Origin of the sequence: Flavobacterium crocinum, from assembly GCF_003122385.1 — a bacterium.
Lineage (GTDB): Bacteria > Bacteroidota > Bacteroidia > Flavobacteriales > Flavobacteriaceae > Flavobacterium > Flavobacterium crocinum.
The window spans coordinates 3344944-3402614 of record NZ_CP029255.1; the positions used below are offsets into that span (position 1 = coordinate 3344944).

The 57671-nt window shown below is 34.3% G+C and carries 51 protein-coding genes (2 of these 51 only partly in view); 38 read left to right on the plus strand and 13 right to left on the minus strand.

The features are described from left to right. The 3 genes from HYN56_RS15040 to HYN56_RS15050 all read left to right on the plus strand — a co-directional run. Positions 1 to 477 carry the 3' end of a HAMP domain-containing sensor histidine kinase gene (locus tag HYN56_RS15040; RefSeq protein WP_109192923.1) on the plus strand. Its footprint begins 906 nt before the window's first position, so the window shows 477 of its 1383 coding nt (coding positions 907-1383); its start codon lies beyond the left edge, outside the window; its stop codon occupies positions 475 to 477. A gap of 83 nt (positions 478 to 560) precedes the next feature. Beyond that, positions 561 to 1283 carry a hypothetical protein gene (locus HYN56_RS15045; protein WP_109192924.1) on the plus strand — a complete coding sequence of 241 codons (723 nt, stop codon included), beginning with the start codon at positions 561 to 563 and terminating at the stop codon, positions 1281 to 1283. Between the two features lie 114 nt (positions 1284 to 1397). Beyond that, positions 1398 to 2345 (plus strand): bestrophin family protein, encoded by a 948-nt coding sequence (locus HYN56_RS15050; RefSeq protein ID WP_109192925.1) that lies wholly within the window; start codon positions 1398 to 1400, stop codon positions 2343 to 2345. 187 nt (positions 2346 to 2532) lie between these two features. Here HYN56_RS15050 and HYN56_RS15055 read toward each other — a convergent pair whose 3' ends face one another. Further along, a complete protein-coding gene (locus HYN56_RS15055; RefSeq protein ID WP_109192926.1) occupies positions 2533 to 3954 on the minus strand; it encodes an aminotransferase-like domain-containing protein in 1422 nt (473 codons plus the stop codon). 112 nt (positions 3955 to 4066) lie between these two features. On the opposite strand from HYN56_RS15055, the gene HYN56_RS15060 reads away from it, so the two are divergent. From HYN56_RS15060 to HYN56_RS15090, 7 genes are all read left to right on the plus strand, one after another. Beyond that, positions 4067 to 4981: an EamA family transporter gene (locus HYN56_RS15060; RefSeq protein ID WP_109194817.1), complete on the plus strand. Its 915-nt coding sequence runs from the start codon at positions 4067 to 4069 to the stop codon at positions 4979 to 4981. 315 nt (positions 4982 to 5296) lie between these two features. Then, positions 5297 to 7555, plus strand: coding sequence for an acyl-CoA dehydrogenase family protein (locus HYN56_RS15065; protein WP_109194818.1), 2259 nt, complete (start codon positions 5297 to 5299; stop codon positions 7553 to 7555). A 217-nt stretch (positions 7556 to 7772) separates the two neighbouring features. After that, on the plus strand, positions 7773 to 9419 hold the full coding sequence (locus HYN56_RS15070) for a DUF6377 domain-containing protein (protein WP_109192927.1): 1647 nt from the start codon (positions 7773 to 7775) through the stop codon (positions 9417 to 9419). Between the two features lie 209 nt (positions 9420 to 9628). Further along, on the plus strand, positions 9629 to 11845 hold the full coding sequence (locus tag HYN56_RS15075) for a glycoside hydrolase family 3 C-terminal domain-containing protein (RefSeq protein ID WP_109192928.1): 2217 nt from the start codon (positions 9629 to 9631) through the stop codon (positions 11843 to 11845). 137 nt (positions 11846 to 11982) lie between these two features. Beyond that, a complete protein-coding gene (locus HYN56_RS15080) occupies positions 11983 to 12630 on the plus strand; it encodes a DUF1349 domain-containing protein (RefSeq protein WP_109192929.1) in 648 nt (215 codons plus the stop codon). Between the two features lie 54 nt (positions 12631 to 12684). Further along, positions 12685 to 13815 (plus strand): acyltransferase family protein, encoded by a 1131-nt coding sequence (locus HYN56_RS15085; RefSeq protein ID WP_109192930.1) that lies wholly within the window; start codon positions 12685 to 12687, stop codon positions 13813 to 13815. 463 nt (positions 13816 to 14278) lie between these two features. Next, positions 14279 to 14782 carry a hypothetical protein gene (locus tag HYN56_RS15090; RefSeq protein ID WP_109192931.1) on the plus strand — a complete coding sequence of 168 codons (504 nt, stop codon included), beginning with the start codon at positions 14279 to 14281 and terminating at the stop codon, positions 14780 to 14782. 97 nt (positions 14783 to 14879) lie between these two features. Here HYN56_RS15090 and tyrS read toward each other — a convergent pair whose 3' ends face one another. Beyond that, positions 14880 to 16082, minus strand: coding sequence for a tyrosine--tRNA ligase (gene tyrS, locus HYN56_RS15095; protein WP_109192932.1), 1203 nt, complete (start codon positions 16080 to 16082; stop codon positions 14880 to 14882). Between the two features lie 326 nt (positions 16083 to 16408). Here tyrS and HYN56_RS15100 point away from each other — a divergent pair, with 326 nt between their 5' ends. Beyond that, positions 16409 to 16900: a hypothetical protein gene (locus HYN56_RS15100; RefSeq protein ID WP_109192933.1), complete on the plus strand. Its 492-nt coding sequence runs from the start codon at positions 16409 to 16411 to the stop codon at positions 16898 to 16900. 126 nt (positions 16901 to 17026) lie between these two features. Here HYN56_RS15100 and HYN56_RS15105 read toward each other — a convergent pair whose 3' ends face one another. Together HYN56_RS15105 and HYN56_RS15110 are read right to left on the minus strand one after the other, a co-directional pair. Next, positions 17027 to 18133 (minus strand): NADH:flavin oxidoreductase, encoded by a 1107-nt coding sequence (locus HYN56_RS15105; protein WP_109192934.1) that lies wholly within the window; start codon positions 18131 to 18133, stop codon positions 17027 to 17029. 7 nt (positions 18134 to 18140) lie between these two features. Beyond that, positions 18141 to 18443 carry an ArsR/SmtB family transcription factor gene (locus tag HYN56_RS15110; protein ID WP_091496855.1) on the minus strand — a complete coding sequence of 101 codons (303 nt, stop codon included), beginning with the start codon at positions 18441 to 18443 and terminating at the stop codon, positions 18141 to 18143. A 305-nt stretch (positions 18444 to 18748) separates the two neighbouring features. On the opposite strand from HYN56_RS15110, the gene HYN56_RS15115 reads away from it, so the two are divergent. Continuing rightward, the gene (locus HYN56_RS15115; protein ID WP_109192935.1) at positions 18749 to 19237 is read left to right on the plus strand and encodes a TlpA family protein disulfide reductase; all 489 of its coding nucleotides are present in this window, start codon (positions 18749 to 18751) and stop codon (positions 19235 to 19237) included. Positions 19238 to 19297: 60 nt separating this feature from the next. Beyond that, on the plus strand, positions 19298 to 19702 hold the full coding sequence (locus HYN56_RS15120) for a lysozyme inhibitor LprI family protein (RefSeq protein WP_109192936.1): 405 nt from the start codon (positions 19298 to 19300) through the stop codon (positions 19700 to 19702). 66 nt (positions 19703 to 19768) lie between these two features. Here HYN56_RS15120 and HYN56_RS15125 read toward each other — a convergent pair whose 3' ends face one another. Then, on the minus strand, positions 19769 to 20149 hold the full coding sequence (locus tag HYN56_RS15125; RefSeq protein WP_109192937.1) for a hypothetical protein: 381 nt from the start codon (positions 20147 to 20149) through the stop codon (positions 19769 to 19771). A 212-nt stretch (positions 20150 to 20361) separates the two neighbouring features. On the opposite strand from HYN56_RS15125, the gene galA reads away from it, so the two are divergent. From galA to HYN56_RS15150, 5 genes are all read left to right on the plus strand, one after another. Then, complete coding sequence (gene galA, locus HYN56_RS15130) at positions 20362 to 23178, plus strand: beta-galactosidase GalA (RefSeq protein ID WP_109192938.1); 2817 nt, start codon at positions 20362 to 20364, stop codon at positions 23176 to 23178. Positions 23179 to 23433: 255 nt separating this feature from the next. After that, entirely contained in the window at positions 23434 to 24303 is an 870-nt protein-coding gene (locus tag HYN56_RS15135) for a helix-turn-helix domain-containing protein (protein ID WP_109192939.1), read from the plus strand. Between the two features lie 400 nt (positions 24304 to 24703). Next, positions 24704 to 25111, plus strand: coding sequence for a cupin domain-containing protein (locus tag HYN56_RS15140; RefSeq protein WP_109192940.1), 408 nt, complete (start codon positions 24704 to 24706; stop codon positions 25109 to 25111). Between the two features lie 178 nt (positions 25112 to 25289). Continuing rightward, the gene (locus HYN56_RS15145; RefSeq protein ID WP_109192941.1) at positions 25290 to 26342 is read left to right on the plus strand and encodes an NAD(P)-dependent alcohol dehydrogenase; all 1053 of its coding nucleotides are present in this window, start codon (positions 25290 to 25292) and stop codon (positions 26340 to 26342) included. A gap of 189 nt (positions 26343 to 26531) precedes the next feature. Then, complete coding sequence (locus HYN56_RS15150; protein ID WP_109192942.1) at positions 26532 to 27515, plus strand: aldo/keto reductase; 984 nt, start codon at positions 26532 to 26534, stop codon at positions 27513 to 27515. A gap of 182 nt (positions 27516 to 27697) precedes the next feature. On the opposite strand, the gene HYN56_RS15155 is transcribed toward HYN56_RS15150, so the two are convergent. After that, positions 27698 to 28285, minus strand: coding sequence for a DUF4142 domain-containing protein (locus HYN56_RS15155; protein ID WP_109192943.1), 588 nt, complete (start codon positions 28283 to 28285; stop codon positions 27698 to 27700). Positions 28286 to 28857: 572 nt separating this feature from the next. On the opposite strand from HYN56_RS15155, the gene HYN56_RS15165 reads away from it, so the two are divergent. The 5 genes from HYN56_RS15165 (at position 28858) to HYN56_RS15185 (ending at position 31864) form a co-directional block, all read left to right on the plus strand. Then, complete coding sequence (locus HYN56_RS15165; RefSeq protein WP_109192945.1) at positions 28858 to 29307, plus strand: hypothetical protein; 450 nt, start codon at positions 28858 to 28860, stop codon at positions 29305 to 29307. Positions 29308 to 29508: 201 nt separating this feature from the next. Beyond that, positions 29509 to 29748 (plus strand): DUF7218 family protein, encoded by a 240-nt coding sequence (locus HYN56_RS15170; RefSeq protein ID WP_109192946.1) that lies wholly within the window; start codon positions 29509 to 29511, stop codon positions 29746 to 29748. 41 nt (positions 29749 to 29789) lie between these two features. Next, a complete protein-coding gene (locus HYN56_RS15175; RefSeq protein WP_109192947.1) occupies positions 29790 to 30884 on the plus strand; it encodes a DNA topoisomerase IB in 1095 nt (364 codons plus the stop codon). Positions 30885 to 30964: 80 nt separating this feature from the next. Then, positions 30965 to 31126 carry a DUF1328 domain-containing protein gene (locus tag HYN56_RS15180; RefSeq protein WP_109192948.1) on the plus strand — a complete coding sequence of 54 codons (162 nt, stop codon included), beginning with the start codon at positions 30965 to 30967 and terminating at the stop codon, positions 31124 to 31126. Positions 31127 to 31219: 93 nt separating this feature from the next. Next, positions 31220 to 31864 (plus strand): DUF5661 family protein, encoded by a 645-nt coding sequence (locus tag HYN56_RS15185; RefSeq protein WP_109192949.1) that lies wholly within the window; start codon positions 31220 to 31222, stop codon positions 31862 to 31864. Between the two features lie 57 nt (positions 31865 to 31921). Here the strand turns inward: HYN56_RS15185 and HYN56_RS15190 are convergent, their stop codons facing one another. After that, on the minus strand, positions 31922 to 32482 hold the full coding sequence (locus HYN56_RS15190; protein ID WP_109192950.1) for a hypothetical protein: 561 nt from the start codon (positions 32480 to 32482) through the stop codon (positions 31922 to 31924). Positions 32483 to 32670: 188 nt separating this feature from the next. On the opposite strand from HYN56_RS15190, the gene HYN56_RS15195 reads away from it, so the two are divergent. The 3 genes from HYN56_RS15195 to HYN56_RS15205 all read left to right on the plus strand — a co-directional run bounded on the left by HYN56_RS15195 (position 32671) and on the right by HYN56_RS15205 (position 34765). Then, positions 32671 to 33252: a YciE/YciF ferroxidase family protein gene (locus tag HYN56_RS15195; protein WP_109192951.1), complete on the plus strand. Its 582-nt coding sequence runs from the start codon at positions 32671 to 32673 to the stop codon at positions 33250 to 33252. A 68-nt stretch (positions 33253 to 33320) separates the two neighbouring features. After that, a complete protein-coding gene (locus HYN56_RS15200; RefSeq protein WP_109192952.1) occupies positions 33321 to 34052 on the plus strand; it encodes a DNA-formamidopyrimidine glycosylase family protein in 732 nt (243 codons plus the stop codon). After that, entirely contained in the window at positions 34049 to 34765 is a 717-nt protein-coding gene (locus HYN56_RS15205; protein ID WP_109192953.1) for a DUF72 domain-containing protein, read from the plus strand. Before HYN56_RS15200 ends, HYN56_RS15205 begins: the two co-directional genes overlap by 4 nt. Before the next feature lie 278 nt (positions 34766 to 35043). Here the strand turns inward: HYN56_RS15205 and HYN56_RS15210 are convergent, their stop codons facing one another. Beyond that, positions 35044 to 35544: a pyridoxamine 5'-phosphate oxidase family protein gene (locus HYN56_RS15210; protein WP_109192954.1), complete on the minus strand. Its 501-nt coding sequence runs from the start codon at positions 35542 to 35544 to the stop codon at positions 35044 to 35046. A 202-nt stretch (positions 35545 to 35746) separates the two neighbouring features. Here HYN56_RS15210 and HYN56_RS15215 point away from each other — a divergent pair, with 202 nt between their 5' ends. Further along, on the plus strand, positions 35747 to 36178 hold the full coding sequence (locus tag HYN56_RS15215) for a response regulator (protein ID WP_109192955.1): 432 nt from the start codon (positions 35747 to 35749) through the stop codon (positions 36176 to 36178). Between the two features lie 4 nt (positions 36179 to 36182). On the opposite strand, the gene HYN56_RS15220 is transcribed toward HYN56_RS15215, so the two are convergent. Then, entirely contained in the window at positions 36183 to 39383 is a 3201-nt protein-coding gene (locus tag HYN56_RS15220) for a PAS domain S-box protein (RefSeq protein WP_167398318.1), read from the minus strand. Between the two features lie 198 nt (positions 39384 to 39581). Here HYN56_RS15220 and HYN56_RS15225 point away from each other — a divergent pair, with 198 nt between their 5' ends. Both HYN56_RS15225 and HYN56_RS15230 read left to right on the plus strand, forming a co-directional pair. Next, entirely contained in the window at positions 39582 to 39923 is a 342-nt protein-coding gene (locus HYN56_RS15225; protein ID WP_109192956.1) for a hypothetical protein, read from the plus strand. A gap of 354 nt (positions 39924 to 40277) precedes the next feature. Next, positions 40278 to 41102 (plus strand): hypothetical protein, encoded by an 825-nt coding sequence (locus HYN56_RS15230; protein WP_109192957.1) that lies wholly within the window; start codon positions 40278 to 40280, stop codon positions 41100 to 41102. Positions 41103 to 41427: 325 nt separating this feature from the next. On the opposite strand, the gene HYN56_RS15235 is transcribed toward HYN56_RS15230, so the two are convergent. Both HYN56_RS15235 and HYN56_RS15240 read right to left on the minus strand, forming a co-directional pair. Then, positions 41428 to 41688, minus strand: a complete 261-nt coding sequence (locus tag HYN56_RS15235; RefSeq protein ID WP_109192958.1) for a SemiSWEET family sugar transporter — start codon at positions 41686 to 41688, stop codon at positions 41428 to 41430. A 350-nt stretch (positions 41689 to 42038) separates the two neighbouring features. Beyond that, positions 42039 to 42887, minus strand: a complete 849-nt coding sequence (locus HYN56_RS15240) for an SDR family oxidoreductase (RefSeq protein WP_109192959.1) — start codon at positions 42885 to 42887, stop codon at positions 42039 to 42041. 379 nt (positions 42888 to 43266) lie between these two features. Between HYN56_RS15240 and HYN56_RS15245 the strand changes: the two genes are divergently transcribed. Genes HYN56_RS15245 through HYN56_RS15265 form a run of 5 tightly spaced genes read left to right on the plus strand, consistent with a single transcriptional unit; the run spans position 43267 to position 49841 of the window. Continuing rightward, complete coding sequence (locus tag HYN56_RS15245) at positions 43267 to 44487, plus strand: hybrid sensor histidine kinase/response regulator (protein WP_109192960.1); 1221 nt, start codon at positions 43267 to 43269, stop codon at positions 44485 to 44487. 11 nt (positions 44488 to 44498) lie between these two features. Further along, the gene (locus HYN56_RS15250) at positions 44499 to 48065 is read left to right on the plus strand and encodes a response regulator (protein WP_109192961.1); all 3567 of its coding nucleotides are present in this window, start codon (positions 44499 to 44501) and stop codon (positions 48063 to 48065) included. Positions 48066 to 48083: 18 nt separating this feature from the next. Next, on the plus strand, positions 48084 to 48449 hold the full coding sequence (locus HYN56_RS15255) for a response regulator (protein ID WP_109192962.1): 366 nt from the start codon (positions 48084 to 48086) through the stop codon (positions 48447 to 48449). A 7-nt stretch (positions 48450 to 48456) separates the two neighbouring features. Beyond that, positions 48457 to 49266 (plus strand): CheR family methyltransferase, encoded by an 810-nt coding sequence (locus tag HYN56_RS15260; RefSeq protein ID WP_109194820.1) that lies wholly within the window; start codon positions 48457 to 48459, stop codon positions 49264 to 49266. Continuing rightward, positions 49248 to 49841 (plus strand): chemotaxis protein CheB, encoded by a 594-nt coding sequence (locus HYN56_RS15265; protein ID WP_109192963.1) that lies wholly within the window; start codon positions 49248 to 49250, stop codon positions 49839 to 49841. Before HYN56_RS15260 ends, HYN56_RS15265 begins: the two co-directional genes overlap by 19 nt. A gap of 187 nt (positions 49842 to 50028) precedes the next feature. Here the strand turns inward: HYN56_RS15265 and HYN56_RS15270 are convergent, their stop codons facing one another. Both HYN56_RS15270 and HYN56_RS15275 read right to left on the minus strand, forming a co-directional pair. Next, the gene (locus tag HYN56_RS15270) at positions 50029 to 50787 is read right to left on the minus strand and encodes a porin family protein (protein ID WP_109192964.1); all 759 of its coding nucleotides are present in this window, start codon (positions 50785 to 50787) and stop codon (positions 50029 to 50031) included. 11 nt (positions 50788 to 50798) lie between these two features. After that, the gene (locus tag HYN56_RS15275) at positions 50799 to 51920 is read right to left on the minus strand and encodes a hypothetical protein (RefSeq protein WP_109192965.1); all 1122 of its coding nucleotides are present in this window, start codon (positions 51918 to 51920) and stop codon (positions 50799 to 50801) included. Between the two features lie 246 nt (positions 51921 to 52166). Here HYN56_RS15275 and HYN56_RS15280 point away from each other — a divergent pair, with 246 nt between their 5' ends. The 4 genes from HYN56_RS15280 to HYN56_RS15295 all read left to right on the plus strand — a co-directional run. Further along, positions 52167 to 52490, plus strand: coding sequence for a DUF6660 family protein (locus HYN56_RS15280; protein ID WP_240622561.1), 324 nt, complete (start codon positions 52167 to 52169; stop codon positions 52488 to 52490). Between the two features lie 108 nt (positions 52491 to 52598). Beyond that, positions 52599 to 55730 carry an efflux RND transporter permease subunit gene (locus HYN56_RS15285; protein ID WP_109192966.1) on the plus strand — a complete coding sequence of 1044 codons (3132 nt, stop codon included), beginning with the start codon at positions 52599 to 52601 and terminating at the stop codon, positions 55728 to 55730. 308 nt (positions 55731 to 56038) lie between these two features. Continuing rightward, positions 56039 to 57286 carry a TolC family protein gene (locus HYN56_RS15290; RefSeq protein WP_109192967.1) on the plus strand — a complete coding sequence of 416 codons (1248 nt, stop codon included), beginning with the start codon at positions 56039 to 56041 and terminating at the stop codon, positions 57284 to 57286. 2 nt (positions 57287 to 57288) lie between these two features. Further along, positions 57289 to 57671: the 5' end (the start) of an efflux RND transporter periplasmic adaptor subunit gene (locus tag HYN56_RS15295; RefSeq protein WP_109192968.1), read on the plus strand. 889 nt of this gene lie beyond the right edge of the window; only the first 383 of its 1272 coding nucleotides appear in the window; its start codon is at positions 57289 to 57291; its stop codon lies beyond the right edge, outside the window.

Sequence of the window (57671 nt, forward strand, 5' to 3'; positions counted from 1 at the left end):
GATGTTGCGAGAATAGACGAACTATTGTTGGATGTAAAATCGGATTTAGATAAGATTTATCCAGATAATCGGGTTAGCATTATAATTAATATTGCTCCAAAAGAGTCTAATCTGCTTTTGCTTCCATGTAACAAACCTTTATTAGAATTAGCGATTAATAATATCATTACAAACGGCGTAAAATATTCAGATAACAATGAAGTGTTTGTAAATCTTTCAGCAAATGATGAAATGATCAAAATTACGATCAACGATATTGGTATCGGAATCCCACCGGAAGATATTCCTCATTTATACGAACCTTTCTTTAGAGGGAAAATTGCAACTAAATATATTGGTTATGGTTTAGGACTTCCTTTAGCTTCCAAAATTATCAGAATGCATGAAGGAGAATTACAGGTTCAATCGGAGCAAAATAAGGGTACAATCGTAACGATTATCTTCAAAAAAAGAAACATTAAAAAATCTAATGTTTAATCTTAGGAAATTCTAATTTTAGATTAAGAAGCGTCTAATTCATTGATTGTTAATTTGTAAGTATAAACTAAACGATTATACTTATGAAAAACTTTCTTATACCTACGACTTTAAAAGATGATACAATTTCGGCTGTTAAATCTGCGGTGAATCAGTCGAAAGATACTGAATCAGAAATTATATTAGTATTAGTTTCAGAAGCGCCGGATACCTTTTCATCTTCCAGTTTTTTACGCGAAATGAGGTCAGGACTTACTAAAAGTCAGGAAGAGGTTTTGGAAACCTGCAGATACATTATCGACCATACTCCAAATGCAAAACTGAAAGTTCACAACCAATACGGACTTTCGGCACCTATTTTAAAACGCCTTATAGAAGCTTTTTCTGTAAAGTTAGTTATCCTTACGCATTCCTATAAACAGGAAGCCAAAAAAATCCATCAATATTTTGTGCAGCTGGCGGGAAATCAAAAATGTCCAATTCTGCATTTAAGTACAGAAATTAATAAAGAAGTTTTCAGTAAAGCTCTTTATGTAGAAAATTCAACAGCCAATATTCACGTAAAAGATGTACAGCAGTATTTAAGCGAGAATTTCTCTTTTGAAATTGTAAGCCAGACAGCCAATTTCGAAGATAACTACGAGAATGTTGCTCCATTTTTATCAGAAGCCATTTCAAAGCATAACATAGACATGCTTGTAGAAACTAGAAAAGGCGAAAAAATCAAATTTAAAAAAGTAAAAAAAGAAAATGTCAATGAGAAATTGGGACTTCCAGTGCTCTCATTGTATGAAGAAATAGTTTAGTTCTTAGTACCTAGTCCCTAGTTATTTGTCTTTATAATTAATTGACATTTACTAAGGACTAGGTACTAAGAACTAATTACTAAACAGCTGCAATATTAATTTAAAACCGAAAATATGTTATTAAAGAAAAGAATACCAATGAAGTACGTTCTCGGGAAAATTAAAGTAGAAATTGCTTTAGTGTTGGCTTATACCGTACTATTTGAAATATTTCATCACTATTTTATAAACCTTCCCGTAGATATTCCAATCGCAATTCCGACAATGATTGGAACCATTATTTCCCTATTATTAGCTTTTAAGTCGAATCAGGCTTATGACAGATGGTGGGAAGCCCGAATTGTTTGGGGAGCGGTTGTAAACGATTCCAGAACCTTAATCCGTCAGGTTTTGACGTTTTATAAAGATCCCGATTTTTCTGTTGAAGCTAGTGAATTCAAAGAGAATTTTGCGAAAAGGCAGATTGCGTGGTGTTATAGCTTAGGAGAATCTCTAAGAAAGAGAGATGCCATAAAACCGCTTGAAGGCTTGATGAGCGAAGAAGAAATTAGGTACATTAAAAATCATCAAAATGTTCCAAATGCTATTTTGATGTTGCATGCAAGAGATTTGCGAAATGCAAAAAACGAAAAGAAAATCAATATGTATCAGCAGGTTGAGATTGATAATACGTTGTCCAGACTTTGTGATGAAATGGGAAAATGTGAAAGAATTAAAAATACCATCTTTCCAACAACTTACAGTATGTATATCAGATTGACTTTATGTCTTTTCATTTTGTTATTGCCTTTTGGTCTGACAAGTGTGTTAAGCTGGTTCGCGATTCCGTTAATTACAGCAATTGGTGCTGCTTTCTTTTTGATCGAAAGAATGGCAATTCATTTGCAGGATCCATTCGAAAACAGAGCAACCGATACACCGGTTACGGCTATTGCAAATACGATAGAAAAAAATATCAAGCAAATGCTGAATGAATATCAAAGCGAATTTGATATTCTGAATGAATTTCACTTAGTAGATGAACCTAAGAAAGTCGAAAAAGACGCTTACTTTGTCTTATAACTATTTAATTTTGGTCTTCTTTTAATTGTTGGCTGGACAGTGTGTAGTTGCGCTGTCCAGTTTTTTTGTTTGATTGCTAAATTCACAAGTATTTTAAATATAGCCAGTGGTTTCAACCACTGACGCAATCAATATCAAAATCTTCTATATGTCCTCGCGGTTAAAACGGGATGTTTATTTATGCGTTTTACAATTGTTTTGCCAACCTTCCCAAAGTCTGAATAGCAGTTCTCAATTCATTCGACCAAGGCAATCCAAAACTCAATCGCATACAGTTTGAAAATTGATCCTGAAGCGAAAAAATTCTTCCTGGCGCAATGCTGATATTGTGTTTTAAAGCCAAATGATAAAACGCGGCAGTATCAATTTTTTTATCCATTTCAACCCAAAGAAAAAAGCCGCCTTGTGGCTGACTTACCTTCGTTCCAGCTGGAAAAGATTCTAAAACAGTATTGATATAATTGGTACAGTTTCGATTTAAAATCTGGCGAATTTTACGAAGGTGGTTTTCATAACGGCCGTTTTTCAAAAAATCTCCCACCACTTCATGAGTGATAGTTGTATTGGAAATAGTATGATATAATTTAGTTCGCAGAATTTCTTTTTTGAATTTCCCTGGAGAAACCCATCCCACACGATAACCAGGCGCTAAAGATTTAGAAACCGAACTGCAACAAAGCACTATCCCACTTTCGTCGTAGGTTTTGCAATTGGTTGGTCGGCTGGTACCAAAGTACAAATCGCCGTGAATATCATCTTCAATTAAGGGAACATTATAAAAATCCATTAAACGGACAATTTCTATTTTATGTTCGTTTGGCATCATACTACCTGATGGATTGCTAAAATTACTCATTAAAACACAAGCTTTTACTTTATTAGTAGCTAATGTCTTTTTTACGGCTTCTAACTCAATTCCTGTCGTCATATTAGTTGGAAGTTCCATAACATATAAACCTAGAGATCTTGCTAATTGTAAAATCCCAAAATAAACAGGACTTTCAGTAATAATAGTATCTCCGGGTTTCGTCAAAGTCAATAAACAGTCTGAAATGGCAGAAATACAACCAGGCGTTGTAATAATATCATCTTCGGTCAAAGAACCGCCCCAAGTAAACGACCAACGGGCAATTTCTTTGCGCAGATTACTATTTCCTTGAATTTCTTCGTAACTCGTTCCACTGTTGGGTAACTGACGCATTGCCTGAACCATTCCTTTATTCAGCTTTGCAATTGGTAGTAATTCATTTGAAGGAAAACCAAGCGAAAGCATCGTCAGGTCTTTTTTACGCATATCACCGTAAACCAAATCGACCAAATCTTCACGCTCTATATTTTCAAGCGTTAAAACAGGTGTGCTTGCCGATGGTTCTGAAATGGTTCGCGCCGAAATATTACTGACATAATAACCGGATTGCGGACGAGATTCTATCAGAGCACGACTTTCAACTTCATAATACGCTTTGCTGACTGTGCTCATGCTGTAACCCGTTTCTGCACATACTTCTCTAATGGAAGGTAGTTTGTCGCCAACGTTTAAAAGACCAGATTTAATCTGTTTTTCGATTCGGTCAGCAAATTGGAGATATAAGTAATTGGAGTTTTTCATCAGAAAAAAATAAAACTGTTATGGTGCAATTTACAAAAACTGTATCTGTATTGCTGTTTTATTTTTTAGAAATTTGCTTCATCAAAAGAAAACAATTCAAAACAGTGTTTTTGTGAAAACAACAAAGTATTATATAGCGGCAATAATTGCCTTTACTACATGGGGACTTTTCAGTTTGGTTTTAAGACCAATTCATGAATATCCGTCATTGGATATATTGTTTTTCCGTGTTTTCAGCTGTAGTATTTTGATGATTTTGATTGCTGTTTTATTTAAAAGAAAAAAAATAAAAGAGACTATAGAAATTTTTAAAGCTTTACCGAAAGCCGAAAAAAGAAAATCAGTTTTACTGAATATTGGCGGGAGCGCTTTTTTAATGGGAAATTGGTTTACTTATATTTATGTAATGAACCACGTAAGCGTTAAAGCAACTTCTCTGGCTTATTTAGTCTGTCCAATTTTGACCACATTATTAGCTTATTTCATATTAAGAGAAAAATTATCCAAAACGCAGTGGATTTCTGTCGGATTAAGTATTTCAGGCTGTATGTTATTGTCTTATGCGGCTATTATGGATATGGTTTTCAGTATCATTATCGGATTAACTTATGCGGCTTATTTAGTGAGTCAGCGTGCCAATAAAGGATTTGATAAATTTATTGTACTAACGTTTCATATTACCTTGGCAGGATTAGTATTATTACCTTTTTATCCGGTTTTTGGGGGACCGGTACCAACGGAATTTAAGTTTTATCTCTGCATTGAGACCATTGCAATTATGTTTACGATAATTCCGTTGTTTTTAAATTTATACGCACTTTCGGGAATCAACTCTTCGACAGTGGGAATGCTTTTAAACATTAATCCAATGATTGCATTTGGGTTAGCGGCCTTTTTCTTCAAAGAGAATATCACATCTCTGCAGATTACGGCTTACGGAATCATTTTTATAGCAGTGTTGGTTTTTAATTCACATCATATTTTTGCCATCAAGCAAAAAATGACCGCAATATCCAAAGGTTCATAATCTGAGTTTTCATATTTTTTATTGGTTTAAAATCGAAAATTACAAGAATCTTAACAGGATGTTTAAACAGGAATGATTATTTTTCATTCCTGTTTTTTTATGCAGTTAAATGAATAAAGCCACAGATTACACAGATTAAAAGGATTATTTCTTTGTGCAAAAAAAATAGCCACGAATTACACGAATTTTCACGAATTATTTTTTTAAATCTAAAATGAAAATTTGCGAAAATTCGTGTAATTCGTGGCGAAAAAAAATCCTTTTAATCTGTGTGATCTGTGGCAAAAAAAAATATTAAAACCGAATACCATTCATATGAAAGCTACCAAACTTCAAGCCTTTACGCCATTATTTTATTTAGTGTGGTCAGATGATTTACTGACGCAGAAAGAATTTGCAACACTAAAAGAGTTTATAAATTCGCTAACTGTTTTGTCAGAAGAAGAAAAGGGATATTTACTATCTAAAGTGGATATTTCTAATCCGCCTTCGCGAAATGAACTCACCCAATGGAAATCGGATATTGAAAAAAGCATTCAGGATACTTCTTCAATCAAATCAATTTTTGATATTGCAAAAGCACTATCAGCAAATGAATTGGATTTATCACCAATCGAATCTGATTTTAAAAAACTGGAAAATGATTTAGGGATTTTAGGAGAAGAAGCCCTTCAAAACTTCAAAACCAAAGCTGGTTCTTTTACAGCCGATTCGCATACCAACGCTACTTTTGATATTCAGAAAATCACCAAAATTTTAAACGGAAAAGAGGCTGCAATAATTGAAAGAGTAAAATCAGTCATTTCAAGACCTGAATTTGCTTATGAAACTTCTACAGATATCAATGTTTTTAGACAAACTGTTTATAAGTGGTGTAAAATTTTAGCCGATGAAAATCTCGGAAATATGGCTTATCCAAAACAATATGGAGGAGGAGAAAACATAGCCGATTATTTTGCGATTATGGAAACGCTGAGCTATCACGATTTAAGTTTGGTCATTAAATTTGGTGTTCAGTTTGGGTTGTGGGGAATGAGTGTACAATCTTTAGGAACCGAAAAACATTATGCTAAATATTTAAAAGATATTGGTTCGCTGAAACTCCCTGGCTGTTTTGCTATGACCGAAACACATCATGGATCGAATGTAAAAGGTTTAGAAACCACAGCAACATATAATCCTAACAATCAGACTTTTACGATTCATACTCCGAATAAAAATGCTCAGAAAGAATATATTGGAAACGCAGCAGTTCACGGTCAAAAAGCAACTGTATTTGCAAAACTAATTATAGACGGACATGATTATGGGGTGAATGCTTTTGTTGTGCCTTTACGCGATCCAGATGGAAATGTGGTAAACGGTGTCACAATTGGGGACTGCGGTCATAAAATGGGATTAAACGGAGTAGATAACGGAACCATCAGTTTTGATAATGTGGTAATTCCGAAAGAGGATATGCTGGATCGTTTTGCTTCTGTAAACGAAAAAGGAGAATTTGAAAGCCCGATTCCGAGTGATAATCGTAGATTTTTTACCATGTTAGGAACTTTGGTTGGAGGAAGAATCGGAATTCCGCGTTCGGCTTTGGCGGCAGCGAAATCAGGTTTGACAATTGCCATTCGCTACAGCGATCAACGAAGGCAATTTGGACCGGAAGGCGGATCAGAAGTTCCGATTTTAAATTACAGAATGCATCAGCGCAGATTATTGCCTCATTTAGCTAAAACGTACGCAGTTCATTTTGCATTGCAATATTTAACGAATAGATTTTTAAATAGAACCGAAGCCGAAATGCAGGAAATCGAAGCTTTGGCTGCCGGAATGAAATCGTATTCAACCTGGAGCACAAGAGATATTTTACAGGAATGTCGTGAAGCATGTGGCGGAAAAGGCTATTTGTCTGAAAACAGAATCGATGCTTTAAAAAATGATACTGAAATTTATACCACTTTTGAAGGAGATAATACCGTTTTAATGCAATTGGTTGCTAAAAACCGATTATCTGAATTTAGAAAATCATTTGGTGAAATGGGCTCTTTGGGAATAATCAATTATGTTTATGAAAATGCTAAAACAGCAATTACAGAAAAAAATCCAATTGCGACTAGAAGAACAGACGATGAGCATTTGTTAGACAGCGAATTTCATCTTCAGGCTTTCGTTCACAGAGAAAAAACAATTTTGGCGTCGGCTGCGAGACGTATCAAAAAACTGGTTGATGGCGGTTTAGAAGCTTATGATGCTTTTAATGTCGTACAGCATCAAATGATTGATGTGGCTCAGGCTTATTTGGAAAGAGTGGTTTTGGAACAGTTTCAAATAGCAATTAAATCGATTGAAGACGAAGAATCAAAATCGATTTTGACGAAGCAGTGTCAATTGTATGCGCTTTCGCAGATAGAAAAAAATAAAGCATGGTATTTGGAAGATGGTTATATGGAAGCTGTTAAAACCAAAGCGGTTCGTAAAATCGTAAATCAGCTTTGTTGGAATATTCGTCCGGATGCAGTGGCATTGGTAAATGCATTTGATATTCCGGAAAGCTGTTTAGCGGCGCCGATTGCAGTTTAAATGATATAGTTCTGAAAGAGAGCTTTGTCAAACTTCAAACTTTGACAAAGCTTTTGTCTTTTAATAAATTAATTATAACAAATATGCTTTGTTGTTGTTTTTATTTATAACAAAACAAAAAAGCCCCTCCATTTAAGTACATTTTTACCCTAATCAAAAAAATCAGTTTTTATATTTTCGCTTTGTTATATTTGTAGTTCCTTTATATTGAATCGACTTGAAAAATTTTTACTTATTTCTAATCTTTTTTATTGTAAACTTTCCTGTTTTTGCATTGGGAAGTACTGATGATATTCTAAAACAACTAAACGAAGCAATAAAAAACAAACAGGACTATGTAAAAATAAAGGAAGAAAGAATTCTTAATTTCAAGAAGATAAAATCAGATAATCTTACTAAAGAACAAGAATATAATTTTAATAAAACACTTTATTTAGAGTATCAAAAATTAAATTCAGATTCGGCTATTCAATATGTAAAGAAGAATATTAAGATTGCAGAAAAACTTCAAAACAAAGAACTTTTAGATTTAGCACAGCTACAATTAGTAACGCTTTATTCTTCATCAGGAAAATATCGTGAGTCCGAAGCAATTTTAAAAAGTATTAATAAAAAGACACTTTCAGCTTCATTACTACCCAATTATTATATTTCGTATCGTGAATTTTTTGAGCACTACGCAGCCAATAGTGATAATCGGGAATACAGAATACAGATTGGAAAATATCGTGATTCCTTATTAGGTATTTTAAATCCGAATACGCTGGATTATCAAATCAACAGAATCCAGCAGGATATTTTCATCCACAGAAAATACAAAGAACCGGAAAAGCAGTTACTTTCTTTATTAAGCAAAACAAAAGAAGAAAGTCCAAACTACGCCATGATTACCTATTTATTGGGTAAAATTGCAGAAGCCACACATCAGTTAGAAAACAGAAAAAAATATTATGCGCTTTCTGCTACTTCAGATATTAAAAATGCCAATAAAGACAATGCTTCCTTACAAGAATTAGCACTGGTTTTTTATGAAATCGGTGATGTTGATATGGCTTATAAATTGACACAATCGGCAATTGAAGACGCATTGTATTGCAATGTTCAGTTTAGAACGTTGTTGATGTCAGAAGTATATTCGATTATCAACACGGTTTATTTAGAGCGTGAAAAACAACGAAAAAGCGAGTTGCAGATTTATTTGCTTTGTATCAGCCTTTTGTCTTTGTTTTTATTAGTAGCCATTATTTATGTCTACAAGCAAATGAAAAAGGTTTCGCGAATTCGAACAGAATTATATGAAACCAGTCAGAAACTGGCTGAATTGAACAAAGATATTACCGAAACCAACAATCAGTTACAGCAAAGTAATCTGCAATTGTCTGAGTCTAATTTAGTTAAAGAAGAATATATAGCACATTTTTTCAATTTGTGTTCTACTTACATCAACAAACTGGAGAATTACCGAATAATTTTAAATAAAAAAGCGACAGCAAAACAGTTTGATGAAATTTATAAAATCTTAAAATCAACAACTTTGGTTGATAATGAGTTAGAAGAACTCTACAAGAACTTTGACATTATCTTTTTAAACTTATATCCAACATTCGTAAAAGATTTCAATGCCTTATTAATTCCGGAAGAACAGATTGTCCTAAAACAAAACGAATTACTCAATACTGAACTTCGAATCTTTGCCTTAATCAGACTTGGAATTACGGACAGTGTTAAAATTGCCGCATTTTTACGTTACTCTTTAAGCACAATTTACAACTATAGAACCCGGGCTAGAAATAAGGCCGTAGTTTCCCGAAATGATTTCGAAGAAATGGTGATGAAAATCGGTTCTTTAGCCTTGAAAGTATAAATATTTATTTTAAATCTACTACTTTTTTTAATAGTTAATTTTTGTTAAGTATTTGTAAGTCAGTATTTTATTTTTTTAGCTTACTACTTTTTTCTATCTAAAAATGTATCGTGTACGATAACGTTTTAGTTTTACAATATGATAATAAAAGTTTTTTCCAGAAACCACTATACTATCTAAATAACCTAATGCTTTAATAAATTTATATTATGTTTAAAAACGTTAAAACAGTTCTTGTTTTACTTTTATTAAGTTCTGTGGGTTTAAATGCCCAAAACAAAGTTCCAGTTTATCTGGATGATAAAAAGCCAATTGAAGAAAGAGTAGAAGATGCGCTTTCGCGAATGACCACCGCAGAAAAGATCGCTATGATTCATGCTCAGTCAAAATTTAGTTCTCCTGGAGTACCTCGTTTGGGAATTCCTGAAAACTGGATGACAGACGGACCACACGGAATTCGTACCGAAGTAAAATGGGACGAATGGGATCAGGCCGGATGGACAAATGATTCTTGTACTGCTTTTCCAGCTTTAACAGCGCTTTCTGCAACGTGGAATAAAGAACTAGCTTCTTTATACGGAAAATCAATTGGACAAGAAGCACGTTACCGTAACAAAAACGTATTATTAGGTCCTGGAGTGAATATCTACAGAAGTCCATTAAACGGACGTAACTTCGAGTATATGGGAGAAGATCCGTTTTTGACTTCAAAAATGGTTGTTCCTTATATTAAAGGAGTTCAGTCCAACGGAGTTGCAGCTTGTGTAAAACACTTTGCCTTAAACAATCAGGAAGAAAATCGTAACACAGTAAATGTGGTAGTTGATGATCGTGCTTTGTACGAAATCTACCTTCCTGCTTTTAAAGCGGCTGTTCAGGATGGAGATGTGTGGGCAATTATGGGAGCTTACAATAAATACAAAGGACAGCAATGTTGCCATAATGAGTATTTGTTAAACGATATTCTTCGTGGAGAATGGGGCTTCAAAGGTGTTGTAGTTTCAGATTGGGGAGGTGTTCATGATACAAAACAAGCTATTTTTAATGGTTTGGATATGGAATTTGGTTCCTGGACAAACGGTCTTTCCTGGGGAACAAGTAATGCTTATGATAACTATTATTTAGCAAAACCATATTCAGAAATGATCAGAAAAGGAGAAGTTGGAACAAAAGAATTAGATGAAAAAGTACGTCGCGTTCTGCGTTTATCTTTCTTAACTACCATGAATAAAAATCGCCCTTTCGGATCTTTTGGTACAGAAGAACATGCTTTGGCCGGCCGTAAAATTGCTGAAGAAGGAATTGTATTGCTTCAAAACAAAAACAATGTACTGCCAATCAATCTTTCTAAAACAAAAAAGATTGCAGTAATTGGAGAAAACGCCATCAAAATGATGACTGTTGGTGGAGGAAGTTCTTCATTAAAAGCAAGATATGAAATTACGCCACTTGAAGGATTAAAAAGCAGAATCGGAAATCAGGCCGAAATTGTTTACGCAAGAGGTTATGTTGGAGATCCAACAAGTAATTATAACGGAGTTGTGGCTAAAGTAAGTTTAGAAGACAAACGTTCTCCGGCTGAATTAAGTGCTGAAGCTCTTAAAGTAGCTAAAGATGCAGATATCGTTCTTTTTATTGGTGGTTTGAATAAAAGTGACAATCAGGATGCGGAAGGACACGATCGTAAAGAACTGAATCTTCCATACGGTCAGGATAAATTAATTTCTGATTTGGCAAAAGTGAATAAAAACATCGTTTTTGTAAATATTTCAGGAAATGCTGTTGCAATGCCGTGGGTTAACGAAGTTCCGGGAATTGTACAAGGATGGTTCTTAGGTACAGAAGCAGGAAATGCATTAGCTAATGTTTTAGTTGGAGATGTAAATCCGTCAGGAAAATTATCTTTCACTTTCCCTGTAAAATTATCAGATAACGGAGCTCATGCTTTAGGAGAATTTCCAGGTAAAGAAGAAGTGAAATACAACGAAGGAATTTTTGTAGGTTACCGTTGGGCAGACAAACAAAAAATCAAACCATTATTCTCTTTCGGACACGGTTTAAGCTACACTACTTTTGCTTATGGAAAAGTGACTGCTGATAAAAAACAAATTAATGCCGGTGATCAAATTACATTTTCTGTAAATGTAAAAAATACAGGAAGCAGAGAAGGAGCAGAAGTAGTACAATTGTATATTACTGATGCAAAATCTTCTTTACCACGTCCGGTAAAAGAGTTAAAAGGATTTGAAAAAGTATCACTTAAAGCTGGAGAAGAAAAAACAGTAACTTTTACAATCGATAAAACGGCTTTGAGTTTCTTTGACGATAAAAAACATGACTGGGTTGCAGAACCTGGTGATTTCGAAGCAGCTATTGGTGCTTCATCAACAGATATAAAATCTAAAGTGGGATTCTCACTTAAATAAGTTTTTATTTCTAAAAATTGGTTGGTTTGTAAAGCTGCAAGTGTAAAAATTTGCAGCTTTGCTTTTGTCTTAAAAAAGTTAAAGGTTAGGAGTAAAATGTAGAAGTTTTACTTTTGATAAATTAAGAATCAAATAAAATGAAACGAATATTATTTTTTACAATTGGTTTGTTTTTGTGCCAAAATATTCCCGCACAAACTCTCAATAAAATGCAATGGTTTAATGAGCCTGAAAAATGGGAAATTAAAAACAATGCTTTAATCATGAATGTTACTGCAAATAGTGACTATTGGCGTATTTCGCATTACGGATTTACGGTTGATGATGCTCCTTTTTATTACGCCACTTACGGAGGTGAATTTGAAGCTAAAGTAAAATTGACAGGAAATTACATTGCCCGCTTTGACCAAATGGGGTTAATGATTCGTATCGACGAAAAAAACTACATTAAAACAGGCGTTGAGTTTGTTGATGGAAAATTCAATGTAAGTACCGTTGTAACACATGATAAAAGCGACTGGAGCGTAACCACTTTAGAAAAAGCACCGCCATTTATCTGGATTAAAGCTGTACGACGATTAGATGCCGTTGAGGTATTTTATTCTTTTGATGATAAAAACTATATCATGACCAGAAACGCACCTTTGCAAGACAATACGCCTGTTATGGTTGGTTTAATGGCAGCTTCTCCTGACGGAAAAGGATTTGAAGCTAAATTCGAAAATTTCTCTGTAAAACATCTTCCAGATCAGAGAAGATCCGAATGGCTAAAAAATCATCAATAGAATTAATTCCAAAAACTTACACTATACTAAAAACTTAACCAAAACTAAATATAAATGAGTTCAATTTCATCTGATATTACACCAAAAAAGCACTACGAAATTTTAGATGGTCTGCGCGGAGTTGCAGCTATTTTAGTTGTTGCTTTTCATATTTTTGAAGCTTTTGCCGGAGGAAACCGTTTCAAACAAATTATCAATCACGGATATTTAGCCGTTGATTTCTTTTTTCTTTTGTCGGGATTTGTTGTTGCTTACGCATATGACGATCGCTGGGCAAAAATGACGCAATGGGAATTTTACAAACGTCGATTGATCCGTTTACAGCCAATGGTTGTTTTAGGAATGATCATAGGCGCTATTTTTTATTATTTTCAGGCATCTGACATATTGTTTCCAATGATTGCTGATATGGCTGTCTGGAAAGTTATTTTGACCATGATTGTTGGTTTTACATTATTACCAATTCCGCCTTCACTAGAAATTAGAGGTTGGGGAGAAATGCATCCTTTAAATGGTCCTGCCTGGTCACTTTTCTTCGAATATATTGCAAACATCCTGTACGCCTTGATCTTTCGTAAATTTTCGAATAAAGTTATGTCAGTTTTCGTACTGATATTTGCCGGACTGTTAATCAATTATACTGTTTTTGGACCAAAAGGAGATGTAATTGGTGGTTGGTCGCTGAATTTAGAGCAGCTGAATGTTGGTTTTACACGTTTATTATACCCGTTTTTTGCCGGTGTTTTATTATGCCGTTTAGGAAAATTAATTCACGTAAAAAATGCTTTCTGGATTTGCAGTATTTTGATTAGTATCGTTTTGGCTTTGCCAAGATTTGGAGATGAGAACAACCTTTGGATGAATGGTTTATACGAATCATTCTGTATTATTGTTATGTTTCCTCTTATTGTTGCCATTGGAGCAGGAGGAGAAATTAAAAATGAAGTTTCTCTAAAAATCTGTAAAGCTTTAGGAGACATTTCATATCCAATTTATATCACACATTATCCATTAATTTATTGGTTTACAGCTTGGGTTGTTGATAATAAAGTTTCTATGGAAAATGGTTATCTGGAAGGAATTGGAGTTTTAATCGCAAGTATCGTACTGGCTTTCGTATGTTTAAAATTATATGATGAACCAGTGAGAAAATGGTTGGTAAATAAGTTTCAGAAAAGGTCTTAATAAGGTACAAAGTAACAAAGTGACAAAGGTGCAAAGTTTTTATGCTTTGTCCCTTTGTATCTCTGTAACTTTGCTTCTCAATAAAAATATTGAATTTCTAAATTTTGTTAGTTATAGATATTCAGGAAGGGATGAAATTTAAAATTTCATCCCTTTGTTTTTTAGATAATAAAATGAAAATGACTAAGTTTAAATGAAAATTATTGAAAAGTTTAAAGATATTGTTGGATATGACTATCTTCACCTGTATTAATTTCAAAAATAGCACACGGATGGTACTGATTCGCTATCGCGAAGACACGGATTAAGACGGATTTTTTTTAATTAATCTGTATGAAATCCGTTTTAATCTGCGTTTTTACGAACTAAATCTATTTTATCTGTGCAGCGAATAATCATATTATTGAATGTAGAGAGGCACCGCAGTGCGTCTAAAATTAAAACCGCAAAATGTAAATAAGAAATGGCAAGATTAGATGAAACGCACAAAATGCCCATTTTTCAAAAGGCAGAGCAGATTTTAAAGTTAACTGAAGGTTTAGTTCAGATTATTCCAGTTGAGAATGAGTTTTTACAGGAGACTACAGTTCGGTTTATGTTGGAAAATGCCATGATTATTCCTGCTAAAATTGCCGGAGCAGAAGCTGGTGATTTGTATGATCTTAGAATGGAAAATGCAGCAATTATTAGAAAAGCAGCGAGAGAGTTATATGTGCAGGCAGGAAGTCTTCGTTATGAGGATGGAATTACAGATACTGATTATATTTATCTGTTGCGAAACACAATTGAAGAATTCCGTTTTTTGTTTATTGATTGGGTGGCGAGTTTTGATGTTTGGAATTATATAAAAGACAGTTGGGGATTATTTAATCCGCCTGGTGTAAATGCACATGATAAAGATCCAGATGAAGATATCCCGTTTGATCCAAACGATTTTTTAAATTCAGATGATGATGATGATTTATAAACATAAGGGATAAGCGAGTAAGTTTATCCCTTTGCTTTTTCGTAACCAAAGTAAAACCTTTGTTTCTCAGTTACTTTGCCACTTTGACCCTAAAAACCTAAACTAACTCATAAAAGTTCCTTTTTCCAATCTTAATTTTGGTTTCTTTTAAAAGTGGAATCAATTCGTACGGATTTAAAATTTTCTCCTGATTAATCTGAACGGCACCACTTTCAATTAACCGTCTGTTTGCCGATTTTGTAATATCATTTTTAATTAACGAACAAAGGTCAATTAAGGAAATTTGATTGGATTCATTTTTTAAAGAAGAAATCATAACCGAAACAAAAGACTTCGTTTCCTGATTTTTATTTTGAAACTGATTAACAAAAAAATCTTCGGCTTTATCTGCACTGTTTTGATCATGGTATTGCGTAATGATGTTTTTTGCAATTAACTTTTTAATGTTCATCGGATTTTCCAGTTCCAGTCTTTTCTTTATTTCCAGTTTCTCCTTGAATGAAAAATCGGTTGTTAATTCCAGAAATTCCAAAATAAGATCATCCGGAATTGACATTGTTTTGCCAAACATTTCATTTGGCTCATCAATTAAACCAATGGTATTGTGAAGCGATTTACTCATCTTTTCTTTTCCGTCAAGACCTTTCAGCAAAGGCATACACATTACAATTTGTGCGGCCATTTTAAAATTTTCCTGCAATTGTCTTCCCATTGTGCAATTAAATAACTGATCGGTACCACCCATTTCAATATCAGCATTGATTTTTACTGAATCAAATCCCTGCAGGATTGGGTAAACCAATTCGTGCATGGCGATTGGCGTGTTTTCTGTAAAACGTTTGTTAAAATCATTTCTGTGCAGTAATTGAGCAACCGTAACATTGGACATAATCTGGATGATCTCAGAAAAAGAAAGTGCATCAAGCCAATCAGAATTAAAAACGATTAGCGCTTTTTCTACATCAATAATCTTTGATAATTGCGAAATGTATGTTGCGGCATTGTGTTCTACTTCTTTCGCATTTAATGGTTTTCTGCTTTTGTTTTTACCAGTTGGATCGCCAATCTGTGCAGTAAAACTTCCCACTACAATCACAATTTGATGCCCCAAATCCTGAAATTGTTTTAGCTTTTTCAAGACAACAGCATGTCCTAAATGCAAATCAGGCGCTGTGGGATCAAAACCCAGTTTGATAATTAGTTTTCTGTTTTCTTTTGCAGCCTGATTTAATTTTTCTTCCAAACCATTTTCGGGAAGAAAGATGGCAGTGTTTTCTTTAAGTTTTTGAATTGTTTCCATTTTTTTGAAAATAAAAAAGCCCGGACAAAATGCCCGGGCTTTAAGGTTTATATAATTTATCTATTTAATTTACAGTTGTGAATACGTTGAATTATATGCATAGCCTTTCCGAGCAGATAGTATTGCATAATAATAAGTGCTGAAAAATGGAAGACGTAATATGCTGTTCAAGAATTTCATGACTGCAAAGATAAAATTTTTAATTGTAAATTTTAAAATTATTCTGAACCCCATTCTTCAGAAGCTCACAAAAACTTTTTTATTGAATCTTTCAAAAATCATTAAATCTCTTAATTTTGTCTTTATCATATTTTAAAAAAAACAGGATGAATTTAGAAATATTTAAAGATAGACTTTTGAATTTACAACCTTCCTTAAGTGATTTATTATCAGAAGGATATAGTCAATATGGTGCTCTAGATATTTTAAATAATGAATATATACTCAAACCAAAAGAAGTACAAAATCATTATGATTCATTATTGTTAGATTTTATAAATAATTATGATTTACAATTTTTTAGAGTTAGGAATATTTTTTTTGATGATATTTTGAGATATCTTAAAGGATATTTATTGATAGCGGGAATTGATGGTGGATATTTGGGACTGGACGAAAGTACGGGATATATTTATATAATTTATGCCGATGAAATAGATAATATTAATACGCTGTTTGTTGAAAATGAAGAACAGTTTTTTGAAATTTTATTAATATTCGCTGAATATTCTAGTATAGGTTCTGAAGATGAAATTGAAAAATATTTGGAGCGCTGTGAAAATGTTTGCTTGTTAGGAAGTTATGATTACTTCTTTTGATTTTTTATTAACGTAAAGATAAAAAGGGATAAACAATTAAGTTTATCCCTTTTGTATTTAAAAGCAAAGTTTAGTAGAAAACCTCTGTCCCTTTGAACCTTTGCCACTTTGTACCTTAAAAAAAACTTACTCTAAAACCAATTGTCCTAAAGCTTCTTTGCTAAAGCCTTTTAGCTCATCAGTTTTCCCTGCTTTGATTTTAGCCACCCAATTCGGATCAGATAAAAGCGGTCTTCCAACGGCAACCAAATCAAAATCGCCTCTGTCGAAACGTCTGTTTAATTCTTCTAAAGAAGTCGGCTGAGAGCTTTCTCCCGCAAAAGCACCGAAGAAATCACCGGAAAGCCCAACTGAACCTACTGTAATTGTTGGTGCTCCCGTTACTTTTTTAGCCCAACCAGCAAAGTTTAAATCAGAATCTTCAAATTCAGGTTCCCAGAATCTGCGTTGAGAAGCGTGTATAATATCAACACCGGCATCTACAAGAGGAGTAAGCCAGGCTTCTAATTCCTGCGGATTTTTAGCCAGTTTATAATTGTAATCAGAAGGTTTGAATTGAGAAAAACGCATAATAACTGCAAAATCATTTCCAACTTGTTTTCTGATTTCTTTGATTACTTCAATAGCAAAACGATTACGTTCCGGCAATGTTTTGCCACCGTAAATATCTTCACGTAAATTGGTTTCAGCTCTAAAGAATTGATCAATTAAATAACCGTGCGCACCGTGAATTTCAATTGTATCAAAACCTAATCTTTTGGCATCAGCGGCAGCTTTACCAAATGCAAGAATAGTATCTTCGATATCTTTTTCAGACATGGCAACACCATTTCTGAAATCAGGACGATTCAATCCCGACGGACCTTCGAAAGGAACTGGTGGAACCCATCCTGAATGATGGTTGTCCATAATTCCCATATGCCAGATTTGCGGTCCCATTTGTCCGCCTGCTGCATGAACTTCTTCGATCACTTTTTTCCAGCCATTTAAAGCTAAATCGCCATAAAAATGAGGAACATTTGCATCATTTGATGATGAAGGTCTGTTAATTACAGTTCCTTCAGATAAAATTAAACCAACTTCACCTTCCGCTCTTTTTTGATAGTAAGCGGCTACTTCGTCAGTTGGAACTCCATTAGGAGAAAAAGAGCGCGTCATTGGCGCCATTACGATTCTGTTTTTCAGGTTTAACGTTTTTAAGTTAAACGGAGAAAAAAGGTTGTTTGTACTCATAGTAATTTTACAAATTAGATTGAATTAATTTACTAAGTGCTTCAAAGGCACCTTCGTTGCGTTTATAGTAAGTCCATTGTCCCACACGCTTGGCTTCGATAAAACCGGCGCGTTGTAAAATAGACAGATATTCTGAAACTGTCGATTGTGTTAAACCAGCCTTCGCCTGAATCTGACCCACACAAACTCCGTGTTCAAATCCGGCATGTTCCAGCTGACCGGGAAAATTAATTTCCGGTTCTTTTAACCATTCCAGCATTTGTAGTCTGGACTTGTTAGATAAAGCTTTAAAAATTTCTATTGTTTCCATGGTGCAAATATATCGACTTTTCCCGATATACCAATTAAGAGAAATTTATTTAGCATAATTTTATGATTGAGGAAAGAGAAAATGCTGAGATGCTTAGAATTTTAGTAAAGAAAATTTATATTTGTTTTTGTATTCTATTCTCATTTTATGTCATTTCGACGAAGGAGAAATCACACTCGTAAATCGACAAAGATTGACGACATACTTTGCGGAATTTCTAGTGTGATTTCTCCTTCGTCGAAAAATGACAAACAATGCGGTTATAGCAAAATTTAATTACCCTCAAATCAAATTAAACTTAAATTATGAAAAAACCGCTACTCATTTTAGCATTTTTATGTTGTGTAATAACCAATTCAAAAGCACAAGTTGTAGGTGTTGATGTTGGCGACATCGCTCCAGAAATTGACCTTCCGGATACAAAAGGAGAAAAAGTTGCACTTTCTTCTTTAAGAGGTTCCTTAGTTTTAGTAGACTTTTGGGCTTCGTGGTGTGGGCCTTGTATTAAAGAACAGCCTTTATTACTAAAATTGCATAATGCTTATCCAGACAAATTATCTGTTTATGGAGTTTCAATGGATACCAAAAAACCATTGTGGACTGGAGCCATTGCAAAAGGGAAATTACCGTGGACAAACGTAAGTGACTTAAAATACTGGCAGTCTCCGGTTGTAGGAGATTATATGTTACAATCGGTTCCTTTAAACTTTTTGGTTGATAAAAATGGCATTATATTAGCTAAAAATATTCATGGAAAAGCGCTTGAAGATATGGTGAAAAGTATTTTGGAATAAACAGTTGTTGATTCAAAGAGGTATTTTGTCATCGGCAATAATAATTAAATAATTAAGATTATGATTAAAAAGACACTTTTAGCAGTATTGGTTTTGGTTTCGCTTAAATCCAATTCACAGACACTGGAAACAGTTTCAAAAATGAAATTGAATTATCAGAAATGTTTGGATAAAGGAAACAATATGAGTGGTTGTTCCATAAATTATTACAATCAATCCGATAGTTTGCTAAATGTGGTTTATAAAAATCTGAAAGAGAAAATAAGTTCCAAAGAACAATCAAAATTGAAAAAAGAACAATTAGAGTGGCTTAAAAAAAGAGATGTATATTTTGAAAAAGTCTATTCGGATACTAAAAAAGAAGGACATTTTATTGAAGGAACCCGAGACTTTGAAATGGTCGTTTTTGATGAAAAAGCCAATTTTGTTTTCGGACGAGTAAAAGAACTGATTAAGAGAAATTAGATTTTTGATGGTCAGTTTTTAACCAAAATAAAAAGCCCAATTGATTGCAATTGGGCTTTTCTCTTTTTAAGACTCTTTGATTGGTTTTTTAACCCCGCCAAAACTCGTTTTCAGCATTTCTCTAATCTGAAATTGAGTTTTGTTTCCCGATGCACTTTTCCACTCTTTAAGATCAAAAATATGAATCTGATCTGCGTAAGGATTTGTTAGAAATGAAATTCTGGAAATCGCATATTTATAATATTTCAATTCATGAGATACATGTCGGTTTGGAACGACTATCAGAATATTTTCCCATTTCAGGAAATCCTTTGCAACATCACTTCTTTCTGTTAATCCTAAAGATTCAAAAAAAGCAACAATCTTTTGATCATTAAGCTCGCTAATCTTATGATCCAGGGTTTTAAATTTACTGTGGAGTCTATTTTCGTTTATAATAGTACTCATAATAATTCTTGCTTTTTTTATGATTTTAAGATAAAGTTACATCAAAAGAAAATTATTCTTGAATCTTAAGCCATTAGATTCATTCTAAATTTTAAAGGCCTGTTTAGAAGCATTATTATGAATGAGTTATCAGCTTTTGATAAAATACTATTAATCTCTTTATATTAAAAAACTTATTTTTATGGCTATTTGATTTACTAACAACCGCTTTTATGAAAACCACTTCTGTTGCAAAAACTTTACTTTCATTTTTTCTGTTATTATCGTTTTGGGTTTCAGCTCAGAAATCGGAAAGAGAATTAATTTTAATTGATAAAGACTGGCGATTTTCGTTTGGACATTTATATGATACAGAAAAAGATTTTGGACATGCTACAGGCTATTTTTCTTATTTAACCAAAACAGGTTTTGGAGATGGACCTGCAGCAAAAGATTTTGACGACCGGGCATGGAGAAAATTGGATCTTCCTCACGATTGGGCGGTTGAACAGCCTTTTAGCGAAAGCGCCAGTTTTAGTCATGGATTTAAGGCAGCAGGTAAAAATTATCCTGAAAAAAGCATTGGCTGGTACAGAAAGAAAATCAATATTCCGGAAAGTGATTTAGGTAAGATTATATCCATAAAATTTGATGGTGTTTTTAGAAATTCCAAAGTATTTTTTAATGGATTTTATCTCGGAACAGAACAAAGCGGTTATAACGGTTTTGAATACGATGTAACGGCTTATGTCAATTATGGTGGAGAAAATACAATCGTTGTCCGTGCCGATGCTTCTATGGAAGAAGGCTGGTTTTATGAGGGAGCAGGGATTTACAGACATGTGTATTTACAGAAAACAAATCCGATTCATGTTAAGGCAAATGGAACTTATGTCACTTCTGAATTGAAAAATAATGATGCAGAAATAACGGCAGAAGTTTCTATGGAAAATAAAGGGAATTTTACAGGATCGTTAGAAGTTATTCAAACTATTTTTGATGGTTCGAACAAACAGATTGTGACAAATTCTGAAAAAGTTACTGCGCCTGAATTTTATAAAACAGCAACTTTTACTTCAAAACTAAATGTAAAAAATCCACTTTTGTGGGATATTGATACTCCAAATTTATATCGTTTGGTTGCTCAAATTCAGCAAAATGGAAAAGTAATTGACAGTTATGAAACTACTTTTGGAATCAGAACCATTAAGTTTGATGCTGAAAATGGTTTTTTCCTTAACGGAAAACCTTTAAAACTGAAAGGAACCAACAATCATCAAGATCATGCAGGAATTGGTACGGCATTGCCAGATGAAATTCAGTATTATAGAATTAAAAAGCTCAAAGAAATGGGTTCAAATGCGTATCGTTGTTCGCATCATCCACCGACTCCTGAATTATTGAAAGCTTGTGACGAATTAGGAATGTTGGTGATTGATGAAACCCGTTTAATGGGAATTAACGATTATCATTTAAATGATTTACAGCGAATGATGGAACGTGACCGAAATCATCCCAGTATTTTCTGCTGGTCGGTTGGAAATGAAGAATGGAATATTGAAGGAGGTATTGTAGGTGAAAGAATTACCAATGTAATGCAGAATTTTGCCAAAAGTATCGATCCGACAAGACCAGTAACAGTTGGAATTAGCAGTGGATTTAAAAGTGGGATTTCGTCTGTAGTTGAAATTATGGGTTATAATTATCTTGGAAACGGAGATATTGATGCACATAGAAATCAGTTTAAAAATCAGCCCGGAATGGGAACGGAGGAAGGTTCTACGTTTGCAACCCGAGGGATTTATTTTACAGACGATGCCAAACATTACCAAAGTGCTTATGACAAAAAGCCAAGACCGACTTTTTACAGTATAGAAGAAGGCTGGAAGTTTTATTCGGAACGTCCTTATCTGGCCGGAATGTTTATTTGGACGGGTTTTGATTATCGAGGAGAACCAACGCCTTATGGCTGGCCATCGGTAACTTCGTATTTCGGAATGATGGATGTCTGCGGTTTTCCTAAAGACAATGTTTTTTATCTGAAATCCTGGTGGGGAAAAGAACCTGTTTTGCATCTATTACCGCATTGGAACTGGAATGGAATGGAAGGCACAGCAATTGATGTCTGGGCGTATTCAAATTGCGATGAAGTGGAACTTTTCCTAAACAAAAAGAGCCTTGGAAAAAAGAAAATGGAACAAAACGGCCATTTAGAATGGAAAGTAAATTATACGCCGGGAACTTTAGAAGCCGTAGGTTATAAAAACGGTAAAAAAGTACTGACTGAAATTCAGAAAACCACAGGAAAAGCCGAAAATATAAAATTGTCTTTGGATAAAGAAAATGTTGTAAAAGGAAATGTTTCTGTAGTTACAGTTGAAGTTACAGATAAAAATGGCTTACATGTTCCCATCGCAAACGATGAAATCGAATTTGCGATAAAGGGCGGTAAAATTTTAGGCGTAGGAAATGGTAATCCAACTTCACTAGAAAACGATCAGTTTATAGATGATTTGGCTTTGGTTTCGATAACGAATTTTCAGGAACAAAAAGGAACAACTTCGGTTTTGCCTCAGCAATTATCAAATTACCCGGAAAGTGAATGGATAACTGCTTTTAAAGACCGTGATTACAAAAAACAAGCGTCAAGTTATATTTATAGAGGGGAATTTGAATTGAAAAATAATTCGGTTAAAAATACGGTAAGTTTCTTCTACAAGAAAATAGGTGTAGAAACCGTTGTTTTTGTAAACGGAACTAAAGTAGAACCAAGTAAAGAAGATGCTCAAAAATATACTTTTAATACAGCGATTTTAAAAGAAGGAAAAAATACGATTCATATAGTAGCAACGCCTTTGCTAAAAGTAAAAGACTGGGACGTTATGAATACAGACCCTGGAGTTATTCAGATTATAACTCCAGCAGAGCCTTGGAAAAGAAAGCTTTTTAATGGTTATGCCCAAATCATTATCCAAAAAGAGGATAATGCCAAAGAAGTTATTTTATCCGCTTCCGCGAAAGGATTAAGAACCGGAAGCTTGAAGAATTAATTTTTAACCGCAAGGAGCGCTAAGATTTACGCAAAGCACGCAAAAAAAGAACAATAGAATCTCGCAAAGTCGCTAAGACGCAGAGTTTTCCAATTTCTTTGCGTCTTAGCGACTTTGCGAGATCATTTTCTTCTATAAAAAAAAACTTGCGAACCTTGCGTAAATCTTAGCGCTCCTTGCGGTTAAACCTGAAACTTAAAACCTGAAACAAAAATAAACCAAAATAATATTGTTTGATTTTCATAACTTTGCAAAATGAATAATCAGACAGAAACTCAGAATTGCGATTTTACTTCAGATTTAAAAATGAAGGGATTTAAAGTGTATCCTATAAATGGGGATTTTAGTAAAGTTCCCGTTTACAGCCGAAGAGACTTTTATAAAATCTGCATCAATACCAGTAAAAGCCTTATACAATACGCCGACCGTGGAATAGAAACCGACGGAAGTATCTTGTTTTTTGGTAATCCGATTATTCCATATTCCTGGGAAACGCTTTCTGAGACTTATGAAGGTTATGCCTGTGTTTTTACAGAAGAATTCCTGAGAGCAAATGACCGTTCTGAAACCTTGCAGGAATCGCCTTTGTTTAAAATAGGAGGAACGCCAATTTTTTCTTTAAACGCTGAGCAAAAGGTTTTTATAGACTCATTATTCCAAAAAATGATTCAGGAATATGAAACCGATTATGTTTTTAAAGACGATTTGATGCGCAGTTATGTCAATTTGATTATTCACGAATCTATGAAGATGCAGCCTTCTGAGAATTTCTTCAAACATAAAAATGCCTCTTCGAGAATTACCTCTTTGTTCCTAGAATTATTAGAAAGACAATTTCCGATAGAAACCAAAAATGAGCCATTAACATTAAAGACACCGCAGGATTACGCGCAAAGTCTAGCCGTTCATGTCAATCATTTAAATCGTTCTGTGAAAGAAATTACAGGAAGACCAACAACAGCTCATATTACAGACCGAATTATAAACGAAGCCAAAGCATTATTACAGCATACCGATTGGAGTATTTCTGATATCGGTTATTCACTTGGATTTGAATATCCGAGTTATTTTAACAACTATTTTAAAAGGCTTACTGGAACGGTTCCAAAATCACTTCGTATGTAAATTGTTTCAATTTCATAATTTTTTGTTTGAATATTGTTATTTTTCAGAAGCATTGTTAGCCTAATTTTGCCTCTGAAATTACAGTATTAATCATTTATCAGCTTTTAACGGACTAAATAACTACTTCATAAAGCGTCTTCTAGCTTTCTCCAATTTAGTTTCCTGATTCTGATAATTCCTAAAACCGAAAAAATTATGAAAAACTCTGAAATGAATTAACAACTCTATTTTCTAAAGCGAGATTCAGCTTTTAGAATATTTTACACCAACTGGAAGGGAAATTAACCAAACAGTGAATTTATACATTATACAAAAAAGAATAATGGTTTATTCTTAACGTTTTGGTAATGAATAATATATAAGTTTAAAATAAAATCAAACTCAAAAAATAAGTAAATTTATGTCAACAAATTATTCAGCCGTTATCGAAGAAGGAAAAGTCCCGAACACCTATATGACGGGTGACGTTTCCTATAAAAAACAAACCAGTGATATTCATCCAGAAAACACTGTTGTAAAGGAAGTGACTTTCGAGCCTTGCGCAAGAAGTAATTGGCATAGTAATGCAGGCTTGCATATGCTGATTGCAAAAGAAGGAAGTGGTTATTATCAGGAAAGAGGAAGTGCAGTGAGAATGCTTAAAAAAGATGAAGTCGTGACTATTTTACCAGGTATAGAACACTGGTACGGTGCCACTCCGTTTGAGAAATTCTCTTATGTAGCCATTATTACAGAAGTAGATAAAGGTCACGGCGTTTGGATGGAACCCGTAACCGATGGAGAGTATTTTCTCTTAAGTAGTTTCTAGTAAAGTTGCTAAGGTTCTAAGATACTGAGATTCTAAGTTTTTTTGCTTGATGCATAAATCTCGCAAAGTCGAGAAGTCGCAGAGTTTTATTTTCTTGCGTGCTTTGCGTAAACTTTTGCGCTCTTTGCGGTTAAACCTGAAACCTGAAACAAAAAAACTAAACAAATTATAAAAAAAAATGGAAACAAAAAGCATTAAAGCCTTTGGTACAGAAGCAGCCGAAGCACCCTTACAAACCTTAGATATTCAAAGAAGAGCAGTACAGGCACACGATGTTGAAATCGAAATTTTATACTGCGGAATCTGTCACTCAGACTTACATACAGCTAGAAACGAATGGCATGGAACCATTTATCCGATTGTTCCCGGACATGAAATTGTGGGTCGTATTACAAAAATAGGAGAACATGTAAAAGGTTTCAAAGTTGGCGATCTGGCAGGAGTAGGTTGTATGGTAGATTCTTGCAGAGAATGCGAACATTGTAAAAATGATCAGGAGCAGTTCTGTGACGAAGGAAATATTCAGACATTTAATTCGCCAGACAAACATTTAGGAGGACAAACTTACGGAGGTTATTCTCAGAGTATTACAGTTGATGAAAGCTTCGTTCTGCACATTTCAGACAAATTAAATCTTGCTGCTGTAGCGCCACTATTGTGTGCAGGAATCACAACTTATTCACCATTAAAACACTGGAAAGTAGGACCTGGTCAAAAAGTAGGAATCGTTGGAATTGGAGGTCTTGGACATATGGGAATCAAAATAGCAAAAGCTATGGGAGCTCACGTTGTGGTTTTTACGACTTCATTATCTAAAACCGATGATGCCAAACGTCTTGGAGCAGATGAGGTTGTATTATCTACAGACGAAACACAAATGGCAAAACATGCCAGAAGTTTAAACTTTATTTTAGACTGCGTTTCTGCTGAACACAATATCGATGCTTATTTAAATTTACTAAAAGTTGATGGAACACTTACACTTGTTGGTGCGCCGATGGAGCCGCTTCCTGTAACCTCTTTCAGTTTGATTTTAGGAAGAAGAAGTTTCTCAGGCTCACTAATTGGAGGAATTAAAGAAACTCAGGAAATGCTTGATTTCTGTGCAGAGCACAACATTACATCAGATGTAGAAGTAATTGGCGTAAATGATGTGAATGATGCCTACGAAAGATTATTAAAAGGAGACGTTAAATATCGATTTGTGATTGATATGGAGTCTTTGAAATAGGTTCAAAGTGACAAAGTAACAAAGGTTCAGAGGCTTTTCTTTAAGAAATTTTTGAGCTTTTGTCAAACCAATAAAAAAGAATTTAAAACTAGGTTTAATGTGACAGGGATTTAAACTTGCAAAGGTTTTTATTAAGAAACCTTTGCAACTCTGTCCCTTTGCACCTTTGTACCTAAAAAAAGAAAAAAAATGCAAACACGTAAACTAGGAAATAGCGGTCTGGAAGTCTCAGCACTGGGACTGGGCTGTATGGGAATGAGTTTTGGATATGGTCCTGCTCATGACAAAAATGAAATGATCAGTCTTTTGCGTTCATCGTATGAAAAAGGAATTACTTTTTTTGATACTGCAGAATGTTACGGACCTTTTTTGAATGAAGAGTTGCTGGGTGAGGCTTTAGCGCCTTTTCGCGATAAAATTGTAATTGCAACTAAATTCGGTTTTTTGGAAGGAGATTCTAAAAAAGGATTAGACAGCCGTCCGGAATGGATTAGAAAAAGTATTGAAGGCTCATTAAAAAGATTGAATACTGATGTAATTGATTTGTATTATCAACATCGTGTAGATCCGAATGTTCCAATCGAGGATGTTGCAGGAACTATCAAAAATTTAATTCAGGAAGGAAAAGTGAAACATTTCGGACTTTCAGAAGCTGGCGCAGAAAGTATTCGTCGTGCGCATGCGATTCAGCCTGTTACAGCCTTGCAGAGTGAATATTCACTTTGGTGGAGAACACCGGAAGAAGAAATTTTCCCAACCTTAGAAGAACTCGGAATTGGATTTGTGCCTTTCAGTCCGTTGGGAAGAGGTTTTCTAACCGCAAAAATTGATGAAAATACGCGATTTGACAGTACAGATTTTAGAAATTCACTGCCACGTTTTGCTCCTGAAGCAAGAAAAACAAATCAGGCTTTTGTTGATTTATTAGGAAAAATGGCTGCTGACAGAGGAGTAACAAACGCACAAATGGCATTGGCATGGAATCTGGCTCAAAAACCATGGATCGTTCCGATTCCAGGAACAACCAAACTGCATCGCTTAGAAGAAAATCTTGGTGCACTAAATTTGCAGCTTTCAGCACAAGACCTTAAAGAAATTGATGAAGCAGCTTCCAAAATAACAATTGAAGGAGCAAGATATCCGGAACAGTTGCAGAAGATAGCTGGGAAATAAATTTCAGAGATACTTAGACTCTAAGATGCTAAGCTACTAAGTTTCAAAAAACAACCCCCTTAAGCAATTCAACTCTTAAGGGGGTTTTTAGCGAAGATTTGAGGGGTTTAGAACTAAATTGTGAAAAAAATCTACTCAAACTCCGCTGCTTAAAATAAAATAAATAACCAATTAAATTTATTTTACTTTTTATCCAGATTTTGCTTCAATAGTTTTGCATGCTCTAGATGTGCTGTTAAACCCGCAATATTGTTAGATGCCCACGTTTTTACATCTTCGTCTACCGCATTTTTAGAGGCGTCTTGAAGTTTATTAATTGCTTTTTCGTGACCATCGATCATCATATCTGCGAATTTTTTATCAAAATCTACACCTGATTTTTCGTTTAGCTTTTTATATTCCTCTTGACCTTCTTCTGTTAGCGAAGTTGGTAAAGTAAAGTTTTTTGCTTTCGCTAAAGCGCTTACCTCTGAAGCTGATTTGGTATGCTCATCAACAAGCATTTTACCAAATTTTTTCACTTCCGGATTGGTACTTTTACTTTGTGCCAGTTTTCCTATTTCGATTTCAGCCAAATTGATTTCAGCCTGATCTACTAAAAATTCAGAATCATCTTCTTTACTGTCTATAGAATCAAATTTAGCCTCGTTTGCATCTTCTGCAACTTCTTTTGGGTCTTCTTGTTTGGTTTCGTTTTTACAAGATTGAAGGAATATAATAATTAATCCTGCTCCTAAAATGGCTTTTCCGGCTAATAATAACTTTTTCATGATTGTATGGTTTAAATGTTATGATGTAAAATTATTGAGAAGCTGTAAGAAAATTTTACAGGATTTTTGAAGATTGTTATATTATTTAGATGAAAAAGTTTGTAATATATTTATATTAGCAGATACAGATATTTAGAGATATTGGGTAAATTAAAAGAGGTGACTGTTATTGATTTATGAGAAGTATTTATATTTTTGTAAGAATTTTCTTTTTTTTTTGAGTTTTTTGTCTCTGCATTAATTTTTTCTCTCCACTTGGTTTAGAGAGAAAGCTATCGAAGCAGCTTTAAGTTAGGGAGAACTGCAAAAACTTCCAAATAATGCCAATATCACACATTGGGAAAAAGAGGAAGCATGTTTAGTAGACTGTTTATAATTGAATTTACTTGTTCTGATTCACAGATAATAAAATGGATGCAGGAAAGTAAAGGATTTAAAAATAATAAACCGATAAAAGAAGATGCACCTTCATATATGAGATTCATCCCAAAAAAGGTGCTTATGGCGGAAAAATTAAGATTAAGGGAAATAGAGTTTTAATTGATATGAATTGGAGTTAATTAAAATTATTTATGGAAATCAGATCGAAATTTAGAAAGTTATTTTGGGTAAGAATTGGAATCGGTTTTTTACTTTTTATTTTTACATTATATCTATGCTTAAATAGTATTTCTCAATATTCACAACTTAGTAAAAACCCTGTTTTTATAGTATCGTCTGTGTTTTTGCTATTATTCTTTTTTGCAGCATTGGATTTAATTAATGTTTTCAAACTAATCGTTACAGATCAGGAAATCGAAAGAATATTTGTCCTATCTGGACGTAAAGAAAAAATTCCTTTCACGTCTATTACTAGTTTGAAAAATAAAAAAATAAGGATGCAAACTAAATCAGGTCATCTTACAGATGGTTATACTTTTACTATTTTGGAATTAGATGACAATAATATCATAATAATTTCACCTGATAATTTTTCCAATTATAAAGAGATTATGTCAGCTATTAGAAGCAAACTGGAATAAATATGATAATTTGATTTTTATAGCTTTTGCGAAAGAATCCCGCCATTACAATGAGCGGGATTTTTTTATATCCAGCCTTTCACAATTCCCATCCCACAAATATGAAATTTCCAACAAAAATTCTGTAACGAAATTCTTTCGCTTTCGGATGAACTTTGTATTATAAGATTTTAAAAATACAAACCATTAAAATTTAAAGTCATGCCAAATCCTAGAATTAAAAATGAAGAGCAATATGAAGCGTTGGTAAAAAAAGGATACAGCAAAGAAAAATCTGCTCGTATTGCCAATACGCCGGATGCAGGAAAGAAAGGTGGAAAAGCGAAACCTTATGAAGAATGGACAAAAGAAGAGCTTCAAAAACAAGCTTCTAGAGTCGGAATCAAAGGAAGATCTTATATGAACAAAAAAGGACTTATAGAGTCTCTTAGAAATAATTAAAATTCAATTCATTTTATCGATGTGATAAAAATACAAATACCATGAACGCAGCAAGAAAAGAATTATTAATGAACCAGCTGATAAAAGCGCCACATTTAGTGATCGAAAAACTAGATCTGGAGTATATAAATGACAATCAGCTGACGATTGTACGCTGCCGCGAAGGTGAAGATTTTGTCTATAAAAAGAATGGACGAAATGTCAAATCGAAATCGGAATTGAAAAGAATAAAAAGTTTGGTTTTACCTCCAGCATGGGAAAATGTTCGTATTGCCGATTGCACAAACGGACATTTACAGGCAGTAGGAGTAGACGATAAAAAAAGAAAACAATATCGTTATCATCCAAAATGGAATTTGATTCGGAATCAAACCAAATTTTATAAAATAGCCGAATTTGGCGCTAAACTTCCATCGATCAGAAAACAAGTTGATATTGATTTGGAAAAGAAAGAATGGTCGAAAGAAAAAGTTACAGCTTTGGTAATTAGGTTAATGGAGGAAACGCATATTAGAATCGGAAACGAGAAATATGCCAAAGACAATAAATCATACGGACTTTCTACTTTAAGAAAACGCCACATCAATATCAATAAAAATTCGCTTCGGTTTGAGTTTATCGGTAAAAAAGGAAAACTACATACGATTACAACCCGAAACAAAAAATTGATAAAACTCGTAAGCCGATGTGAAGAAATTCCGGGTTGGGAAGTTTTTAAATATTACGACAAAAACGGCGAAAAGAAAGTATTGGACAGCCACATGGTTAATGAATATCTCCATGAAATTTCAGGTGAATATTTCAGTGCAAAAGATTTTAGAACCTGGGCAGCGTCGATTATATTTTTTGAAAGTTTGATGGAATTAGGAGTTACTTCTGATGAAAAAGAGATCAAACAAAATGTTATAACAGCCTTTGACTTAACCGCTGAAGCATTAGGAAATACAAGAAAAGTCTGCAAAGATTATTATGTGCATCCGCTTTTAATTTCAACTTACGAAGATGGAACTATTCAGAAGTATTTTGATAAAGTAAAGAAAAGCCGAAGTACAAAGAAATATTTTTCAAGAACAGAAACCGCGTTTTCTGAATTGATTCAGAATTATCAAATCGATTTGGAATCACCGTGTCAATAATATGGAGTTACTGCATCTCTCTAAAAGCTTAAAAGGTTGACATACAAACAAAAATCATTATTAACTAAAAAACTATTATTATGTTACGTTGGACAGTCATTTTTATTATTCTAGCCATAGTGGCGGGAATATTTGGTTTTGGCGGAATTGCCGCTGGAGCAGCTAGTATTGCTAAAATTTTATTCTTCATATTTTTAGTATTATTTATTATCTCGTTAATCTCAGGAAGATCAAGAGTATAAAGAAGAATATCAGTAAATAAAGAACAAACTACAACGGCACATTTATTTCGATAATGTGTCGTTTGTGGTTTCAATAAAGAAAAAATATCAATCATGGGAACAAAAAGCGGTGCTTATCAGGATGTTTATATCAAAAGAGATGATGAGATGGTAAGCCTTAAAAATGATGTAACAGACTTTTGCGAAAAATACATTAAACCGGTTCATCCTAAAAATTGGGATTGGTCGGTTCGTGATTTTGAGAATCCTAAAAATGATCCCACTATTGCTGAAGCAAGAGCAATTGCGAACGTAGTTTTTAAAGATTTAAATAGTAAAAAAACAGATGTTGATCTTTCGACTATGAATAATGTGCATGCCATAAGAGCCTATTTGGATCCAAAAAGTAAACACGAAGCTTTTAATATGGAAGAATTTGCTTTTGCCTTAAAAGTAGAATTAGAACATGGCAGGGTAAAAGATGTTAATGTAACCAACAATCATCCTTTTTTAACCGCGATGATTGCATTGGCACACATGACCGAAAGTTTGACTTATTATAAAAGATTAAAAGTGATGGAAGCTGAGGGCGAAATCTATGAAATTGTGCGAAAGTTGGAAACTTCTCCAACAGGAAAAGAGCAATGGTATATAGAATTAGGCAAAGCAGAACAGGAACTTAATGAAGCGAGAGCAGGTCTGGCAGAACGCCTGGCGCGAATGGACGATATCCCGGTATTAAAAATTATTGGCGATTAATTAAATTTTAAACTCAAAAAGCCGTTAAGAATTTTTCTTAACGGCTTTTTTAATTGTTTAGTAGAACCTTCTTTGGTCTTCCTTTGTAAATTTATTTTTTTTCTTTGGACGTTGCACATCGTCTTCGACATAATTGTTGTTTTCATAATCTTCATCATCGTCGATGTCTTCTAAAACATCTTCGGTTTCATTAAAGTCATTTTCGAATGTATCAGCAGGATTGTCAAATTCGTCGTTTTCAACTTCATCATCTAAATCCTCTTCGATGTATTCCTCTTCGTCATCAAACTCATCGTCAAATTCTTCTCCTTCTTCCAAAACCACTTCATAGACATCGTCATCGGTATCTTCCAAATCTCTGTCATTATGAAAATCGTCATTTAAATCATCCAAATCATCATCATCATAACCATTAATTTTTTCATCAGGATTTGGTTTATTCGGATTATGGCCGTCTCGAACAGTATAACCTCGCTCTGCATCTTCAGCATTACTACTTTGGGTTCTCTCCGTATTTAAGTCATAAAGTTCCTCATTCATGACAGTGTTTCTGTCTGAAGTATTTGGATTTCCCGGATCTTTAGGAAAAGGGCTGTTTCTTTTATCTTTAGTATCCATGATATTCAATTTTAGTAATTTATATTTTCAAATTTAAGTCTGAATGACTTAGAAATTATTATACGATTGTTTGATGTAATTGTATAATTAACAGATGCTTAGAATGAAATTTAAAGAAGGAATCATATAACCAGTCTGATTTTTCAGTAGGTAATTTTATCATCTTATTAATCATAAAAATTATTACCATGAAAACTACAGAGAATACTACGAATAGTAAAAAAGCCACTGCAAATGAAACAACGCCTAGAGGCGTTACAAAACCAAAATCGAATGCAGCTTCTGGACTTACAGAATTATTTGAAGATGGCTTAAAAGATATCTATTGGGCAGAAAAAGCTTTGACCAAAGCATTGCCAACAATGGTTAAAAATGCTTCTTCAGTAGAATTGAAAGATGCAATTGACAATCATTTAACCGAAACCGAAGAACAAATTACTCGTCTAGAGGAAGTTTTTAAAATTCTAGGCAAAAAAGCCACAGCTAAAAAATGTGATGCAATGGAAGGTCTTATTGAAGAAGCCAAAGGAATGCTGGAAGAAACCGAAATTGGCGTAGTGCGCGATGCCGCAATTATTGCCGCGAGCCAAAAAATTGAGCATTATGAAATTGCGACATACGGTACATTGAGACAATTTGCCGAAACTTTAGGATTGCCGGAAGCTGCGACACTTTTAGAGCAGACACTCGATGAAGAAAAAGGTGCAGATAAAATTCTAACAGAGGTTGCCGTAAATGCAGTGAATCTTGAAGCTGCCGAAATTGAGTAAAAAATAAAATATATTTATAAGTGCAGTTTTCGGACTGCACTTTTTTATACAAACCTAAAGAAAATTATATGCCCGAAGGTCCTTCCATAGTGATTTTAAAAGAAGATGTGCAGCAATTTACCGGAAATAAAATCATTTCTGTTTCCGGAAATGCGAGTATTGATATTTCCCGACTAAAAGATAAAACGATTAATACCTTCAAAACCTGGGGTAAACATTTTTTAATTTGTTTTGATTCTTTTACCGTTAAAATTCATATGCTGATGTTTGGCACTTATAGAGTTAACGAACGTAAAGAATCAACGCCGCGTTTAAGTCTGGTTTTTGAAGATGGAGAACTCAATTTCTACACCTGTTCCGTTAAATTCTTAGAAGGGGATATTAATTCTCATTATGATTGGAGTGTCGATGTAATGAATGAAAGCTGGAATCCAAAAAAGGCGCAAGTCAGTTTAGAAAAAATGCCGGATAAAACGATTTGTGATGTAATCCTGGATCAAAACATTTTTGCGGGAGTAGGGAATATCATTAAAAATGAAGTATTGTACCGCTGCTACGTTCACCCCGAATCTATAATTGGAAAAATTCCGCCAAATGAAATCAGTCAGATCATTGCCGAATGTTCGATTTATAGTTTTGAATTTTTGTATTGGAAAAAGAAATTTGAACTCAAACAACATTGGGAAGCTTACACCAAAAGTGTTTGTATGAGATGTAATCTGCCATTTCACAAAAAACAGACTGGAGACCGAAAACGCAGAAGTTTTTTCTGTTCCAATTGTCAAGAATTATACATATGAAAAATCAAGTTTTAATAGGTTGCTCGAGTTATTATAACAGCTTTTGGAAAAAAGTATTTTATCCGCAGACTTTGCCATCAAAAGAATGGTTTAATTTTTACTGCCAGCATTTTGATACTTATGAATTTAATGGCAGTTTTTATAAGTTTCCAACTCTTAAGATTTTTCAAAATTGGTATGATAAATCGCCTGACTTTTTTTTGTTTTCTATTAAAGTCCCAAAAGAAATTACGCATATCAAAAAACTTCAAGACTGTGAAAATCTTTTAAATGACTTTTATACTATTTGTAAAAATGGAATGAAGGATAAACTGGGAGCAATTTTGTTTCAATTTCCGCCTAGTTATGCTTTTAGTAAAGAAAAATTGAATAGTATAATTGACATTTTGAATTACGACTTTCAAAATGTAATTGAATTCAGACATGAAAGCTGGTGGAATGTAGAAGTCTGGAATTCTTTTAAAGAAAACAACATTACATTCTGCAGTGTGAGTCATCCCAATCTTCCACAGACTATCTTTAAAGATTTTCCTTTATTGTATATTAGATTTCACGGAATTCCCAAAATGTTTCATTCCAGTTATTCTACTGATGAGTTAACTGATATAAATAGTAATATTGATTCTACAAAGAAGGGATTTGTTTATTTTAATAATACAGCAAGTGAGGCTGGTATTTTGAATGCATTAGAATTAAAACGAATGAATGTTTAATTTTAGCTTAGGTGTTATGGAGCGCAAAGTTCGCTAAGAATACGCAAAGTCCACAAAGATTTTTTGAGAAATAGGTAAAAACCTCAAAGTCCGCAAAGCTTTTTTAATAAAACTTTGCGGACTTTAAGTTTTAAATATTTAGCCACTGATTAAAAAGATTATTAGGATTTTTTGAAATCTTTGTAATCCTTTAATCTGTGGCTAAAAAAAACTTTGCTCCCGATAGCTATCGGGATTGCGTATTCTTTGCGAACTTTACGGTTAAACCAACCCCACGATTAAAGTTTCAAAGTACCTTCAATTCCGTCATCCATTGTCTTTCCAGTAACAAAGGCGGCGGTCATTTTAGCAATAGCAACCATTTTACCGTTTTTGTTATTCCAATAATAACCGTCTTCCGGTACTACTTTGATTACACTTAAATTTGGATCGTCTTCGCCCCCAGGCATCCAGACTTTTACAATCGGACTCCATAATTCTTTAATCGTTTCTCGATCATACGAAATACTTGCCGTTCCATGTAATGTGAGGAATTTGTCGTGCGGTTCAGAAAAGAAAATTTCCACCGTTGGATTTAATGAAATTTCAGCATTTTGACTACTGTTTCGATCCGATAAAAACCAAAGTTGTCCTAAATCGTCTATTTTCTGCACAGACATTGGTCTTGATTGTAATCTATATTCATTGTATGTACAAAACATACAGGTTTTAATATGTTCTGCCAGATCTTTAATTTTATCGACAGCAAATTCGTCTGTAAGGTCTTTATGATCTCCCATGATGTTGTATTTTAAGTTTGTATTTGTCTAATAATTAATGAAATGTAAAGTTGGGATTTTTAATTTCTTTCTTATTATATAATAAAACATAGAAATTATGAGATTCCAATTTGAGATATTGTAGGAATTTAATTCAAAATTGGGCTTACCCCAAAAAAATACCCTATATTTGGAATGATTAAAATTTACACGCGAAAATACCATGGCTGATTACACTATATTATATACTGACGATGATGAAGATGATATCAGCATTTTTACAGACGCAGTAGATTCGATATCAAGAGAAATTAAATTACAGACCTATAGTGGAGGAGATAAACTGCTAAGCGCCATATTTAATCCGCCATCAACCCCTTATGTAGTTTTTCTAGATTTGAATATGCCAGGAAAAAATGGATTCGATGTTTTAGAAGAGCTTAGAAATTCCGACTATAAAAAAGATATTCCGGTTGTAATTTATTCTACTTCGAGCGAACCTGGAATCATTGAGAAATGCCGAGCTTTGGGAGCAAATGCCTTTATAACAAAACCGATTTTGATGAGTGATATTATCAAATCAATAGAACTAGCTATTCAGATTGAGTGGGATAAATTTATTCCAACCAAATCTAATTTTGTTTTCAAATTTTAATTTTTTACGATAAATCAGGGATAAAAACATTAAAAGTTGATCCTTTGTCTTTTTCGCTGGAAACGGTGACGAAACCTTTATGGTTTTCAACAATTTTCTTGACAATTGCAAGACCAATTCCAGTGCCTTTAAATTCGCTTTCGGTATTTAAACGCTGAAATACCTCAAAGATTTTTTCTTTGTATTCCATATCAAAACCAATTCCGTTATCCGAAACTTTCAGATGGTGATAGATTTTATCCTTAAATTCGGCATTTGGAATAGCACTTCCATTTACTTCTGTAACTGAGATTTGCACTCTTGGTGGAATACCGTTTCTAGAGAATTTTAAAGCATTTTCTACTAAATTGTGTAATAGTTGTCTGAATTGAAACTGAATCAATACAGCTTCTCCCAAATCATGGAATTCTACTTTAGCTTTCTTTTCTTCAATTTTTTCTGAGAAATCGCTGATTACTTCATCCAAAATGTCATTTATATTTACAGTTGTAAAAACACGATCGGCAGAATTTGCGCGGGAATAGGTCAATAAATCTTGTATAAGCGTCTGCATTTTTCTTGCCGATATTTCAATTCTAGACAAATAGGTTTTGGCATTCGCCGAAATATTCTGATCATCCAATTCGTTTAATCGGCTGGCGAAAGTTTGTATTTTTCTTAAAGGCTCCTGAAGATCATGACTTGAAATATAGGCGAAAGACTGCAGTTCAATATTCATATTGACTAAATCCCGATTTTGAATTTCGAGTTGAGTCGTACGATCAATAATTTGTTCTTCCAGTTGGTTGGTAAAGTTTTTTTGATCTTCGATATCAGTACTGGTTCCAACCCACATCGAAATTTTACCAAATTCATCTAATTGAGCGACTGCACGGCTTAGTTGCCAACGATATTCACCGTCATAACGCTTAAAACGATGTACAAAAAGAAAATCATGACCTGTTTTAACCGATTCCATCCAAAGTTTGACATTTTCTTCGCGATCGTCAGGATGTACGACTTGAAGCCATCCATTTTTTTCAATTTCATTTTTAGAATAACCGCAGTAATTATAAAAAGTTTCATTAAAATAATTCAGATTTCCAATTGCATCACTTGTCCAGATAAGCTGTGGAATAGAGTCGGCAAGGAGTCTGAATTTCTTCTCGCTTTTTTCCAAAACCTGCTGATTGTTTTTCTCGACCGTAATATCCATTACAGTTCCAATCATTTTGGCAGGTTCTTTATTTTCATCAAAAAACACTTTTCCGTGTACTTTTATCCAGCTGATGGTATTGTCTAATTTTAAAATACGGGCTTCATATCTGTAAATACTCGTTTTGAAAGCTTTGGCTAAAGCTTCTTCTATAATAGGTTCATCTTCTGGAAGAATTCGGCTTCTGATATCCTGATGTTCTAGTTTTTTATCTTTTTCAAAACCAAAAAGATCCAGTAAATTATCACTATAAATTAATTTTCTGGTTTGAAGATCCAAATCCCACATGGCAATTTCTCCAATTTCGGCAGCCAATCGGACTCTTTCTTCAGCAGTTTCCAGTTTTTTTCTGGCTTTTACTTTATTCGTAACATCATTAACAGTAACCATCACGCCCGATGATTTTCCATTTTTTTCGTAAAGCGGTGTGTATTCGTAATCTAAGTAGAATTTTTTGAGTTTTCCTTTAATATCAACATAAGCAATAGCTTCGTTTTCACGAATGGTTTTTCCATTATGAAGCACTTCATTTAATAATTCAGGATATTTTTGAGTGACTAGTTCTGGAAAAACTTCTATCAGCGGTTTTCCAATGACGTCTTTTTCTTCTTTCTGCCAAATGCTATAAATCATGGTCGTATTGGCCATTTCAATAATGTGATCATTTCCTCTAAAGATTGCCATTGCAATTGGAGATTCCATAACTATATTTCGAAAAGCCTTTTCACTTTCGGTCAAAAGATGCCTTCCTTTTACTTCTTCAGTTACTTCATAAGCTACGACAATAACTCCGGTAATAATGTCACTTTCTTTTAATGGATAAAAAACCAGATTAAAATAACCCAATTCTTCACTATTATAGCGGTTTAATGTCACAGGAAGTTCATCCGTATAATAAGGTACTCCTGTTTCAAAAACATTTTTTAATAAAGGAAAAACAGTCTCCTTAGCTTCTGGAACCGAATCAAAAATGGGTTTGTCGATTACATCACTTTCATTTTTATCAATAATATGAAGGTAAGTCGCATTCGCCATTTCTAAAACCAGATCTTCTCCCTTTAGAATACCAATTCCAAGTGGAAGCTGTTTTACGGTATTTCTGAAACGTTTTTCGCTTTCTTCGACAGTATGACGTGCATTGACCTGAGGTGTAACATCATTGGCAATAGCCAAAATACCAGATATTTCGCCGTTAGATTCCTTTAAGGCTTCATAAGTCACATTGATAAAATGGGTTAAAATATTGCCTTTTCGGTATAATTTCACAGGTAGTTCCTGAGCAGTAAAAGTTTCTCCTGTAGTGTAAACTTCTCTTAAAATTTCTTCCAATCCCTGATCGCGAACTTCAGGAAGTGCATCAAAAACGGGTTTATGAAGAACTTCTTCTTCCTTTTTTTCCCAAATTTCGAGCATTAGTTTATTGGCGATTTCAATAGTATGATTTGAACCTCTAAAAATACACATCGCGTTGGGAGCCTGTAAAATGCTGTTTAAGTAACGTTCATTGCTTTCTTTGAGCTTTTGGTTGGTTAAAACCTTATCTGTAGTTTCATTACAGATTACCAATACTCCCGAAGTTTTTCCTTCCTCATCATTTACAGGACTGTAGCTGAAAGTCCAATAAACGTCTTCCATTTTACCGTTTCTATAAATGGGTAACAATTGATCTTCGTGCCAGGTTGCTTCGCTTTGAGTCAACACCTGATTGATTAAAGGTTGAATAAAATCCCAAATTTCCGACCAGAAATCGGCTCCTTTTTCTCCGAGTATTGCAGGATGTTTGCCATCGTTTCCTAAACTTGGACGATAGGCATCATTATAAAAACAAATATGATCTGGACCCCAAAACAAAAACATTGGAAATTTAGAATTTAATAAAATCCCCAAAGTAGTACGAAGACTTTGAGGCCAAAATTCTACTGGTCCAATGGGTGTTTTGCTCCAATCTTTGGCTCGGGTAAGTTCTCCCATTTCTCCTCCATTTGCCAAAAAATCATAATTGTTATTCATTAAAAAGGGTATTTGTCGTCTTGTAATAATTCTAAAGTTCGCATAAAAAAATCTTACTCAGAGTAAGGCATGGTTAAAATTAATAAAAAATAAAATGAGTTTTTCTATGATTTTTGAATGAGCTACGATTAAAATCGTTAGAGTTAATTTTATCGCTTTTCAATACGGAAATTTGATAAACAGATTAAAATAAAAGTTATGAAACGAGAATATTCAAAACACGAAACCGACTATATAAAAGCATATCAGGACCAAGGATATACCGTTACTTATTTATTTGAAAACGATCAATTAATTGATGCAGAAACTAAAATTGAATACAAACCTGAAGATATTTTTATTGTAGCACATCAGCGCTATGAAGGAATGAGCGATCCGGACGATATGTCAATTTTATATGTAATCGAAACAAAAGATAACAGAAAAGGAACTCATTTATTAGGTTATGGCCCCACAGCGGATTTAGAAGAAGCTGAATTCTTTAAAGATATCCCAAAAGCCAATTATTCTAAAAATGCCGACATAAACGAACTTACATAAAGAGGTAAAAATAGATTGATATTTTTATTTTGCTGATGAGCAGTTGTTTCAAATTTATTTGAGGCAGCTGCTTTTTTTGAGTTATAGAGTGGCAAAGTTGCAAAGAGGCAAAGGTTTATTTAGTTGGCGTAATTTCTTTATGCATAAAGCACTTAGAAGTAAAATCTTTGTCACTTTGTCACTTTGAACCTTTGTACCTCGCAAAATAATAATTATGAAATATCTCTCCGAAATTGTATAAGGAATTGATTGACAAGATAAACGAAATTTGAAGTATACAAATTAAGATAAAAACCAAAGTTAGTTTTTGTACGTAAATAATTACTAATCAGTTGTTCAACCAAAAACCTTATAATGAAGAAACTTTACATAAATACTGGAGGATTTGATGCTGTTTTTAATAATTTTAAAGATAGTTTTGGCGGTAAATTAACAATTTCTGCCAATGAATATAAATTGACTTTTAAATCAAGATGGGCAAAAGGAAGTATTTCTGGTGTTCGTTTTGAGAAAGAAATGACTTATCTCAATTTTGATTTTACTTTTATCGAAGATGTTAATTTAAGTATTGAATCTAATCCGTTTTCACCAGTATTTTTTGTGTATTGTGAGAAAGGGAACATAAACCATAGTTTCGGCGCAAATGGCGATTTGAAAGGTTTAAAGAAAAAACAGTCAGGAATTATGAGTAATTCTTCATCCATCAATAGTGTATTGTATTTTGACAGTCACAAACACATTCAATTTTCTTTAATTGGTATGCCTACAACGGTATATAATCAAGAAACTGATTTTGTTTCTCAAGTCAAAAAAATATTTACAAATGAGTCGGGTAATTACATTTATATTGGAACTGAAAATCATAAAATTGAACAGAAATTTGAGGAATTAAAAGCAATTCCGAAAAGAGGAACAGTTCGTTATTTGATGATGAGAAATATTCTAAGACAAGTTCTACAATTGGAGATAGCGCAACACAGTTACAACTATTTAAGCACATTTAATCCGATTTTACATTTTGCTTCCAAACAAATAACAGAAATTAAAAAACTTTCTACTTTAAGTGTTTCGACTGTAATAATGCCTTTGCAGATGATTCGTAGAACATTACAGTCGCGAACACTCAAGCAAAAATATCAGTTAGAATTAAAATCGTACAACCAGAAATTAGCTAGCTAAAAAGCCTGACATATACTTCAAAAAAAACTGCTCATTTGAGCAGTTTTTTTTCTTTAAGATTCTAAGATTCTGAGGTACTGAGATTCTAAGTTTTTCTATTTGTTTTACGTATTTTTTGTCATCCTGAGGAACGAAGGATCACACAAGGAACTCCGCAAGGTATGGCAGACAATCTTTGTCGAATCTCGCATGTGATCCTTCGTTCCTCAGGAGGACAAGATTGTGTATGAGCTTTACTTTTTTAGAAGGTTTTGATAGTAAAATATTTATAAATCAATAGAAAATCTGCTAAATCTGCTAAATCTGCGTGAGATACTTTAGAACGCTATTCTTTTTCGTAATGAAGAATAAAATATACCATAATAAGATTCAAACAAAGTGAAATTCCATTAGTGATAATGATTGGCCAGTCACTTTTCAAAATGCCGTAAATAATCCATATCGCAATTCCAAAAGTAAGAATGCCAAACATTTTAAGAGAAATCTCTTTTACTTTTTTGGTTTTCCAAACTTTCAAAATCTGCGGAATCGTGGAGATGGTAATACAAGCTCCAGCAAAAAGTCCAATGATGTCTATATAGTTCATTTTTTTTTAGATTCTAAGGTTCTGAGATACTAAGATGCTAAGATGCTGAAATTCTATTACTCTGAGATTTTTTCATTCGTTGCCCGTATTTTTGTCATCCTGAGGAACGAAGGATCACACAAGAAACTCCACAAAGTATAGCGGACAATTTTTATCGATTCTCGCGTGTGATCCTTCGTTCCTCAGGATGACAAGATTGTGGAAAAACTGTACTTTTCATGAAGACTCAGATGATAAAAAAATCTGCTAAAATCTGCCAAATCTGCGTGAAACAAAACTTAGCGACTTAGCGAGGTTAAAAAACTCTGTGACCCTTGCGTAAATCTTTGTGCTCTTTGCGGTTAAAAAAACTACGCACCAACCAATTCACCACCATTAATATGAATAAACTGTCCTGTAATATAACTGCTGTCTTCACATGCCAGAAAAACATACGCAGGTGCAACTTCAGAAGGTTGTCCGGCTCTTTCCATCGGATTATCTTTTCCAAAATCAGATAATTTATCAAAAGTTGCCACGATAAGCGGTGTCCAGATTGGTCCGGGTGCAACACCGTTTACCCGTATTTTTCGTTTTGCCAGCATTCCAGAAAGCGATCTGGTAAAACTGACAATTGCACCTTTTGTACTGGCATAATCTGCCAAATGTTCACTTCCGCGAAAAGCAGTTACAGAAGTCGTATTGATAATCACATCACCTTCTTTTAAAAACGGAAGTGCGGCTTGTGTAATATAGAAATACGGATAAATATTGGTTTCAAAAGTCTTATGAAGATTGGCAGTGGTAATCTTTTCCAATTCTTTTTCGGGAAATTGCACTGCAGCGTTGTTCACTATAATATTGATGTTCTTAAAAGTAGAATGACATTTTTTAATCGCCGATTTGCAGAATTTTTCATCCTTTAAATCACCGCTTATCAAAAGGCATTGCTGGCCTTCTTTTTCTATCATTTCTTTAGTTTCGCGCGCATCTTTATCTTCTTTTAAATAAACAATGGCAATATTGGCACCTTCTCTGGCAAAATGAACAGCTACGCTTCGTCCAATGCCACTGTCACCGCCGGTTATAAAAGCGGTTTTTCCTAATAGTTTTCCGCTTCCAACATAATTTTCTCTAATGATCTCTGGTTCCGGTTTCATCATATGTTCGTTGCCAGGGAGATTTTGTTTTTGTTCGGGGAATGTTTTTGTCTTCGTCATAATCTTTCTCTTTTATACATCTTAAATTTAATTCAGAACTAAAAATGGGGTTGTCCTAAAAGATATTTTGTTTGCCTCAATAAAAATAAAATTATGTTTTTTGTATGAAAATACGGTTGTTTTGCAAAGATGTTAAAATAACACAAAATTTCTAATGCTTTATTATAGTACTCTATCACTAAAAAGACAATCAAAAGTGGGAATTTTGTAACTATTTTTGATTTAGATAAAAATGCCCCCGGTTATTTTTTTATACATTTGAGAATTTCCGCATAGTTTTTAAGAGTTACTTCTGTAATTTCATAAAAAAATAAGAAAATTTTTATAATAATTTAAATTCAACAGTTTTGATTCATAACAGATTTAGTTTTAAGAGGGCATGGTATTAATTGTAGATGATATACGGGCCAATATTATTGCCTTAAAGAAAACATTAGAACTGCATAATATCGATGTCGATAGTGCTGAATCTGGAGAAGAAGCTTTAAAGAAAATTCTAAAAACAGATTATTGCCTGATTATAATGGACGTTCAGATGCCGGGACTTGACGGATTTGAAGTCGTTAAAATCCTTTCTGGTAATCAGCGCACCAAAGATATTCCGGTGATATTTCTTTCGGCTCTTAATACCGAGAAGAAATATATCTTTAAAGGATATGAAACCGGGGCAGTAGAATACATTACAAAACCGGTCGATTCTGATTTGTTGATTTTAAAAGTCAAAACCTTCATTAAAATCTACGAGCAACAGAACGAGCTCAAAATAATGAAAGACCTGCTTTCTAAAGAAATCAAAATTAGAAAAGAAGCGCAGGACAATCTTGAAATTAAAATTGCGGAAAGAACTAAAGAACTGGTTCAGAAAAATGAAGAACTGGAACTTCGAAATCACGAATTACAGCAGTTTTCCTGGGTCGTCTCGCACGATTTGAATGAACCTATACGAAAGATTCAGATTTTCATCAAAATTATAAAAGATCTTTATTTAAAAACCGACGATAAAGCAATCGATTATGTCAACCGAACCATAAAATCGGCTGAGAGAATGCAGACCTTAATTACCGATCTTCTGGCTTATTCCAGACTTTCGGCTCAGGTAAAACCAGAAAGAACAGATTTAAATGAGGTTTTACAAGAAGTATTATCCGATTTTGATTATTTGATCGAGAACAAAAATGCGACTATCAAAACCAATGAACTTCCAACAGTAGACAGTATTCCGAGTCAGATGCGTCAGGTTTTTCAAAATCTGATTGGTAATGCATTGAAATTTTCCGGTAGCGAAGAAAAGCCGATAATCGAAATTACATCAGAAACAATTCTTGAAAAATCATTTGACAGTCCCACATCTCCTGAAGGTAATTTTTGCAGAATTACCGTAAAGGATAACGGAATTGGTTTTGACGAAATTTATCTCGACAGAATTTTTATTATCTTTCAGAGCTTAAACGATCGCCAGACTTACGAAGGAACCGGAATCGGACTTGCAATTGCAAAAAAAATAATTGAAAAACATAACGGATTAATAACAGCTAAAAGTGAAGTAGGACAAGGCGCAAGCTTTATTATTATACTTCCTTTAAAATACAAACTAAAATAATTTAGAAATATATGAATGGTAATTTTAAAAGAAATTTACTAATTAGTTCCCTGGTTTCACTATTTGTACTCACTATTAGTTCTGTTGCTTCTTTTATTAGTATTAAAAGTTTACTAAACAGCAATTTTTGGGTAAACCATACCCAGGATGTAATTTATAATCTAAATGAGGGTTCATCGATTATCACAGAAGCCCAAACCAGCATGCGAGGGTATCTGCTTACGGGCGATGAACAGTTTGTAGACCGTTTTAATGAATCTGAAACAAAATCGAATAATTATTTTGACAAATTAGATGAACTTACATCTGATAATGCTTCTCAGAGAAAAATGCTTGATGAGCTAAGGTCTAAACGATCCGGCTTCTTTAAATACCTTAATAATCAAATCGTAAAAAAGCGTTTAAGCAAAGAAACACTCATCTTTGATTTGAATGAAGGCCGAAACATGATGAATGAAATTCGGGCAATCATCAAAAAAGTCGAAAATACAGAGCAGAAACTTTTAGAAGAACGTAATGCCAATTCAGAACGTTACGGGACTTACAGTTTAATTCTGATTGTTATTGCTTTCTTTATTGCATTTATTATTTCGATTGTGTTTCTGATTAGAATTCTCAAAGATTACAATGAAAGATCAGCATTACAACGTGAGCTTGAAAGAAAAGATAAAGAAATTGCAGAAAGATTAGAAGTTATCGGTGGAATTGCCATCCAGATTTCAAAAGGCAATTATGATGTTCAGATTGATGACCGAAAAGCCGATACATTGGGAACTTTAGGAGAATCGATTCATGAAATGAGGGATTCTTTAAAAACCTCTTTTGAACTTTTATCTCAAAAAGAATGGCTCCAAACAGGTGTCGCCACTTTGAATGATAAAATGCTGGGCGAAAAAACGATTCAGAAACTGGCAAAAGATGTCATCGAATTTCTGTGTCAATACACTAACAGCAGTGCAGGGGTTTTATATGTAATAGATGGTGAAGAACTTATCGTTACCGGAGGATATAGTTATATACCGAGCAAAAACAGAGAAAGAATCAAAAAAGGAGAAGGGCTTATTGGGCAGGCTATTGTTTCCGGAAAAATGCTGGAATTAAAATCACTTTCTCCAGACGATATACAGATCAATTATGCTTTGGGTGAAATTAAACCAACTCATGTTGTGGCACTTCCGTTAACAGATTTTAAAGTAGAAGGTGCAGTAGAATTAGCCAGCATTTATGGTTTCTCTGTATTGCAACTGGAGTTTTTAAATATGGTTTCCAATAATATCGGAATTGCTTTAAAAGCAACTCAAAACCGAAAAAGAGTGATGGAACTGCTGGAAGAAACCAAATCACAGTCGGAAGAACTTCAGATTCAGCACAGCGAACTGGAAGCTATTAATGCCGAATTGGAAGCTCAAACCGAAAAATTACAAGCTTCTGAAGAAGAACTTCGCGTACAGCAGGAGGAATTGGAACAAACGAACGAAGAGCTTTCAGAAAGAAGTGTTTTATTAGAAGAAAAAAATACTGAAATTCAGAAAAAATCAGAAGCTCTTGAATTAACAACACGCTACAAATCAGAGTTTTTGGCGAATATGTCGCACGAATTAAGAACGCCGTTAAACTCTATTTTATTATTGAGCCGTTTGTTGTCTGAAAACAACAACAAAAACATGAACAATGAAGAAATTGAGTTTGCAAAAGTAATTCAGAGTTCTGGTAACAGTTTATTGGGATTGATTGATGAAATCCTTGATTTGTCTAAGATTGAAGCCGGTAAAATGGATTTGGAATTCCTGGATGTTTCAACTAAAGAAATTACAGACAACCTGCATAATTTATTTTATTTAGTAGCGAAAGAAAAAGGGATCAACTTTGAAATCATCGCTAAAGATGCGCCAATTGTCATTAAAACAGACAAAATGCGTTTGGAGCAGATCCTGAAAAACCTGATTTCAAACGCTATTAAATTTACAGAAAAAGGAACCGTTTCCCTTGAAATCAAAGTAGATACAGACGATGATAAAATTATTTGTTTTATTGTAAAAGATACAGGAATCGGAATTCCGGTTGAAAAACAGCCGTTAATTTTCGAAGCTTTCCAACAAGCCGATGGTTCAACAAAACGTAAATATGGCGGAACAGGTTTGGGATTGTCAATCAGTCGTGAATTAGCGAAATTGTTAAGAGGAGAAATTATCCTGCATAGTAAAGTAAACGAAGGAAGTACTTTTACCTTATGTCTTCCTGTTTTAGGATTTGCCATCAATAAAGTTTCAGTTAATAAAATTCCGCATGTCGAAGAAATTGAAGTTGAAACTGAAAACGAAGAAGCAAGGCCAAAATACATCAGCGAAGTAATTCCTGCAGAAATCGAAGACGACCGTGATTCGATTACAGAAGGCGATAAAGTGATTCTGATCGTAGAAGACGATATCAATTTCGCAAAATCATTACTGGCTTTTACACAGAAAAAAGGATATAAAGGAGTAGTAGCCGTAAGAGGAGATTATGCCCTGAATTTTGCCCTGATTTACAGACCAATCGGAATTTTGCTGGATATCGAACTTCCGGTTAAGAGTGGCTGGCAGGTTTTAGAAGAATTAAAAAATCATACGCATACCAAGCATATTTCGGTGCACATTATGTCTTCGCATAAACTGAAACAGGAAAGTTTGTTAAAAGGAGCCGTAGATTTCTTAGACAAACCAGTTGCTTTCGATAAAATTCCGGATGTTTTTAAACGTATTGAACATATTATCAATAAAGAATCTCAAAAGGTTTTAATCATTGAGGATAATCCACAGCATGCTAAAGCACTGGCGTATTTCCTGGAAACGTATAATATCAATTCAGAAATAAAAAGTGATGTTTCAGAAGGATTATCTGTTCTGACTGATAAAGATGTAGATTGTGTAATTCTCGATATGGGAATTCCGGACAAACAAGCTTACGAAATTCTGGATGGTGTAAAGAAAAGCCCGGGATTAGAGAATCTTCCGGTAATCGTATTTACAGGAAAAAGTTTGTCTATTAAAGAAGAATTGAAGATTAAGAAATATGCCGATTCTATTATTGTGAAAACAGCGCATTCGTACCAAAGAATGCTCGATGAGGTTTCGCTTTTCCTTCATTTGGTAGAAAACAAGAAAGAAGGAAACGGTAAAAAAGAGAGTACTAAAAAACTGAATTCTTTAAATAATATTTTGTTTGAGAAAAAAGTATTGATTGTGGATGATGACGTTCGTAATATTTATTCGCTTTCTAAAGCCTTAGAAGCGTTTAAAATGAATGTTATTACAGCATTTGACGGTAAAGAGGCCATTAAAATTCTGGACGAAAACCCAGATACAGATGTTGTATTGTTAGATATGATGATGCCAAATATGGATGGTTATGAAACAGCTGAAAAGATAAGGGCTAATCCTAAATTCCTTAACTTAGCGGTAATTGCCGTAACAGCCAAAGCAATGACCGGAGACAGGGAAAAATGTATTAAGGCGGGAGCTTCAGATTACATTACAAAACCGGTAGATGTCGATCAGTTGTTATCATTGCTTCGAGTTTGGTTATACGATAAAATCTAATCTTTAAAAATACTGTAAATGGAAAAGAAAAAGGTATTGATTGTAGATGATGATTCCAGAAATATCTTTGCATTAGTAAACACTTTGAAAGCAAGGTCTTTTGAGTGTTTATCTTGTTTAAGTGCAGAAGAAGCTTTAAAAATATTAAAAAATGACAGTTCGATTGATGCTGTTTTAATGGATATGATGATGCCGGAAATGGACGGTTATGAAGCCATTCCGCTTATAAAAGCCATTCCGTCACAAGAGAATACTTTTGTCGTTGCCGTAACGGCGCAGGCAATGACAGGAGATAGAGAAAAATGTTTAGAGGCTGGAGCAGATGCATACATCTCAAAACCCGTAGATGTTGATAAATTACTTCAAATCCTGGGAGAAATTTAAATGAATTATGATTGAAGATATTGAACTGGAAACGCTTATAAATGAAGTTTATGAATATTATGGTTTTGATTTTGGAAGCTATTCCAGGGCTTCACTTAAAAGACGCGTAAACCGGGTTTTTTATTTAGATGGATTTAAGCATTTTCATGAGTTTTTATCAAGAGTCAGAACAGACGAGGAGTATTGCAAAAGAATGATTGATGAGATTACGGTAAACGTGACAGAGATGTTCCGTGATCCGTCTTTTTATATGACACTCCGAAAAGAGATTCTGCCCTTATTGGGAACCAAACCGTTTATCAGAATTTGGCATGCGGGCTGTTCGACCGGCGAAGAAGTCTATTCGATGGCCATCATGCTTAAAGAATTAGGATTACTGCATAAATCAATATTATATGCAACAGACATTAATGCATCTGTTTTAGAAACGGCGAAAAGCGGTATTTTCCCGCTCAGGATGATAAAAGATTATGCCGACAATTACCGCGATTCCGGAGGGCAGGAAGATTTCTCCGATTATTACATCGCCAATTATGGTTTTGCTAAATTCAATGAAAGTCTTTCTGAAAAAATGGTTTTCTCACAGCATAACCTGGTTTCAGATACTTCTTTTAATGAGTTTGATCTTATTATGTGTCGTAATGTCCTGATTTATTTTGATAATAATTTGCAGAAAAGAGTTATAAATCTTTTTGATGATAGTTTGGCCATGCTTGGTTTTATAGCACTTGGAACAAAAGAAACAATTAAATATTCTATCTCTCCAACCAAATATAAACAGTTTGATAAAGAGAAAATATGGAGGAAAATAAAATAATAAAACATTGTAAAGTAGTTATCATTGGAGGTTCTGCAGGAAGTTTACAGGCATTATTAAATATTCTGCCTTTTGTAGAAAATCCTGTTTCCTTTGCCATTGTAATTGTGGTGCACAGAAAAAATTCAGACGAACAAACCCTGGAAGATTTAATTGCCTTAAGATCAAAAGTAAATGTAAAAGAAGTTGAAGATAAAGTGAAGTTGAAAACCGGATTCATCTATATTGCGCCTTCCAATTATCATTTATTATTTGAAAAAGACGAAACCCTTTCGTTGGATACTTCAGAAAAAATAAATTACAGCAGACCAAGCATCGATGTTTCTTTTGAATCGGCTGCCGAAATTTACGGCTCAGAATTAATTGGGATTTTATTGTCCGGATCTAATTCTGACGGAACCGTTGGAATAAAAGCCATTAAGCAAGCAGGAGGAACGACTGTGGTTCAAAATCCGCTTTCAGCAGAAATGTCTTTCATGCCGAATAATGCTATTTTGCACACCTCACCGGATTTTATTTTAAAGACAGAAGAAATTTTGGAGTTTATAAAAGAAATAAATCAGGAAACTGCTTAGAGAAGTTTATTTTTTAAACACATAGAAACATAGATTTCCTTTGTCTATAAAGGCGTTTCACTTGCATTAATACACATAGAGCTATGTGTTAGAAACTGGTTTCTTTCTTATTTTCTTTCGTAAAAACAAAAAAAACTATGTTTCTATGTGCTTATAAGTAGATCGAAAGTATATAGAACAAACTATTTTATTTTTCATCTTCAGGCAAAATAACCTTATTCATTTCTGCATCTTTTTCTGCTCTTCTTTGTGCGGCTTTTCCTTTTCCAATAGGAATTCCGGCAGTTAAGTACAAAGATCGGTTGTAGACATTTGGCCCATCTCCTTTCATCACAGGAACTAAACCATAATAATATTGAATAGTAATATTTAATCCGTTTCCGACATTCATATGATAACCTGTTCCCAGAGCAATTCCGGCATCAATGACACGGATTTCGTCTCTTATTTTTTTCTTATAAGTAACATCATTTTTATTGATTTCATTTGTAAACTCATCAAAAGCAGAGGCCAGAAGTCCTAATTGCGGTCCTGTTTTTACATAAATTCTGTTTTTAAATTGGTATTTAATTAAAATTGGAACATTAAAATACCGGATTTCCCTATTTACGGTTCCGCCTTCAAAAGTATTATCAAGATTTTCATCGTCTAAAGAATAAACCGGAATATGTCGCGCACCCATTGGCGATTTCACTATTACACCAGTATTAATCATCCATGCTGGATTTTTTTTGGAACGAATATCAAAATAAAAACCAAGATTGAATCCCGGATTCATTCCAGAGCTTTCCAAATTAGAAATATCCGAAAGATTGATGCCGCCTTCCAGACCAAATTCGAGAAAAGGAGAATTCAGTTTATCTCCAAAAATCAAGGATATCAAAACCTGAGATTTTGCCTGATTCATAAAGAATAAAGCGAGAAATATAAATAAACCTTTTTTCATAAAATCGGTTTTTATAGTCCAAAACGATATTGAAGACCTCCTAAAAACTGCGTACGACTTCCTAAGAAACCGGCTTCAAATCTAAACATGATATGTTTATTGTATTGATACTGTGTTCCCATGATAAAGTTCCACATATCTTTTGGCGCTTTTTGAAGTGAATATTGCACTGATGAAGATCCTGCAGTACTTAAAGCACCATCTAAATGAGCCAAAAAAGTGCTTGCTCGGTCTAAGGCACGATCTGCAGTTTCGTGTTTTGCTTTATTTACAGGATTTGCCTGTTGTGCAGGAGTCAAACCGTTCCACCAATTGTCAACTTTGGTTTGATTTTCATCTACTTTTGCGAGTCCGTCATCTACTTTTTGCTGTGCATTGCTGAGGTCAAAAATATCAGACAAAGGAATATTTCCGTTAGTATCACCTGAAATATGCACTCTGAATGCGCCAACCCAAACCGCAATGTTTTGTTCCGGTTTATGAAACTTAAAAGTTTTACCTAATCTTGGGCCAAAAACATACGAAAAAGCAGGTTTGTCCAGCGAACTAATATCGGTCCAGGCCATATTCATATCCAGTGCCAGCCAGCCACCGCCAATTCCGATGGTTGGTGTCATACCCAAACCAAAAGTGGTGGCATTAAAATTGGCTTTAGTACTAAAAGAAGCCACTTGCGACCAATTGTTATCGGCATCGGGAACCCAGATTCCCGCATTGATTTTGGTTGCAGTATTGGCTTTTCCAAAAATTCCGTAAATATTTAAAAAAGGAAGAAGCCAGATATCTGGTCGGATGGTTAAGGCACCCGCTTCTACAGAAGATTTATCAAAACGAACAATTTCATCCAGATTAAATTGAGGACCATTATTAAAACCAACATTAAGATCACTGATATTAATTTGCGAATCCTGCCAAAAATAATTTATGGATAATCCGGCAGAATAAGGGAGTTTATATCCTTTTTGAGCTACTTTTTCTCCCCAGATAGGCAGTGCATATGGATATTCTTCGATTTTGAGACTGTCTTTTAATTGCTGATTTTTTTCTCCTACGATTTTGTCAGTGTAAACCTGACCAAAAAATTGAACACTAAATAATAAGAAAAAGGCTGATATTAGTTTTTTACATTTCATTGATTAAAGTATTAAATAATTAATAAAACTGCGTAAAATAAATATGTCTGTGTATTCTTAAAATATAATCAGGCTGTTAATTTTTGTTCCTTAGGCGTAGATTTTTGAAGTGAAAAAGATGTTAATTAATGTTAAAGTTAACTAAATTTTCTTTTATTAAATAAAAAAATAGAAGAAATATGGTTGGTTATCAGTTGATTATGTTTTTTTTGAAAACGAAAACAATAAATTAGTATTTTTACACTCATGAAATGGATAGCAATTGTAATGTCAATTTATTTGATAGCACTTTCAAATATGCCCTGTGCAGATATGGAAGTGAATAGTGCTATGCATAAAACAGCACAATTTGCATCAGAAGACAATCATTCGCATGATAAAGAGAATGATTTATGTTCGCCATTTTGTGCCTGTAACTGTTGTGGTGCTCAGGTTTTAAGTTATCAGACTCCTGTAAATTTTGAATTTCCTGTGCCTTACAGTATAATTTCTATTTCTTTACCAAGTTACCAATCTGTTTTTATTTCCGATTTCTACGGAAGTATTTGGCAACCCCCTCAATTAGCATAATGATTGTGCCCATCCTGTAAAACGGAAAATGGGCAGGAGAGTTGTGGATATTCCACATGTTTACAGACAATTTAATTGTCTCATTTCTCATGTCATTATATATTTCAAATGCTAGATAAAATCATTCAGTTTAGTATACGAAACAAATTCGTCATACTATTATTTACCCTTGTTTTAATAGCTTGGGGAAGCTATTCGCTTAAAAAATTACCACTAGATGCCCTTCCCGATGTAACCAATAATCAGGTGCAGATTATTACGACCGCACCAACATTGGCAAGTCAGGAAGTCGAGCAGTTAATTACCTATCCGCTGGAACGAGCCGTAAAAACAGTGCCGGATATTATAGAACTCCGCAGTATTTCCCGTTTCGGATTATCGGTGGTAACCGTTGTTTTCGAAGATGATGTTGATATTTACTGGGCGCGTGAACAAATTTTCCAACGCTTAAAACAAGCCGAAGAAAACATTCCGGATTATGTAAATTCTCCGGAACTGGCACCAATTTCAACAGGTTTAGGTGAGATTTACCAATACGATGTTTACGCCAAAAAAGGCTATGAAAACAAATACAGCGCTGTAGAATTAAGAACTATCCAGGATTGGATTATTATTCCACAATTGCAGGGAATTCGCGGTGTTGCCGATGTAAGCGCCTGGGGTGGAAAATTGAAACAATATGAAATCGCTGTAAACCCCAATATGCTCAATAGTCTGGGGGTTACGATTACTGAAATTTTTGACGCTTTAGAAAAAAACAATCAAAATACAGGTGGTGCTTATATCGAAAAAGACCAATATACCTATTTTATCCGCGGTGTCGGAATGGCAAAAGGCGTAAAAGATCTTGAAAATGTCGTAGTAAAAAATCGGAACGGTTCTCCCGTTTTGGTTCGTAATGTGGCACAGGTTCGAGAGGGCGTGGCATTGCGTTACGGTGCTTCTACCAAAGACGGAAAAGGAGAAATTGTTTCCGGAATGGTTTTAATGTTGAAAGGAGAAAATTCCAGCGCTGTTGTAAAAAGAGTGCATGAAAAAATGGAACAAATAAACAAAAGCCTTCCGGAAGGCGTGGTTGCCGAAGCCTTTATCGACAGAGGAAAACTCGTTGACAATTCCATCAAAACCGTCGCAAAGAACCTTTTAGAAGGGGCTTTAATTGTAATTTTTGTACTAATCTTATTTCTGGGAAATCTTCGTGCCGGATTAATTGTCGCTTCTGTTATTCCGTTGGCGATGCTGTTTGCCGTTATTTTAATGAATGCTTTTGGTGTAAGCGGAAACCTAATGAGTCTCGGGGCAATAGATTTCGGAATCATAGTCGATGGTGCCGTGATTATCGTAGAAGCCACGATGCATCATCTGCAGAAAATCAAAAATAAAAAAGAGCTGACTCAGGAAGAAATGGATGCTGAGGTTTATAATTCGGCTTCCAAAATCAGGAACAGTGCGGCTTTTGGAGAAATCATCATTTTAATTGTGTATCTGCCAATTCTGGCTTTGATTGGAACGGAAGGAAAAATGTTTAAGCCAATGGCTATGACGGTTGGTTTTGCCATTATTGGCGCTTTTATTCTTTCGCTCACTTATATTCCAATGATGAGTGCTTTGTTTCTTTCTAAAAAAACAGAGCATAAAGAAAATTTTAGTGACCGAATGATTGCGTGGTTGGAAAACCGCTATACCCCTTTGCTGAATAAAGCTTTAGACTTTAAAAAAGTGGTACTTGCAACTGCAATTGGATTATTTGCTTTCGCATTCATTATTTTCCAAAATATGGGAGGCGAATTTATTCCGACTATTGAAGAAGGAGATTTGGCAATAAACGCCACTATTATGACGGGAAGTTCGCTTACGCAGATGGTCGAAACTACTACAAAATACGAGCAGATTCTAAAAGCTAAATTTCCTGAAATAAAAACGATTGTAACCAAAATCGGAAGCGGTGAAATTCCGACCGATCCTATGCCAATTGAAAGCGGGGATTTGATTATTGTTTTAAAAGACAAAAAAGAATGGAAAGGCAAATACCATAATTGGGAAGAATTGGCCAACGCCATGAAAGAAGAAATGGAAGTGATTCCGGGTGCTAATATTGAGATTTCGCAGCCCATTCAGATGCGTTTTAACGAATTAATGACAGGAAGCCGGTCTGATATTGCCATTAAGATTTTTGGCGACGATTTGGAAATACTGGACGCTAAAGCAACAGAACTAATTTCAAAAATTAAAGGAATAGAAGGAATTGGCGATTTAAAAGCAGATAAAGTAACAGGTTTACCACAAATTACGGTAAAATACGATTACGACAAAATCGCGCTTTACGGATTGAATATTTCTGATATCAATCAAATTATCCGTTCGTCTTTTGCTGGTGAAAGCGCAGGAAAAATCTATGATGAAAGCAAAAGATTTGATGTTGTGGTAAGAATGGATGAAAACAATCGCGCCGATATTACTGATGTAAGCAATTTGTTTATCCCGCTTCCAAACGGACAGCAAGTGCCTCTATCTCAGGTAGCTTCTGTTGAATATGAGCAGGGTCCTGTACAGGTAATCCGCGAAGACGGTAAACGAAGAATTACCGTTGGATTAAATGTCCGTGGAAGAGATATTAAAAGTGTGGTGGAAGAAATTCAGGCTAAACTGGATAAAAGTTTTAAACTTCCTGCGGGTTATTATGTCACTTATGGCGGACAGTTTGAGAATTTAATTGAAGCTTCCAAAAGACTTTCAGTTGCTTTGCCTATTGCTTTAGGACTCATTTTAGTACTGCTTTATTTTACTTTCAAAAGTGTCAAACAAGCTTTATTGATTTTTAGTGCGATTCCGTTATCGGCAATTGGGGGCGTTTTTGCGCTTTCGCTGAGAGGAATGCCGTTTAGTATTTCGGCTGGAATTGGTTTTATCGCTTTGTTCGGAATTGCAGTTCTCAACGGAATTGTATTGATTTCGTATTTCAACCAATTGAAAACGGAAGGAATTGCAGATCCGTTTCAACGAATTCTAATCGGAACTAAAACCAGATTGCGTCCCGTTTTAATGACAGCTGCTGTTGCTTCTTTAGGATTTATGCCTATGGCTTTATCCACAAGCGGAGGGGCAGAAGTACAAAAACCTCTGGCAACCGTAGTAATCGGCGGATTGGTCTCAGCAACTTTATTAACCTTAATCGTTTTACCGATTTTGTATTTAATGTTGGAGCGTGGGTTTAACCGCAAAGATTTAATTAGTAAATGAGAGTTAATGTGAAATAATTCTCCCGCAGATTTAGCAGATTAAACAGATTTTTTTTGATTCTTTTTAGATAAATCTGCCAGATCTGCGGAATCAGCGGGAGATAAAAAATAAAAGTAATTTTTCACGCAGATTTAGCAGATTAGGCAGATCTAAAAGTGAGAAAAAAAATCTCCAAAATCAGCAAAATCAGCGGGAGATAAAAAATAAAAGTAATTTTTCACGCAGATTTAGCAGATTAGGCATATCTAATAGTGAGAAAAAAAATCTCCAAAAGCAGCAAAATCTGCAAGAGAAAAATTTAAAAGAAAATGAAAAAAATATTATATAATTCAAGAAAATTAACCTTTGCGAACTTCGCGCTTCCTTTGCGAACTTTGCGGTTAATTGCATTTCTATTGGCAAGCACAGCAGCATTTGCCCAGCAATCTATTAGCTTGGAAAAAGCAATAGAACTTGCCAAATCAAACAATATCGACTTAAAAATAGCCGATAAAGAAATCGAGAAACAAACTGTTTTAAAGAAAGCCGCTTTCCAGCCCGATCCGCTTCAGGTACAGTATCAGGGCGGGCAGTTCAACAGTGTCGATTTTGATCATAATGTTTCGGTACAGCAGTTTTTTCCGTTGGGAAATATTACAAAAGCCAACAGACAGCTACAGGAAGAACTGGCAAAACTGGCCGAAAAACGAAAAGCTTTATCTTCTTATGAAATAGAAAAAGCGGTGACATTAGCGTATTACCAATATCTGTACGGCGTTTCGATTCAGAAGTTAAACTCAGAACTAAATGAGATTTATACCAAATTCTTAAAAAATGCCGAACTCCGATTTAAAACCGGAGAAAGTGGGAATATTGAAGTGATTTCTGCGAAAGCAAAAGTCAAAGAAATCGAAACTCAGAAAGCGCAGTTAGAATACGATTTGGCGATTTACCAGAAACAGCTTCAGTTTTTTATTCAGACCAATGAAAATATTGTTCCTGATCAAAATACGGCATTGCAATATGTTTTTGTCCAAAATCAGGAAAATTCAAAAGCAGAAAACTTGATGACAGAATTCTATCAGCAGCAAATTTCTGTTTATCAAAAAGAAGTTGGGACTTTTAAAGCTTTGCGTACACCAAAAGTGGGACTGGGATATTTTGCCCAAACCATTAATACAGAATCTTTGTTTCAGGGTTTTACGGCTGGATTACAGATTCCGTTGTTTGGAGGTGTAAATACGACGAAAGCCAAAGCGGCAGAAATTGGCGTTTCTCAGTCGCAATTGGCTTTAGATAAAAACAAAATGATCCTGAATCTGCAAAGAGAAGAATTGCAAAACAACTTCCGGAAACAGCAGAAAAATTTAGATTATTATCAAAATGAAGGTTTGCAATATGCGAATCAAATTATTGAAACGGCGCAGAAAAGTTATGCCAATGGCGATATGAGTTATTGGTCGTATATCAGTTTTTTAAATCAGGCAATTGACATTAAAAAACAATACGCCGAAGCCACACACAGCTACAATCAAAGTGCAATCGAACTCCAATTCCCAACCATCAAAAACAATTAATCATGAAAAATATATTTAAAAGTTTAGCCAAGGATTTAACCGCAAAGCACGCAAAGACAAAGTGCAAAGTTCGCAAGGGAATTAAACTTAGCGTCCTTTGCGTAATCTTTGCGCTCTTTGCGGTTAATTTAAGTTGCAATGAAAAGAAAGCAGAAGAAACCCCCGATGAAGAAAAGACGAGTACAGAAGTGGCCCTGAAAGAATCTCAATATAAAACGATAGGCATTGAAACAGGATTTGTAGAAGACCGAAATCTCAATAAAGTCATTAAAGCCAATGGTTACACCACAGTTCCGCCACAAAACTCAGCTGAGGTTTCGACTTTAATTGGCGGAACGGTAAAAGATATTTATGTTCTCGAAGGAACTTTTGTCAATAAAGGAAA

Excerpts from the sequence above, each read along its gene's own strand:
- HYN56_RS15055 (WP_109192926.1), bottom strand. The coding sequence starts at position 3,954 with ATGAAAAACTCCAATTACTTATATCTCCAATTTGCTGACCGAATCGAA.
- HYN56_RS15175 (WP_109192947.1), top strand. The coding sequence starts at position 29,790 with ATGAACGCAGCAAGAAAAGAATTATTAATGAACCAGCTGATAAAAGCG.
- HYN56_RS15240 (WP_109192959.1), bottom strand. The coding sequence starts at position 42,887 with ATGACGAAGACAAAAACATTCCCCGAACAAAAACAAAATCTCCCTGGC.
- HYN56_RS15235 (WP_109192958.1), bottom strand. The coding sequence starts at position 41,688 with ATGAACTATATAGACATCATTGGACTTTTTGCTGGAGCTTGTATTACC.
- HYN56_RS15090 (WP_109192931.1), top strand. The coding sequence starts at position 14,279 with ATGGCAAGATTAGATGAAACGCACAAAATGCCCATTTTTCAAAAGGCA.
- HYN56_RS15260 (WP_109194820.1), top strand. The coding sequence starts at position 48,457 with ATGATTGAAGATATTGAACTGGAAACGCTTATAAATGAAGTTTATGAA.
- HYN56_RS15245 (WP_109192960.1), top strand. The coding sequence starts at position 43,267 with ATGGTATTAATTGTAGATGATATACGGGCCAATATTATTGCCTTAAAG.
- HYN56_RS15220 (WP_167398318.1), bottom strand. The coding sequence starts at position 39,383 with ATGAATAACAATTATGATTTTTTGGCAAATGGAGGAGAAATGGGAGAA.
- HYN56_RS15115 (WP_109192935.1), top strand. The coding sequence starts at position 18,749 with ATGAAAAAACCGCTACTCATTTTAGCATTTTTATGTTGTGTAATAACC.
- HYN56_RS15190 (WP_109192950.1), bottom strand. The coding sequence starts at position 32,482 with ATGGATACTAAAGATAAAAGAAACAGCCCTTTTCCTAAAGATCCGGGA.
- HYN56_RS15290 (WP_109192967.1), top strand. The coding sequence starts at position 56,039 with ATGAAAAAAATATTATATAATTCAAGAAAATTAACCTTTGCGAACTTC.
- HYN56_RS15155 (WP_109192943.1), bottom strand. The coding sequence starts at position 28,285 with ATGAAAAAGTTATTATTAGCCGGAAAAGCCATTTTAGGAGCAGGATTA.
- HYN56_RS15105 (WP_109192934.1), bottom strand. The coding sequence starts at position 18,133 with ATGAGTACAAACAACCTTTTTTCTCCGTTTAACTTAAAAACGTTAAAC.
- HYN56_RS15125 (WP_109192937.1), bottom strand. The coding sequence starts at position 20,149 with ATGAGTACTATTATAAACGAAAATAGACTCCACAGTAAATTTAAAACC.
- HYN56_RS15265 (WP_109192963.1), top strand. The coding sequence starts at position 49,248 with ATGGAGGAAAATAAAATAATAAAACATTGTAAAGTAGTTATCATTGGA.
- HYN56_RS15205 (WP_109192953.1), top strand. The coding sequence starts at position 34,049 with ATGAAAAATCAAGTTTTAATAGGTTGCTCGAGTTATTATAACAGCTTT.
- HYN56_RS15135 (WP_109192939.1), top strand. The coding sequence starts at position 23,434 with ATGAATAATCAGACAGAAACTCAGAATTGCGATTTTACTTCAGATTTA.
- HYN56_RS15050 (WP_109192925.1), top strand. The coding sequence starts at position 1,398 with ATGTTATTAAAGAAAAGAATACCAATGAAGTACGTTCTCGGGAAAATT.
- HYN56_RS15270 (WP_109192964.1), bottom strand. The coding sequence starts at position 50,787 with ATGAAAAAAGGTTTATTTATATTTCTCGCTTTATTCTTTATGAATCAG.
- HYN56_RS15170 (WP_109192946.1), top strand. The coding sequence starts at position 29,509 with ATGCCAAATCCTAGAATTAAAAATGAAGAGCAATATGAAGCGTTGGTA.
- HYN56_RS15225 (WP_109192956.1), top strand. The coding sequence starts at position 39,582 with ATGAAACGAGAATATTCAAAACACGAAACCGACTATATAAAAGCATAT.
- HYN56_RS15180 (WP_109192948.1), top strand. The coding sequence starts at position 30,965 with ATGTTACGTTGGACAGTCATTTTTATTATTCTAGCCATAGTGGCGGGA.
- HYN56_RS15045 (WP_109192924.1), top strand. The coding sequence starts at position 561 with ATGAAAAACTTTCTTATACCTACGACTTTAAAAGATGATACAATTTCG.
- HYN56_RS15065 (WP_109194818.1), top strand. The coding sequence starts at position 5,297 with ATGAAAGCTACCAAACTTCAAGCCTTTACGCCATTATTTTATTTAGTG.
- HYN56_RS15200 (WP_109192952.1), top strand. The coding sequence starts at position 33,321 with ATGCCCGAAGGTCCTTCCATAGTGATTTTAAAAGAAGATGTGCAGCAA.
- HYN56_RS15210 (WP_109192954.1), bottom strand. The coding sequence starts at position 35,544 with ATGGGAGATCATAAAGACCTTACAGACGAATTTGCTGTCGATAAAATT.
- HYN56_RS15110 (WP_091496855.1), bottom strand. The coding sequence starts at position 18,443 with ATGGAAACAATAGAAATTTTTAAAGCTTTATCTAACAAGTCCAGACTA.
- HYN56_RS15185 (WP_109192949.1), top strand. The coding sequence starts at position 31,220 with ATGGGAACAAAAAGCGGTGCTTATCAGGATGTTTATATCAAAAGAGAT.
- HYN56_RS15140 (WP_109192940.1), top strand. The coding sequence starts at position 24,704 with ATGTCAACAAATTATTCAGCCGTTATCGAAGAAGGAAAAGTCCCGAAC.
- HYN56_RS15285 (WP_109192966.1), top strand. The coding sequence starts at position 52,599 with ATGCTAGATAAAATCATTCAGTTTAGTATACGAAACAAATTCGTCATA.
- HYN56_RS15100 (WP_109192933.1), top strand. The coding sequence starts at position 16,409 with ATGAATTTAGAAATATTTAAAGATAGACTTTTGAATTTACAACCTTCC.
- HYN56_RS15195 (WP_109192951.1), top strand. The coding sequence starts at position 32,671 with ATGAAAACTACAGAGAATACTACGAATAGTAAAAAAGCCACTGCAAAT.
- HYN56_RS15120 (WP_109192936.1), top strand. The coding sequence starts at position 19,298 with ATGATTAAAAAGACACTTTTAGCAGTATTGGTTTTGGTTTCGCTTAAA.
- tyrS (WP_109192932.1), bottom strand. The coding sequence starts at position 16,082 with ATGGAAACAATTCAAAAACTTAAAGAAAACACTGCCATCTTTCTTCCC.
- HYN56_RS15250 (WP_109192961.1), top strand. The coding sequence starts at position 44,499 with ATGAATGGTAATTTTAAAAGAAATTTACTAATTAGTTCCCTGGTTTCA.
- HYN56_RS15145 (WP_109192941.1), top strand. The coding sequence starts at position 25,290 with ATGGAAACAAAAAGCATTAAAGCCTTTGGTACAGAAGCAGCCGAAGCA.
- HYN56_RS15275 (WP_109192965.1), bottom strand. The coding sequence starts at position 51,920 with ATGAAATGTAAAAAACTAATATCAGCCTTTTTCTTATTATTTAGTGTT.
- HYN56_RS15230 (WP_109192957.1), top strand. The coding sequence starts at position 40,278 with ATGAAGAAACTTTACATAAATACTGGAGGATTTGATGCTGTTTTTAAT.
- HYN56_RS15165 (WP_109192945.1), top strand. The coding sequence starts at position 28,858 with ATGGAAATCAGATCGAAATTTAGAAAGTTATTTTGGGTAAGAATTGGA.
- HYN56_RS15255 (WP_109192962.1), top strand. The coding sequence starts at position 48,084 with ATGGAAAAGAAAAAGGTATTGATTGTAGATGATGATTCCAGAAATATC.
- HYN56_RS15280 (WP_240622561.1), top strand. The coding sequence starts at position 52,167 with ATGAAATGGATAGCAATTGTAATGTCAATTTATTTGATAGCACTTTCA.
- HYN56_RS15085 (WP_109192930.1), top strand. The coding sequence starts at position 12,685 with ATGAGTTCAATTTCATCTGATATTACACCAAAAAAGCACTACGAAATT.
- galA (WP_109192938.1), top strand. The coding sequence starts at position 20,362 with ATGAAAACCACTTCTGTTGCAAAAACTTTACTTTCATTTTTTCTGTTA.
- HYN56_RS15075 (WP_109192928.1), top strand. The coding sequence starts at position 9,629 with ATGTTTAAAAACGTTAAAACAGTTCTTGTTTTACTTTTATTAAGTTCT.
- HYN56_RS15080 (WP_109192929.1), top strand. The coding sequence starts at position 11,983 with ATGAAACGAATATTATTTTTTACAATTGGTTTGTTTTTGTGCCAAAAT.
- HYN56_RS15150 (WP_109192942.1), top strand. The coding sequence starts at position 26,532 with ATGCAAACACGTAAACTAGGAAATAGCGGTCTGGAAGTCTCAGCACTG.
- HYN56_RS15215 (WP_109192955.1), top strand. The coding sequence starts at position 35,747 with ATGGCTGATTACACTATATTATATACTGACGATGATGAAGATGATATC.